At 70.5% G+C, this 57,671-nt stretch carries 46 protein-coding genes (1 of these 46 running past the window's edge); 32 read left to right on the top strand and 14 right to left on the bottom strand.

The genetic code is table 11. From position 1 onward, the window contains the following. From ACZ4WS_RS35455 to ACZ4WS_RS35390, 14 genes are all read left to right on the top strand, one after another. Positions 1-244, top strand: partial view of an acyl-CoA dehydrogenase family protein gene (locus tag ACZ4WS_RS35455; protein WP_467986954.1) — the 3' end only. Its footprint begins 1,688 nt before the window's first position; only the last 244 of its 1,932 coding nucleotides appear in the window; its start codon lies beyond the left edge, outside the window; the stop codon is at positions 242-244. Positions 245-446: 202 nt separating this feature from the next. Beyond that, the gene (locus ACZ4WS_RS35450) at positions 447-860 is read left to right on the top strand and encodes a hypothetical protein (RefSeq protein ID WP_467986953.1); all 414 of its coding nucleotides are present in this window, start codon (positions 447-449) and stop codon (positions 858-860) included. After that, entirely contained in the window at positions 850-3,612 is a 2,763-nt protein-coding gene (gene secA, locus ACZ4WS_RS35445; protein WP_467986952.1) for a preprotein translocase subunit SecA, read from the top strand. The genes ACZ4WS_RS35450 and secA overlap by 11 nt, the downstream gene beginning before the upstream one ends. A gap of 164 nt (positions 3,613-3,776) precedes the next feature. Beyond that, entirely contained in the window at positions 3,777-5,069 is a 1,293-nt protein-coding gene (dxr, locus tag ACZ4WS_RS35440) for a 1-deoxy-D-xylulose-5-phosphate reductoisomerase (protein ID WP_467986951.1), read from the top strand. Next, positions 5,066-6,370, top strand: coding sequence for a M50 family metallopeptidase (locus ACZ4WS_RS35435; protein WP_467986950.1), 1,305 nt, complete (start codon positions 5,066-5,068; stop codon positions 6,368-6,370). The genes dxr and ACZ4WS_RS35435 overlap by 4 nt, the downstream gene beginning before the upstream one ends. 162 nt (positions 6,371-6,532) lie before the next feature. After that, entirely contained in the window at positions 6,533-7,690 is a 1,158-nt protein-coding gene (gene ispG, locus ACZ4WS_RS35430; protein WP_467986949.1) for a flavodoxin-dependent (E)-4-hydroxy-3-methylbut-2-enyl-diphosphate synthase, read from the top strand. Positions 7,691-7,897: 207 nt separating this feature from the next. Beyond that, the gene (locus ACZ4WS_RS35425; RefSeq protein ID WP_467986947.1) at positions 7,898-8,746 is read left to right on the top strand and encodes a GNAT family N-acetyltransferase; all 849 of its coding nucleotides are present in this window, start codon (positions 7,898-7,900) and stop codon (positions 8,744-8,746) included. Between the two features lie 138 nt (positions 8,747-8,884). Continuing rightward, positions 8,885-9,454, top strand: a complete 570-nt coding sequence (locus ACZ4WS_RS35420; protein WP_467986946.1) for a GNAT family N-acetyltransferase — start codon at positions 8,885-8,887, stop codon at positions 9,452-9,454. Between the two features lie 72 nt (positions 9,455-9,526). Next, complete coding sequence (locus ACZ4WS_RS35415; RefSeq protein WP_467986944.1) at positions 9,527-11,221, top strand: proline--tRNA ligase; 1,695 nt, start codon at positions 9,527-9,529, stop codon at positions 11,219-11,221. 153 nt (positions 11,222-11,374) lie between these two features. Further along, a complete protein-coding gene (locus ACZ4WS_RS35410) occupies positions 11,375-11,719 on the top strand; it encodes a hypothetical protein (RefSeq protein ID WP_467986943.1) in 345 nt (114 codons plus the stop codon). Then, positions 11,719-12,723, top strand: a complete 1,005-nt coding sequence (locus ACZ4WS_RS35405) for an FAD:protein FMN transferase (RefSeq protein ID WP_467986941.1) — start codon at positions 11,719-11,721, stop codon at positions 12,721-12,723. The genes ACZ4WS_RS35410 and ACZ4WS_RS35405 overlap by 1 nt, the downstream gene beginning before the upstream one ends. Beyond that, positions 12,720-13,394: a ferric reductase-like transmembrane domain-containing protein gene (locus ACZ4WS_RS35400; RefSeq protein ID WP_467986940.1), complete on the top strand. Its 675-nt coding sequence runs from the start codon at positions 12,720-12,722 to the stop codon at positions 13,392-13,394. Before ACZ4WS_RS35405 ends, ACZ4WS_RS35400 begins: the two co-directional genes overlap by 4 nt. Continuing rightward, positions 13,391-14,608: an NADH-ubiquinone oxidoreductase-F iron-sulfur binding region domain-containing protein gene (locus ACZ4WS_RS35395; protein ID WP_467986939.1), complete on the top strand. Its 1,218-nt coding sequence runs from the start codon at positions 13,391-13,393 to the stop codon at positions 14,606-14,608. The genes ACZ4WS_RS35400 and ACZ4WS_RS35395 overlap by 4 nt, the downstream gene beginning before the upstream one ends. Before the next feature lies 1 nt (position 14,609). Further along, the gene (locus tag ACZ4WS_RS35390) at positions 14,610-14,831 is read left to right on the top strand and encodes a ferredoxin (protein WP_467986937.1); all 222 of its coding nucleotides are present in this window, start codon (positions 14,610-14,612) and stop codon (positions 14,829-14,831) included. Here the strand turns inward: ACZ4WS_RS35390 and ACZ4WS_RS35385 are convergent. The 3 genes from ACZ4WS_RS35385 to ACZ4WS_RS35375 all read right to left on the bottom strand — a co-directional run bounded on the left by ACZ4WS_RS35385 (position 14,828) and on the right by ACZ4WS_RS35375 (position 16,848). Beyond that, a complete protein-coding gene (locus ACZ4WS_RS35385) occupies positions 14,828-15,748 on the bottom strand; it encodes an aminoglycoside phosphotransferase family protein (RefSeq protein WP_467986936.1) in 921 nt (306 codons plus the stop codon). The two genes, ACZ4WS_RS35390 and ACZ4WS_RS35385, sit on opposite strands and share 4 nt — an antisense overlap. Before the next feature lie 27 nt (positions 15,749-15,775). Continuing rightward, on the bottom strand, positions 15,776-16,216 hold the full coding sequence (locus ACZ4WS_RS35380; protein WP_467987109.1) for a ferritin-like domain-containing protein: 441 nt from the start codon (positions 16,214-16,216) through the stop codon (positions 15,776-15,778). Positions 16,217-16,290: 74 nt separating this feature from the next. After that, positions 16,291-16,848 (bottom strand): hypothetical protein, encoded by a 558-nt coding sequence (locus ACZ4WS_RS35375; RefSeq protein ID WP_467986934.1) that lies wholly within the window; start codon positions 16,846-16,848, stop codon positions 16,291-16,293. Between the two features lie 434 nt (positions 16,849-17,282). On the opposite strand from ACZ4WS_RS35375, the gene rimP reads away from it, so the two are divergent. The 9 genes from rimP to ACZ4WS_RS35330 all read left to right on the top strand — a co-directional run bounded on the left by rimP (position 17,283) and on the right by ACZ4WS_RS35330 (position 29,565). Continuing rightward, positions 17,283-17,798 carry a ribosome maturation factor RimP gene (gene rimP / locus ACZ4WS_RS35370; RefSeq protein ID WP_467986933.1) on the top strand — a complete coding sequence of 172 codons (516 nt, stop codon included), beginning with the start codon at positions 17,283-17,285 and terminating at the stop codon, positions 17,796-17,798. 2 nt (positions 17,799-17,800) lie between these two features. After that, positions 17,801-18,811, top strand: coding sequence for a transcription termination factor NusA (gene nusA, locus ACZ4WS_RS35365; RefSeq protein ID WP_467986932.1), 1,011 nt, complete (start codon positions 17,801-17,803; stop codon positions 18,809-18,811). A 90-nt stretch (positions 18,812-18,901) separates the two neighbouring features. Continuing rightward, complete coding sequence (locus ACZ4WS_RS35360; RefSeq protein WP_467986930.1) at positions 18,902-19,195, top strand: YlxR family protein; 294 nt, start codon at positions 18,902-18,904, stop codon at positions 19,193-19,195. A gap of 147 nt (positions 19,196-19,342) precedes the next feature. Beyond that, positions 19,343-22,471, top strand: coding sequence for a translation initiation factor IF-2 (gene infB, locus ACZ4WS_RS35355; RefSeq protein ID WP_467986928.1), 3,129 nt, complete (start codon positions 19,343-19,345; stop codon positions 22,469-22,471). A gap of 262 nt (positions 22,472-22,733) precedes the next feature. Then, positions 22,734-23,027, top strand: a complete 294-nt coding sequence (locus ACZ4WS_RS35350) for a DUF503 domain-containing protein (RefSeq protein WP_467986927.1) — start codon at positions 22,734-22,736, stop codon at positions 23,025-23,027. 33 nt (positions 23,028-23,060) lie between these two features. Then, on the top strand, positions 23,061-23,531 hold the full coding sequence (gene rbfA / locus ACZ4WS_RS35345; RefSeq protein ID WP_467986925.1) for a 30S ribosome-binding factor RbfA: 471 nt from the start codon (positions 23,061-23,063) through the stop codon (positions 23,529-23,531). Then, entirely contained in the window at positions 23,528-24,433 is a 906-nt protein-coding gene (gene truB / locus ACZ4WS_RS35340) for a tRNA pseudouridine(55) synthase TruB (RefSeq protein WP_467986924.1), read from the top strand. Before rbfA ends, truB begins: the two co-directional genes overlap by 4 nt. Positions 24,434-24,690: 257 nt before the next feature. Continuing rightward, positions 24,691-28,461: a trypsin-like peptidase domain-containing protein gene (locus tag ACZ4WS_RS35335; protein WP_467986923.1), complete on the top strand. Its 3,771-nt coding sequence runs from the start codon at positions 24,691-24,693 to the stop codon at positions 28,459-28,461. Between the two features lie 159 nt (positions 28,462-28,620). After that, positions 28,621-29,565: a bifunctional riboflavin kinase/FAD synthetase gene (locus tag ACZ4WS_RS35330; protein ID WP_467986921.1), complete on the top strand. Its 945-nt coding sequence runs from the start codon at positions 28,621-28,623 to the stop codon at positions 29,563-29,565. 84 nt (positions 29,566-29,649) lie between these two features. Here the strand turns inward: ACZ4WS_RS35330 and ACZ4WS_RS35325 are convergent, their stop codons facing one another. The 8 genes from ACZ4WS_RS35325 to ACZ4WS_RS35290 form a co-directional block, all read right to left on the bottom strand. After that, positions 29,650-31,026, bottom strand: a complete 1,377-nt coding sequence (locus ACZ4WS_RS35325) for a TIR domain-containing protein (protein WP_467986919.1) — start codon at positions 31,024-31,026, stop codon at positions 29,650-29,652. Further along, entirely contained in the window at positions 31,023-34,457 is a 3,435-nt protein-coding gene (gene fxsT, locus ACZ4WS_RS35320; RefSeq protein WP_467986918.1) for an FxSxx-COOH system tetratricopeptide repeat protein, read from the bottom strand. Before fxsT ends, ACZ4WS_RS35325 begins: the two co-directional genes overlap by 4 nt. Before the next feature lie 251 nt (positions 34,458-34,708). Continuing rightward, a complete protein-coding gene (locus tag ACZ4WS_RS35315; protein WP_467986916.1) occupies positions 34,709-35,737 on the bottom strand; it encodes an ABC transporter ATP-binding protein in 1,029 nt (342 codons plus the stop codon). Continuing rightward, positions 35,734-36,717 carry an ABC transporter ATP-binding protein gene (locus tag ACZ4WS_RS35310; protein WP_467986914.1) on the bottom strand — a complete coding sequence of 328 codons (984 nt, stop codon included), beginning with the start codon at positions 36,715-36,717 and terminating at the stop codon, positions 35,734-35,736. Before ACZ4WS_RS35310 ends, ACZ4WS_RS35315 begins: the two co-directional genes overlap by 4 nt. Beyond that, a complete protein-coding gene (locus ACZ4WS_RS35305) occupies positions 36,714-37,652 on the bottom strand; it encodes an ABC transporter permease (RefSeq protein WP_467987108.1) in 939 nt (312 codons plus the stop codon). The genes ACZ4WS_RS35310 and ACZ4WS_RS35305 overlap by 4 nt, the downstream gene beginning before the upstream one ends. Before the next feature lie 23 nt (positions 37,653-37,675). Next, positions 37,676-38,743, bottom strand: a complete 1,068-nt coding sequence (locus ACZ4WS_RS35300) for an ABC transporter permease (protein ID WP_467986913.1) — start codon at positions 38,741-38,743, stop codon at positions 37,676-37,678. 70 nt (positions 38,744-38,813) lie between these two features. Then, a complete protein-coding gene (locus ACZ4WS_RS35295) occupies positions 38,814-40,658 on the bottom strand; it encodes an ABC transporter substrate-binding protein (RefSeq protein ID WP_467986911.1) in 1,845 nt (614 codons plus the stop codon). A 317-nt stretch (positions 40,659-40,975) separates the two neighbouring features. Continuing rightward, positions 40,976-44,518: an SCO5717 family growth-regulating ATPase gene (locus ACZ4WS_RS35290; RefSeq protein WP_467986910.1), complete on the bottom strand. Its 3,543-nt coding sequence runs from the start codon at positions 44,516-44,518 to the stop codon at positions 40,976-40,978. Between the two features lie 870 nt (positions 44,519-45,388). Between ACZ4WS_RS35290 and ACZ4WS_RS35285 the strand changes: the two genes are divergently transcribed. Continuing rightward, positions 45,389-46,426: an outer membrane protein assembly factor BamB family protein gene (locus ACZ4WS_RS35285; protein ID WP_467986909.1), complete on the top strand. Its 1,038-nt coding sequence runs from the start codon at positions 45,389-45,391 to the stop codon at positions 46,424-46,426. Between the two features lie 161 nt (positions 46,427-46,587). Here ACZ4WS_RS35285 and ACZ4WS_RS35280 read toward each other — a convergent pair whose 3' ends face one another. Further along, positions 46,588-46,884, bottom strand: coding sequence for a DUF397 domain-containing protein (locus ACZ4WS_RS35280; protein WP_467986908.1), 297 nt, complete (start codon positions 46,882-46,884; stop codon positions 46,588-46,590). A 266-nt stretch (positions 46,885-47,150) separates the two neighbouring features. Here ACZ4WS_RS35280 and rpsO point away from each other — a divergent pair, with 266 nt between their 5' ends. The 5 genes from rpsO to ACZ4WS_RS35255 all read left to right on the top strand — a co-directional run bounded on the left by rpsO (position 47,151) and on the right by ACZ4WS_RS35255 (position 52,695). After that, positions 47,151-47,438 carry a 30S ribosomal protein S15 gene (gene rpsO, locus ACZ4WS_RS35275; RefSeq protein WP_028802543.1) on the top strand — a complete coding sequence of 96 codons (288 nt, stop codon included), beginning with the start codon at positions 47,151-47,153 and terminating at the stop codon, positions 47,436-47,438. A gap of 360 nt (positions 47,439-47,798) precedes the next feature. Continuing rightward, positions 47,799-50,015 (top strand): polyribonucleotide nucleotidyltransferase, encoded by a 2,217-nt coding sequence (locus ACZ4WS_RS35270; RefSeq protein WP_467986906.1) that lies wholly within the window; start codon positions 47,799-47,801, stop codon positions 50,013-50,015. Further along, positions 50,012-51,391: a M16 family metallopeptidase gene (locus ACZ4WS_RS35265; RefSeq protein ID WP_467986905.1), complete on the top strand. Its 1,380-nt coding sequence runs from the start codon at positions 50,012-50,014 to the stop codon at positions 51,389-51,391. The genes ACZ4WS_RS35270 and ACZ4WS_RS35265 overlap by 4 nt, the downstream gene beginning before the upstream one ends. Before the next feature lie 37 nt (positions 51,392-51,428). Beyond that, entirely contained in the window at positions 51,429-52,181 is a 753-nt protein-coding gene (dapB, locus tag ACZ4WS_RS35260) for a 4-hydroxy-tetrahydrodipicolinate reductase (RefSeq protein ID WP_467986903.1), read from the top strand. Positions 52,182-52,212: 31 nt separating this feature from the next. Beyond that, on the top strand, positions 52,213-52,695 hold the full coding sequence (locus ACZ4WS_RS35255) for a hypothetical protein (RefSeq protein WP_467986902.1): 483 nt from the start codon (positions 52,213-52,215) through the stop codon (positions 52,693-52,695). A gap of 86 nt (positions 52,696-52,781) precedes the next feature. Here the strand turns inward: ACZ4WS_RS35255 and ACZ4WS_RS35250 are convergent, their stop codons facing one another. Further along, positions 52,782-53,339, bottom strand: coding sequence for a hypothetical protein (locus tag ACZ4WS_RS35250; protein WP_467986901.1), 558 nt, complete (start codon positions 53,337-53,339; stop codon positions 52,782-52,784). Positions 53,340-53,429: 90 nt separating this feature from the next. Then, entirely contained in the window at positions 53,430-53,669 is a 240-nt protein-coding gene (locus ACZ4WS_RS35245) for a hypothetical protein (protein ID WP_467986900.1), read from the bottom strand. Positions 53,670-53,889: 220 nt separating this feature from the next. Here ACZ4WS_RS35245 and thyX point away from each other — a divergent pair, with 220 nt between their 5' ends. From thyX to ACZ4WS_RS35230, 3 genes are all read left to right on the top strand, one after another. Beyond that, positions 53,890-54,630 carry an FAD-dependent thymidylate synthase gene (thyX, locus tag ACZ4WS_RS35240; RefSeq protein WP_467986899.1) on the top strand — a complete coding sequence of 247 codons (741 nt, stop codon included), beginning with the start codon at positions 53,890-53,892 and terminating at the stop codon, positions 54,628-54,630. A gap of 210 nt (positions 54,631-54,840) precedes the next feature. Beyond that, the gene (gene dapA, locus ACZ4WS_RS35235; RefSeq protein WP_467986898.1) at positions 54,841-55,740 is read left to right on the top strand and encodes a 4-hydroxy-tetrahydrodipicolinate synthase; all 900 of its coding nucleotides are present in this window, start codon (positions 54,841-54,843) and stop codon (positions 55,738-55,740) included. Between the two features lie 137 nt (positions 55,741-55,877). After that, a complete protein-coding gene (locus ACZ4WS_RS35230; protein ID WP_467986896.1) occupies positions 55,878-57,563 on the top strand; it encodes a ribonuclease J in 1,686 nt (561 codons plus the stop codon). The last annotated feature ends 108 nt before the right edge of the window (positions 57,564-57,671 follow it).

Raw genomic sequence — 57,671 nt, 5'->3', positions numbered from 1 at the left:
CCGCGAGGCCTACCAGCTCGCCGACGCGTTCTGCCGGCAGTCCCGCATCCGCGTCGACGAACTCTTCGACCGCCTGTGGACCAACACCGACGACCTCGACCGCAAGGTGGTCAAGGGTGTCCTGTCGGGCACCTACGCATGGCTGGAGGAGGGCGTCATCGACCCGTCGGGCGAGGGCCCGTGGATCGCCGACGCGACGCCGGGCCCGAGCAAGAAGGAGAACGTCCACCGCCCCATTCGCTGACCCTTTCCCCAGGAATGCACAGCAGCCCCCGTTCGCCATTCTGCTGCTTGCCGCACCGAAGCTGTGCGTCAACAATGAGTGGAATGGTGAACGGGGACAGCAGATGCGCCAAGGAGTCGGGGAAGAATACAGTCACGGAAATTCCGTACAGCTGACGCGCACCCGCGGGGAGGCCTGGCGCCGGCTCGATGAGACAGATCCCGTGCGGGCCTTGCGGACGGTGCGCGATGAGGTGCGCCCGCTGGCACAGAAACTCCGCGAGACCGCGCCGGAGACCTTCGAGGCGCACCGGGACGCCCTCGCCGTCCTCCTGAACGAGTGCGCGCGCGCCCTGGTCGACGAGGTGCCGCGGCCGTCCGTGGCCACCTTCGACGCCGTACGGATCCGCAGAATCGACCCCCGTGACGTCGACGGTCTGCTCGACGCGGGACGGCCGGGTGAACGGCCCGTCATTCAGCAGCTTTTCCGCGGTGCGCTCGACGTGGTCAAGGACCCCGCACTGCGCGAGGTGATCAAAGCGAATCAACAGGGTGTCCATATTCTCCAGCGCGCCAATCGCCGGATAGGGATGCTCATGGACGCCGTTCAGTTGTGGGGGAATTCCCATGGCAGGTAAGGGTCTGGACGCCATCACCGGCAGGATCATGCGGGCCGGTGAGGGCAGGATGCTGCGTCGCCTTGAGCGCGTCGCCGAGCAGGTCGGCTCCTTGGAGGAGGAGTTCAAGGAGCTGAGCGACGAGGAACTCCAGGCGCTCACCCCGGAATTCAAAGAGCGGTACGAGGGCGGGGAGAGCCTGGACGACCTGCTGCCGGAGGCCTTCGCCGCGATCCGCGAGGCGGCCCGGCGCACCCTCGGCATGCGCCACTTCGACGTACAGATCATGGGCGGCGCGGCCCTCCACCTCGGCAACATCGCCGAGATGCAGACCGGCGAGGGAAAGACCCTGGTCGGCACCCTGCCGGTGTATCTGAACGCCTTGACCGGCAAGGGAGTTCACCTCGTCACGGTCAACGACTACCTGGCCGAGCGGGACGCCGAGTGGATGGGCCGCGCATACCGGTTCATGGGTCTGACCGTCGGCGTGATCAAGACGCAGTCGACCCCGGCCGAGCGTCGCGCGCAGTACGCCTGCGACATCACGTACGGCACCAACACGGAATTCGGCTTCGACTATCTGCGCGACAACATGGCGTGGTCGCAGGACGAACTGGTGCAGCGCGGCCACCACTTCGCGATCGTCGACGAGGCCGACTCGATCTTGATCGACGAGGCGCGCACCCCGCTGATCATCTCCGGCCCGGCCGACCAGCCGACGCACTGGTACGAGGCCTTCGCCGCGTTCGCGCTGCGGATGAAGGGCGTCCTGGTGCAGGAGGAGCAGTTCACCACCCAGGCGGACAAGGACCGGCTCGCCGAACTGCGCACGCGGCACGACTACGAATACGACCCGAAGAAGCGCACCGTGGCGATCCTGGACCGCGGCGTGGAGTACCTCCAGGACCAGCTCGGCATCGACAGCCTCTACGAGTCCGACCACACCCCGCTCATCGGGCACCTCAACAACGCCCTCAAGGCCAAGGAACACTTCAAGAAGGACAAGGATTACGTGGTGGTGGACGGCGAGGTCCTTATCGTCGACGAGCACACCGGGCGCATCCTCGCGGGCCGCCGCTACAACGAAGGGCTGCACCAGGCGATCGAGGCCAAGGAAGGCGTGTCGATCAAGGACGAGAATCAGACCCTCGCCACGATCACCCTGCAGAACTTCTTCCGCCTCTACGAGAAGCTCGCCGGAATGACCGGCACCGCGATGACCGAGGCGGCCGAGTTCCACCAGATCTACAAGCTGCACGTCGTGCCGATTCCCACGAACCGGCCGATGGTCCGCCGCGACGACCCCGACCAGATCTACCGCACCGAGGAGGCGAAGTACGCCGCGATCCTCGCGGACATCGCCGAGAAGCACGAGCTGGGCCAGCCGATCCTGGTGGGCACCACCTCCGTCGAGAAGTCCGAGGTGCTGTCCGCGCGGCTCAGGAAGCAGGGCATCCGGCACGAGGTGCTCAACGCCAAGAACCACCAGCGCGAGGCGCAGATCGTCGCCCAGGCCGGACGCAAGGGCGCCGTCACCGTGGCCACCAACATGGCGGGCCGCGGCACCGACATCATGCTCGGCGGCAACCCGGAGGCGATGGCGCTCGCCGAGACGGGCGACGACGCGGAGCCGGAGGACCGCCGCGAGGTGCTCGACCGGATCACCTCCTCGGTCGCCGCCGAGCACGACGAGGTCAAGGAACTGGGCGGCCTCTACGTCCTCGGCACCGAGCGCCACGAGTCACGGCGCATCGACAACCAGCTGCGCGGCCGCTCCGGCCGCCAGGGCGACCCCGGCGCCTCCCGCTTCTACCTCTCGCTCCAGGACGACCTGATGCGGCTGTTCCGCGCCAACGTGGTGGACCGCGTGATGTCGATGGCGAACGTCCCCGACGACGTCCCCATCGAGAACAAGATGGTCACCCGTGCCATCGCCTCCGCCCAGGCCCAGCTGGAGCAGCAGCACTTCGAGTCCCGCAAGGACGTCCTGAAGTTCGACGAGGTCCTCAACCGGCAGCGCACGCTCATCTACGCCGAACGCCGCCGCGTTCTCGCGGGCGAGGACCTGCGCGAGCAGATCCTGCACTTCATGGACGACACCGTCCGGGCGTACATCGAGCAGGAGACGAGCGAGGGCTTCCCCGAGGAGTGGGACCTCGAGCGGCTCTGGGGCGCGCTCGAGCAGCTCTACCCCGTGCGGCTCACCATCGACGACCTGGAGGAGGAGGCGGGCGACCGCGCGAACCTCACCGCCGACGAGCTGATCCAGGCGGTCATGGAGGACATCCACACCCGCTACGAGGAGCGGGAGGCCGAACTCGGCTCCGACGCCCTGCGTGACCTGGAGCGCCTCGTCGTCCTCTCCGTCCTCGACCGCAAATGGCGCGAGCACCTCTACGAGATGGACTACCTCCGCGACGGCATCGGGCTGCGCTGGACGCTCGGCCGGGAGCCGATCGTCGAGTACGAGCGCGAGGGCTTCGACATGTACGGCGCGATGACCGACGCCATCAAGGAGGAGTCCGTCGGTTATGTCTTCAACCTCGACGCCACGGCCCCGGGCACCGAGCCCCGCCGTGCGCCGACCGACGGGCTCCACTTCACCGCTCCGACGCTGGACACGGCCGAGGGCGTCGTCGAGGGCGACTTCGTCCCCACGGAAGCGATCGCGTCGGATTCGCCCCCCGAGCTCGAACTCGCCGACGCGCCCGTGCCTCCTGTCCCGCCCCGCCGCAGCACCAGGTCGCGCAAGCAGCGCCGACGCAAGCGCTGAACGCAGGGCTCAGCAGTATTTGTCGCCCGGATCGTGCGTCGTCCACGAACACGAGTCGCATTCACAAAGGGCGATTCCGGTTCATCCGGCACCTTGGGGTGGTAATGCGGCGGGAAAAGGGGCGCCCTGTCCTGCCGGGGACGCGTAGCGGCCACAATGGAGGGATGAGCGACAGTCCAGCCCCACTCGCCGATCCGCATCTTGTCTTCGACCCCGTGGACGGAGTCCGGGATGTCGTGATCCTCGGCTCCACCGGATCGATCGGCACCCAGGCCATCGACCTCGTGCTGCGCAACCCCGATCGGTTCCGGGTCACCGCGCTCTCCGCCGCAGGCGGGAGGGTCGGACTGCTCGCGGAGCAGGCCCACCGGCTACGGGTGAAGACGGTCGCCGTCGCGCGCGAGGCCGTCGTACCGGCGCTGCGCGAGGCCCTCGCCGGGCAGTACGCCCCCGGTGAGGCCCTTCCCGAGATCCTGGCCGGGGCGGACGCCGCCACCCAGCTCGCCGCCTCCGACTGCCACACCGTGCTCAACGGCATCACCGGCTCCATCGGCCTCGCCCCGACCCTCGCCGCTCTGGAGGCGGGCCGCACCCTCGCGCTCGCCAACAAGGAGTCGCTCATCGTCGGCGGCCCGCTGGTGAAGGCGGTGGCCAAGCCGGGCCAGATCATCCCGGTCGACTCCGAGCACGCGGCTCTCTTCCAGGCTCTTGCCTCCGGCACCCGGGCGGACGTACGCAAACTCGTCGTCACCGCCTCCGGGGGCCCCTTCCGGGGACGTACGAAATCCGAACTGGCGGACGTCACCCCCGAGAACGCCCTGGCCCACCCCACCTGGGCCATGGGACCGGTGATCACGATCAACTCCGCGACCCTGGTCAACAAGGGGCTGGAAGTCATCGAGGCGCACCTCCTCTACGACATTCCCTTCGAGCGGATTGAGGTGGTCGTGCACCCGCAGTCGTATGTCCACTCGATGGTGGAATTCACGGACGGATCGACGATCGCCCAGGCGACGCCCCCCGACATGCGGGGGCCGATCGCCATCGGGCTCGGCTGGCCCGAGCGCGTCCCGGACGCGGCGCCCGCTTTCGACTGGACCAAGGCCTCGAGCTGGGAGTTCTTCCCGCTCGACAACGACGCGTTCCCCTCGGTCGGGCTCGCCCGGCACGTCGGGCAGCTCGCGGGTACGGCACCGGCGGTGTTCAATGCCGCCAATGAGGAGTGCGTGGACGCGTTCCTGAACGGCACACTGCCGTTCAACGGGATCATGGAGACCGTCACACGGGTGGTCGAGGAACACGGCACTCCCCCACTCTCGGCTACGCTCGAGCGGGGGGACCCCCACCGTACGGGAACTTCCCTGACCGTCGCGGACGTCCTCGAAGCGGAGACCTGGGCGCGCGCCCGGGCCCGTGAACTGACGGCACAGACGACAACCGCGGAGGCTCGTGCATGACGACCCTGATGATGATCCTCGGCATAGTCGTCTTCGTGGTCGGCCTGCTCGTCTCGATCGCGTGGCACGAGCTGGGACATCTGTCGACGGCCAAGCTCTTCGGCATCCGCGTGCCGCAGTACATGGTCGGCTTCGGCCCGACCATCTGGTCGCGCAAGAAGGGCGACACCGAGTACGGCGTGAAGGCGGTCCCGCTGGGCGGCTACATCCGCATGATCGGAATGTTCCCGCCCGGCCCGGACGGCCGTATCGAGGCCCGCTCGACCTCTCCCTTCCGCGGCATGATCGAGGACGCCAGGTCGGCAGCCTTCGAGGAGCTCGAGCCCGGCGACGAGACCCGCCTCTTCTACACGCGCAAGCCGTGGAAGCGCGTGATCGTGATGTTCGCGGGCCCCTTCATGAACCTCATCCTGGCCGTCGCGATCTTCCTCGGCGTGATGATGACGTTCGGCGTCCAGACCCAGACCACCACGGTCGGCAAGGTCTCGGACTGCGTCATCCAGCAGAGCGAGAATCGCTCGAAGTGCGAGAAGGGCGACCAGGCCGCGCCCGCCATGGCCGCCGGGCTCAAGGGCGGCGACAAGATCGTCGCGTTCGACGGCAAGGCGGTCGAAGACTGGTCGGCCCTCCAGTCCGACATCCGCGCCAACCCCGGCAAGGACGTCACGATCACCGTCGAGCGCAAGGGCAAGCAGGTCGACCTGACCGCCCACCTGATCAAGAACCAGGTCAGCAAGACCGACGGCAGCGGCGGCTATGTCGAGGGCCAGTACGTGTACGCCGGCTTCCTCGGCTTCACGCCCGCCTCCGGCATCGTCGAGCAGTCGTTCGGGCAGTCCGTGAACCGCATGGGCGACATGATGCAGAACGGCGTCGAGTCGCTGGTCTCGCTGCCCGGCAAGGTCCCCGACCTGTGGAACGCGGCCTTCGGTGACGGCCCGCGCAAGGCCGACTCCCCGATGGGCGTGGTCGGCGCGGCGCGCATCGGCGGCGACGTCTTCACGCTCGACATCCCGGCGTCCCAGCAGGTCGCGATGATGCTGCTGCTCGTCGCGGGCTTCAACCTCTCCCTGTTCCTCTTCAACATGCTCCCGCTGCTCCCGCTCGACGGCGGGCACATCGCGGGCGCGCTGTGGGAGTCCCTGCGCCGGAACACGGCGAAGGTGCTGCGGCGGCCCGACCCGGGCCCGTTCGACGTGGCGAAGCTGATGCCCGTCGCGTACGTGGTGGCCGGAATCTTCGTCTGCTTCACGATTCTGGTCTTCATCGCGGACGTGGTTAACCCGGTGAAAATCTCCTAGTAAGGCAGTGTTTGTGGCGGCCAGGCATCCTGTGTGCCCGGCCGCCCACCAATGAGTGCGTTTACGGGTGGGATGTGCTCGGACCTGAGCCCGTGCCGTAATCTCGAAGCCTGGAGCCCACGATTCCGGGACCTTGATCCACAACTTGGGGTTGCACAGCAGATGACTGCGATTTCTCTCGGCATGCCGTCCGTTCCGACCAAGCTCGCCGAGCGTCGGAAGAGCCGGCAGATCCAGGTCGGAACCGTGGCCGTGGGTGGAGACGCACCCGTCTCGGTGCAGTCGATGACGACGACGCGTACGTCGGACATCGGCGCGACGCTGCAGCAGATCGCCGAGCTGACGGCATCCGGCTGCCAGATCGTGCGCGTGGCCTGCCCCACGCAGGACGACGCGGACGCGCTCGCGACGATCGCCCGCAAGTCCCAGATCCCGGTGATCGCGGACATCCACTTCCAGCCGAAGTACGTCTTCGCCGCGATCAACGCGGGCTGCGCGGCCGTTCGCGTCAACCCCGGCAACATCAAGCAGTTCGACGACCAGGTCAAGGAGATCGCGCGGGCCGCGAAGGACACCGGCACCCCGATCCGGATCGGCGTCAACGCGGGCTCGCTCGACAGGCGGCTGCTCCAGAAGTACGGCAAGGCGACGCCCGAGGCGCTCGTCGAGTCCGCGCTCTGGGAGTGCTCGCTCTTCGAGGAGCACGACTTCCGGGACATCAAGATCTCGGTCAAGCACAACGACCCGGTGATCATGGTCAACGCGTACCGGCAGCTGGCGGCCGCGTGCGACTACCCGCTGCACCTCGGTGTGACCGAGGCCGGTCCCGCCTTCCAGGGCACGATCAAGTCGGCGGTGGCCTTCGGGGCGCTGCTGAGTGAGGGCATCGGCGACACCATCCGCGTCTCCCTGTCGGCGCCGCCCGCCGAGGAGGTCAAGGTCGGCCTCCAGATCCTGGAGTCCCTGAACCTCAAGCAGCGCGGTCTGGAGATCGTCTCCTGCCCGTCCTGCGGTCGCGCCCAGGTCGACGTCTACAAGCTGGCCGAGGAAGTCACCGCCGGTCTGACCGGCATGGAGGTCCCGCTCCGCGTCGCCGTCATGGGCTGCGTGGTGAACGGCCCCGGCGAGGCCCGCGAGGCCGACCTCGGCGTCGCCTCCGGCAACGGCAAGGGGCAGATCTTCGTCAAGGGCGAGGTCATCAAGACCGTGCCCGAGTCGAAGATCGTGGAGACCCTCATCGAGGAAGCGATGAAGATCGCGGAGCAGATGGAGGCGGACGGTATCGCTTCCGGCGAGCCGTCGGTGTCGGTGGCCGGCTGAGTTCCTCTCGCCCCCGCCGCCCCTACCCTCCTCGAACGCCGGAGGGGCTGATTTTCAGCCCCTCCGGCGTTCGAGGACGAGCGCGTCAGCGCGATACGGGGGTCTGGGGGCGGAGCCCCCAGGGACGGGACGGGTAGGGGCGGCGGGGGCGAATTCCGCCAGGTACAGTGCGGAGATCAGCAGACCCCAGGGTGAGGCCCCCCGCACGTGTTGACCCAGACCACCACCAGGGTCCTCGAACCGAGTGACCTGGACGCCGCGCTCGCCGTCCTCGACCGCGAGCCGGTCGCGAACGCTTTCGTCGCGTCCCGGGTGCAGGTCGCGGGCCTCGACCCGTGGCGGCTCGGCGGCGAGATGTGGGGCTGGTACGAGGACGGCATGCTGCAGTCCCTGTGCTACGCGGGCGCCAACCTGGTCCCGATCTGCGCGACCCCGCGAGCCGTCCGCGGCTTCGCCGACCGGGCGCGCAGGACGGGCCGCCGCTGCTCCTCCATCGTCGGCCCCGCCGAAGCCACCGCCCAGCTGTGGCGGCTGCTCGAACCGAGCTGGGGCCCGGCCCGCGAGGTCCGCCCCCACCAGCCGCTGATGGTCACCGACCGGCTCCCCGCCGACCTCGCCCCGGATCCGTACGTCCGCCGCATCCGCAAGGACGAGATGGAGACGATCATGCCGGCGTGCGTGGCGATGTTCACCGAGGAGGTCGGTGTCTCGCCGCTCGCCGGTGACGGCGGGCTGCTCTACCAGGCACGGGTGGCCGAACTCGTCGGCTCCGGGCGCTCGTTCGCCCGCGTCGACCAGCACGGCAAGGTCGTCTTCAAGGCGGAGATCGGCGCCGCCACCACGCAGGCCTGCCAGATCCAGGGCGTCTGGGTCGCCCCCGAATACCGGGGCCAGGGACTCGCGGGCCCCGGCATGGCCGCCGTCCTGCGGTACGCGCTCGCGGACGTCGCCCCGGTCGTGAGCCTGTACGTCAACGACTTCAACACCCCCGCCCGGGCCGCGTACCGAAGGGTGGGCTTCCAGGAGGTCGGCGCGTTCATGAGCGTGCTGTTCTAGCGCCCCTGCAGGGGCGCGGGGCTGTGACATGCGCGGCTCCGCCGCGTGGGCGCGACCGGCCCCCACCGGGCCCGCGGCCGAACGACAACCCCCAGTCCCCGGCGCGATCCGGCGAAGCGCCCCGGTAGTCTCCCCGGCATGCTGCGCTTCCCCGGTCAGGGCCCCCGCACCCCCGACGACGTGGTCATCGGCCCGCTGGATCTCGCCGCGCGCGTCGACGAGGCGCTCGCCGTACAGGCCCTCGCCTTCGGGCTCGGGGCCGAAGAGATCGCCGTACGCCGTCAGATCGTGCTGCGCCACCTCACCTACCCGGGCGCCCGCTCGCTCGGCGCGACGACGGCCGACGGACGGCTCGTCGGCTTCGTCTACGGCATGCCCAACGACCGTACGCACTGGTGGTCCACCGTCGTCGAGCCGTATCTGCGCGGCCAGGGCCACGACGCCTGGCTCGACGACTCCTTCGTGATCACCGAACTACACGTCCACCCGCGCTACCAGAACCTCGGCATCGGCCGCGCGCTGATCACCACCATCACCGACAGCGCAGCCGAACCGCGCTCGATCCTCTCCGCGATCGACACGGACAGCCCGGCCCGCGGCCTGTACCACTCACTGGGCTACGAGGACCTCGCGCGCCGGGTCCACTTCCCCAGCGCACCCAAGCCGTACGCCGTCATGGGCGCCCCCTTGCCGCTCCGCAGGCACTAACCGATTTCCACCGGGATGGACCGCCCGGCTAACCTCCTTGCCATCACCCTTACGCAGCAGGAGTCAAGAATCATGGCCCAGGTCCAGCGCATGTCCCGTTTGATGGTCAAGACACTGCGTGACGACCCGGCGGACGCCGAGACGCTCAGTCACAAGCTGCTGGTCCGCGCCGGCTACGTGCGCCGCAACTCCGCCGGTATCTGGACCTGGCTGCCGCTGGGCAAAAAGGTCCTCGACAACGTCTCCCGCGTGGTCCGCGAGGAGATGGACGCCATCGGCGCCCAGGAAGTCCTGCTCCCCGCCCTGCTCCCCAAGGAGCCGTACGAGGCGTCGGCGCGCTGGGAGGAGTACGGGGACCTCCTGTTCCGCCTCAAGGACCGCAAGGGCAGCGAGTACCTGCTCGGCCCGACCCACGAGGAGATCTTCACCCTCGTCGTGAAGGACCAGGTCGCGTCGTACAAGGACCTGCCGGTCATGCTCTACCAGATCCAGACGAAGTACCGCGACGAGGCCCGCCCCCGCTCCGGCGTGCTGCGCGGCCGCGAGTTCCAGATGAAGGACTCGTACTCCTTCGACACGACGGACGAGGGGCTCGCGGAGTCGTACGCGCTGCACCGCGCCGCCTACCAGAAGATCTTCGCGCGCCTGGGCCTGGACTACCGCATCGTGTCGGCCGTCTCGGGCGCCATGGGCGGCTCCGCGTCGGAGGAGTTCCTGGCGCCCGCCGCCGCCGGTGAGGACACCTTCGTGGACTGCCCGGCCTGCGACTATGCGGCGAACACGGAGGCGGTCACCTTCAAGCTGACGCCGGTGGACGCGGAGCACGGCCCGGTCGAGGAGCTGGACACCCCCGACACCCCGACCATCGAGACCCTGGCCCAGCACCTCGGTGTCCCGGCCTCCGCCACTCTCAAGAACCTCCTGGTCAAGGTCGACGGCGAGATCGTGGCGGTAGGCGTCCCCGGCGACCGTGAGGTCGACCTCGGCAAGCTGGGCGAGCACCTCGCCCCGGCCGTCGTCGAACTCGTCACGGCCGAGGACTTCGAAGGCCGCGAGGATCTCGTACGCGGTTACGTGGGCCCGCAGGGCCTGGAGAAGCTCCGCTACATCGCCGACCCGCGCGTGGCCCCCGGCACGGCCTGGATCACCGGCGCCAACAAGGTCAACACGCACGCGAAGAACGTCGTCGCGGGCCGTGACTTCGAGGTCGACGACTACCTGGACGTCGTCGTGGTCGAGGAGGGCGACCCCTGCCCGTCCTGCGGCACCGGCCTCAAGCTGGACCGCGCCATCGAGATCGGCCACATCTTCCAGCTCGGCCGCAAGTACGCCGACACCTTCCAGCTCGACGTCCTCGGCCAGCAGGGCAAGCCGGTCCGCGTGACCATGGGCTCGTACGGCATCGGCGTCTCCCGCGCGGTCGCGGCCCTCGCCGAGCAGTCGGCGGACGACCAGGGCCTGTGCTGGCCCAAGGAGATCGCCCCGGCCGACGTCCACGTGGTCGCGGCGGGCAAGGCCCTCCAGACCGAGCTGGCCCTCGACGTCTCCGAGAAGCTGGGCGCCGCGGGCGTACGCGTCCTGGTGGACGACCGCGCCGGCGTCTCCCCGGGCGTGAAGTTCACGGACGCCGAGCTCATCGGCGTACCGCAGATCCTCGTCGCCGGGCGCCGCTCGGCCGAGGGGGTCCTGGAGCTCAAGGACCGCCGCACCGGTGAGCGCGAGGAACTGACCGTCGACGAGGCGATCGCCCGCCTGACGGCCCAGTAGTCGCAGCGTTCCCTTCACCGAAGTGGTTGAAGTCTGTAATTAAAGACGTCTCTCAGAGACTTCTTCCGAGGCGTACGGGAACCTCACAGACTTCTCTCAGGCTGCTCCCCGACCGTAGGACGTGACAGAGCGTCATTCGGGAGGGGAGCAGCCATGACAGGCAGCGAGCGGGGGGCCGCCGCGGCGGTCCGCAGAGGAGCACGGCGTACGGCGGCCGTGGCAGCGGCGGTGACGCTGGCGGCGGCGGCCGGGGTCTTCGCCCTGGTCGGCACGATGCAGGCGGACGCGGACACGACGGCGTCCGGCAGCACGGGGGCGTCGAGTTCGAGCAGCGGCAGTGGTTCGGGCAGCGGTACGGATTCCTCGTCGAGCTCGTCCTCGTCGGACAGCTCGGACAGCTCGTCCAGCTCGTCCTCGGACTCGGACCTCCAGTCTCCGTCCGACAACCCCACCTCCGGCAGCGGCGGCGCCGACGACGCGACCTCGGGGGCGTCGTGATGAGCACTTTCGCCCGCCCCACCGCCGCCGCCGAGTGGCGCGCCCTCGGCACCGGCGTCCGGCTGATCACCACCGACCCGGCCCTGCTGGACTCCTGCAACCTGCTGCTTGCCCGGCACCTCGCCGAGGTCGACGCCACGTGCAGTCGCTTCCGCCCGGACTCGGAGCTGGCGGCCCTCGACCACGCCGAAGGACGGCCGGTCAGGGTCAGCCCCCTGCTCGCCGAGGCACTGGCCGTCGCGCTGCGCGCCGCCGCGGCGACGGACGGAGCCGTCGACCCGACCGTCGGCTCGGCGATGAACGCCATCGGCTACGACCGCGACTTCCAGCTGCTCAAGGAGGACGGCCGCCCCGTACGGCTCACCGTGCGCCCGGTCCCCGGCTGGCGTCTGGTGCGGCTGGACCGTACGACCGGCACGGTCACCGTCCCGGCCGGGGTCCGCCTCGACCTGGGTGCCACGGCCAAGGCCTGGGCGGCTGACAAGGCGGCGACGATGCTCGCCGAGGCGGCGGGCTGCGGAGTCCTGGTGAGCCTGGGCGGCGACACCGCCGTCGCGGGCGAACCTCCGCGCGACGGCTGGCAGATCCGCGTCCAGGACGCCACGGGTTCCGTGGACGAGATCCCCACGACCGGCTCGTACGCCACCATCGGCCTGCGCGGCGGCGGCCTCGCCACCTCCGGCACCACGGCCCGTCGCTGGCGACGAGGCGCCCACACCCTCCACCACATCGTCGACCCGCACACCGGCCTGCCCGCCCGGACCCCGTGGCGCACGGTCTCCGTAGCGGCGGCGACCTGCGCGGACGCCAACGCGGCGAGCACGGCCGCCCTGGTCAAGGGCACGGGCGCGGAACGCTGGCTGACCAGGCTGGGCCTGCCGGCCAGGCTGGTGACCCACCACGGCACGGTGCTCACGACACCGGGCTGGCCGTCCTCGCCGTCCTCTCAGCCCCGGCCGGCACCAGCAGCCCGTCCGGCGTTCCGGGACGAGGCCGCGGCATGACCGACTCCGCCATCCTCTGGTACGCCAACCGAGCCACGGGCGCGGTCTGTCTGGTGCTCTTCACCGTCGTCGTACTCCTCGGCATCGCCGTACGGCTGAGCGGCAGACTCCCCGGACTCCCAAGGTTCGGGACGGTCTCGCTGCACCGCTCCCTCTCCCTCTCCGCCACCGCCTTCCTGACCCTGCACATCACGGCGGCCGTGGTCGACGGCTACGTCCACATCACCCCCCTGGACGTCCTCGTCCCCTTCGGCTCCGACTACCAGCCCCTCTGGCTGGGCCTGGGCACAGTCGCCCTGGACCTGATGCTCGCGGTACTCGTGACGAGCCTCCTGCGCGCCAGGATCGGCCACCGCACCTGGCGCGCGGTGCACTGGCTGGCCTACGCCTCCTGGCCGATAGCCCTCGTCCATGGCATCGGCATCGGAACGGACACCGGCACCGCCTGGATGCTGTGGCTGACGGTCTCCTGCGTGGCCGCCGTCCTGACGGCGTTCGGCATCCGCGTGGCCCAAACGGCCCGCGCGTCCCGGCGTACCCCGGCCGCCCTCCTGAACGCGGCCGAAGTCCGTACGGCCGAAATCCGTACAGCCGAAATCCGCAGGGCCCAAGTCCGTACCGCCGAAGTCCGTACCGCCCAACTCCGTGCCGCCGAGGGAGCCCGCTCATGACCATGACCTTCACGGACATCTACATGCCGCCGAGGCTGCTCGCCCCCGGCGGCACCCCGGCCGGCTTCACCACCCACGAGCAGCGCTACGGCCCGGTGTCGTACGGCAACCCGGCCCGCCTCCTGCGCACGCTCGCCGAGTCGGGGCTCACCGGCCGGGGCGGCGGCGCGTTCCCCACGTACCGCAAGCTGCTCTCCGTCGCCGAGGCGGGCCGCCGCACCGGCCGTGCCCCGGTCGTCGTGGCGAACGGCGCCGAGGGGGAGCCCGCCGGCCACAAGGACCGGACGCTTCTGCGCCTCTCACCCCATCTGGTCCTGGACGGGCTGCAGTTGGCGGCCGAGGCGGTGGGCGCGGGGGAGGCGTACCTCGCGGTCGACGACGGCGCGACGCCCCTCGAAGCGGCACTCACCGAGCGCCGGGACCCCCTGTCCGTGCGCACCGTACGCGTCCCCAGGCGCTTCCTCTCCGGCCAGTCCTCGGCCCTCACCCAGTACATCTCCGGGCACGCCGCCCTGCCCCGCCACCAGCGCCCTCCGGTCCGTGAACAGGGCGTGCACCGGGCCCCGACCCTCGTTCAGAACGTCGAGACGCTCGCGCACCTCGCGCTGATCGCCCGCTACGGCGCCGACTGGTTCCGCTCCGCGGGCACACCGGCCGAGCCGGGCAGCGCACTGTGCACGGTGCACGTGCCGGGCCGGGCCGTACGGGTCGTGGAGGCGCCGTTCGGGATGCCGCTGCACCGGCTGCTGCCGCTGGACGGCATCGGCGCGGTCCTGGTCGGCGGCTACCACGGCACGTGGTTCACGGCCGCCGAGGCCGCCACCCGCGGGCTGTCCACCGCCGACCTCGGTTCGGGCGTCCTCGCCGCGCTGCCCACCGACCGCTGCGGCCTCGCCGAAACCGCCCGCGTCCTGCGCTGGCTGGCCCTCGAATCGGCGGGCCAGTGCGGCCCCTGCCTCAACGGTCTGCCCCGTATCGCCGCCGCCTTCCAGACCCTGGCCGCGCCCGGCCCGCAGGGCAGTACCCGCGCCGACGTCGCCCGCTGGGCGGGACTCGTCGAGGGCCGCGGCGCCTGCCACCATCCCGACGGCACGGTCCGCCTGGTCCGCAGCGCGCTGACGGCCTTCGCCGCCGAACTCGACTCCCACGCCGCGGGCCACTGCACGGCGACCGACCACACCCCCCTGCTGCCCGTCCCCGCGAACCGGAGCTGACATGGAAGCCGACACCGATCCGCGTCTCGACGTCGACTGGACCGCCTGCCAGGGCCACGGCCTGTGCGCCGAACTCCTCCCCGAGCACATCGTTCTCGACGAGTGGGGCCACCCCTTGCTCGACCGGGGCCCCATTCCCCCTACGACCCTGAAACGCGCCCGCAGAGCCGCCGCCGACTGCCCGGTCCTGGCCCTCAGACTCACCGCCGCGCAGGGCGGTTAGAGCCAGCCCGCGAACTCCAGCAGCAGCTCCGCGTCCTGCGGGCGCCCGACGCGCCGAGCCCGTACCCCCGACTCGACCGCGCGGAACAGGGTCCAGCCCCGCAGCCGCTCCTGGTCCACGTCCAGGGACTCGGCGAGCCGCTTCACCCGCCGCCGGGTGATCGACGCCCCCGAAGGCGACGCGATCAGATCCTCCACCCGGTCGCGGACCAGCCGGGCCAGGTCGAAGGCGCACTCGCCGATCACCGGGTCGGGGCCCACGGCCAGCCAGGGCATGCGTTCACCGGCGAGGACCTTGCTCTGCCGGAAGGTGCCGTGCAGCAGCCGTTCCTCGGGCGGGTCGGCGAGAAGCTCCTCGCGGGCCGCGAGCGCCGCGTCCACCAGGGACGCGACCTCGGTGTCGGCACTCGCCGTCGCCCGCATCGCCTCCGCCTGCCGCCCGGTCCGCTCGGCCACGGTCTCGAAGACATGGGCGGCGGGCGGCTCGACCCACAGCCGCCGCAGCGTCCCCGCGGCCTCCAGCAGTGCCTTCGCCTCGGGCAGCGACCGCACGGACACGTCCGGGTGCAGCCGCTCCAGCAGCAGTACGCCGTGGGTGTCGCCGGGGTTGAGGAGCTGGACCGCGCCGCGTCCGTCCCAGTGGGCGAGCGCGGCCCGCTCGCTCTCCGGACGGGACCGCAGTGGCGCGAGCTTCAGCACGGCGGGCGTCCCGTCGGTCAGCCGCACCAGCACGACCAGGCTGCTGCGTCCGCCGGGCGCCTGTACCCGCTCCACGGTCAACTCGCGTAGATCAACGGCCTGTTGGGCCAGCTCGGGCAGCTTGTCCAGCCACTCGCCGGTGCCCTCGGCTCCATCGGCCCCGTTGTGCTGCGTCTCGCCGAGCGCCCGCACGAGGCGCTGCGGCGGTTCGAAAGCCATGCGCGAGTTGTTTCCTTCCAGGTCGCGTTACGTCTGCGAGGGGGCCGGCGCGGAGGGGGTGGCCGCCCGTTCGGCGAGACCAGGGAAGGCTACGCTCTCGCCGCGCCAGCGCACCGCCCGCACCGCCGCCTCCCGCAGCGCCACGGCGGCCGCGCGCCGCTGGTCGCCCGTGGCGGCGCGGACGAGGTCGGAGTACACCCCGGCCACGCGTTCCTCCAGCTCGGCCGCGAGCCGCACGGCCGCGGCGGAATCCCGCACGGCGAACGGCAGCCCGTACGCCGCCGCCGACGCCTCGGGCCTCCCGCCGAGGTCCCGCACCGACCGCGCCAACTCGTCCCGCCGCGCCCGGTGAGCGTCGTACGCCGCCAGCGCCTCGTCCCGCCGCCCCGCGTCGATCTTGCCGCCTACGACGCCGTACCCGTAGACGACGGCGTGCTCGGCGCCTAGCGCGGCTTGCAGGGCCGTCAGCTCGGCTTCCTTGGCCTGCTTGGTCTGCTTGGTCTGCTTGGCCTTCTTGGTGTCCGTGGTTCCCTCGGTTCCGCTCACTTCTTCGTCCCCTCCGTCAGCAAGAACGCGTGCGCCGCACCGGCCGCCGCCACCGAGGCCAGCAGCCTGGCCAGCTCTCCCGGGACCTCCAGCAGGGCCTTCGCGCGCTCGTCCGCGAGGGTGCGCTCCGCCGAGGCGAGGTCGGTGAGGGCGTCCTTCTCGTCGGCCGGTACGGCGGGGGATGCGCTCGGGGGTGCCGAAGCGGGCGCCGAAGCAGACACTGACGCCGACGCCGACGCGGACGGTGTCGCCGACGAGCTGCGCCCGCCGCCGAACGCCTCCGCGTGCCGTACGACCTCCGCCCGCAGCGGCCTCAGCCGCTCCGCCAGCGGCGGATGGGCGGCGATCACGGCCGCGTACCGCGCCGCCAGCGTCTCGCTGTCGCGGGCCGCACGCGCGCGTGCCCGGTCGGCGGCCGAGGGGCTCCCGCCCGTGGTGTCGGTGGACGACTCGGGGGCGGAACAGCCCACGAGCACGAAGGCGCTCGCGGCCGACGCGAGCAGGCTCCTTCGGCGCGGCCCCGAGGGGGTGCGCGGCGGCAGGGTGAACGGCACGGCAGACGTCCTCGGAGGGCTCGTACGAAAGGGAGGGCGGCACGCCCGTGATCACGGTACCCGCGCCCCGGCCGATCACTCGCCAGCGGCTCTCCCACGCAGCGGGGACCGGCGTGTTTTTCGCCCCCGCCGCCCCTACCCTCCCCCACTCTCGGCTTCGCTCGAGCGGGGGGACCCCCATCGTCCCTGGGGGCTCTGCCCCCAGACCCCCCGTATCGCGCTTCGCGCTCGTCCTCAAACGCCGGACGGGCTGAAGATGTAGAAGATGTAGGGACGGCGGGGGCGAATGAACCCTCGGCGCGCCCCCCACGTCCCCGCCCCCGCCCGCAACCCACCCCCGTCCCGGTGGACGGCAACACCCCCTGCGACCGGATACCCTTTGACCTGACACACGACCTACCCACAACAGCACACGCGGCCGAGGAGTCACCCGGATGAGCACCACCCAGAGCGAGAGGCTGCGAGAACTGCTGGAACCGCTCGTCAGCTCTCAGGGACTCGACCTCGAAGAGGTCGAAGTGGACTCGGTGGGACGCAAGCGCGTGCTGCGTGTCGTCGTCGACTCGGACGCCGGTGCCGACCTGGACCAGATCGCCGATGTGAGCCGCGCGCTCTCGGCGAAGCTCGACGAGACGGACGCGATGGGCGAGGGCGAGTACACCCTCGAGGTCGGAACCCCCGGTGCCGAGCGCGAGCTCAAGGAGCACCGTCACTACGTACGCGCCACCGACCGCCTGGTGAAGTTCCAGCTGTCCGAGGCAGCTGGGGCCGACGAACTGGTCGCCAGGATCCTGACGGTGGACGACGACGGCATCGACGTCGAAGTGCCCGGCGTGAAGGGGCGCAAGCCCACCGCCAGGCGGCTCGCCTTCGGGGATGTCGCCAAGGCGCGCGTCCAGGTCGAGTTCAACCGCAAGAACAAGAACGAAGAGAACGCAGAGGAGGCGTAGCCGTGGACATCGACATGAGTGCCCTGCGGGGTTTGGTGCGGGAGAAGGAGATCTCCTTCGACCTGCTGGTCGAGGCGATCGAGTCGGCCCTCCTCATCGCCTACCACCGCACCGAGGGAAGCCGCCGTCACGCGCGCGTGGAGCTCAACCGGGAGACCGGCCATGTGACCGTGTGGGCGAAGGAGGACCCCCAGGACCTGGAGGAGGGTCAGGAGGCGCGCGAGTTCGACGACACCCCGTCGGGCTTCGGCCGCATCGCCGCGACCACCGCCAAGCAGGTCATCCTGCAGCGCCTGCGGGACGCCGAGGACGACGCGACGCTCGGCGAGTACGCCGGGCGTGAGGGCGACATCGTCACGGGTGTGGTCCAGCAGGGCCGCGACCCGAAGAACGTGCTCGTCGACATCGGCAAGCTGGAGGCCATCCTGCCGGTGCAGGAGCAGGTCCCGGGCGAGACGTACCAGCACGGCCTGCGCCTGCGCTCGTACGTCGTACGGGTGGCGAAGGGCGTCCGCGGTCCGTCCGTGACCCTGTCCCGTACGCACCCCAATCTGGTGAAGAAGCTCTTCGCGCTGGAGGTGCCGGAGATCGCCGACGGGTCCGTCGAGATCTCCGCCATCGCGCGCGAGGCCGGACACCGTACGAAGATCGCCGTCCGGTCCACCCGCAGTGGCCTGAACGCCAAGGGCGCCTGCATCGGCCCCATGGGCGGCCGGGTGCGCAACGTGATGGCCGAGCTGAACGGCGAGAAGATCGACATCGTCGACTGGTCGGACGACCCGGCGGAGATGGTGGCGAACGCGCTGTCCCCGGCCCGCGTCTCCAAGGTCGAGGTCGTCGACCTCGCGGCCCGCTCCGCGCGCGTGACGGTCCCCGACTACCAGCTGTCGCTGGCGATCGGCAAGGAAGGGCAGAACGCCCGCCTCGCCGCCCGCCTCACCGGCTGGCGCATCGACATCCGTCCGGACACCGAACAGCCGTCCGAAGAGGCTGCTCGGCGGACCGGGGAATAGATCTGAGCCGCAGGTGGCTTAGATCACGACAACAACCGTTCGATTCTTGCCCCAAAGGGGTGGGGTCGGTGCGGGGAGGTAGACTTAAGAGTGTCTGGCCGGACGCGAGCCCGCGCATGCCCTGAGCGCACCTGTGTGGGGTGCCGGGAGCGAGCGGCCAAGAAGGATCTGCTGCGCATCGTGGCGGTCGAGGGCGAATGTGCCCCCGATCCTCGCGGTACGCTGCCCGGCCGGGGTGCGTATGTACACCCCGCCCTGGTCTGTCTCGACCTGGCGGTACGCCGCCGGGCATTCCCACGGGCGCTGCGTGCCCCGGGGATGCTCGACACAATGGCGTTGCGCCAATACGTCGAGTCGACAGTTGCTGAGCAGGCAACACCGTAAGACGTGTCGTACGGAACCCCCGTGCGGCCCTGGTACCCCGCGAGTTGGAAGTAGGTCGAGATTGCGATGAGCACTCGATGAGCACGCGATGAGTACGCCCATGAAGTAGCGACGGTCCGGACGCAACCCGGACCTAAAAGGAGCGAAGTGGCTAAGGTCCGGGTATACGAACTCGCCAAGGAGTTCGGGGTTGAGAGCAAGGTCGTCATGGCCAAGCTCCAAGAGCTCGGTGAGTTCGTCCGTTCGGCGTCCTCGACGATCGAGGCGCCCGTTGTACGCAAGCTGACTGACGCCCTCCAGCAGGGCAGCGGTGGCGGCAAGCCCGCCCCCGCACGTAAGGCTGCCCCGGCGAAGCCGGGTGCCCCATCTCCGGCGCAGGCGGCCCGTCCGGCTGCCCCGCGCCCGCCGGCCCCGAAGCCGGCCGTGGCCGAGAAGCCCGCCGCGGCGGCTCCGGTCACCCCGGCGGCTCCGGCTGCTCCGGGCCCGCGTCCGGGTCCCAAGCCCGCCCCGAAGCCCGCTCCGGCGGCTCCGGCTCCGGTCGCGGCCGAGTTCACGGCGCCCCCGTCGGCTCCTGCGGCTCCGGCCGCGGGTCCCCGTCCGGGCTCCGCCCCGCGTCCCGGCGGCCAGGCTCCGCGTCCCGGTGCTCGTCCGGCCGGTGGTCCCGGCCAGGGTGGTCAGGGCCGTGGTGACCGTCCCGAGCGCGGCGACCGTCAGGGCGCCCCGCGCCCCGGCGGCCAGGCTGCGCGTCCCGGCGCTCGTCCGGCCGGTCCGCGTCCGGGCAACAACCCGTTCACCTCTGGTGGCTCCACCGGCATGGCGCGCCCGCAGGCGCCCCGTCCGGGCGGTGCCCCGCGTCCCGGTGGCGACCGTCCCGGCGGCGCTCCGCGTCCGCAGGGCGCGGGTCAGGACCGTGGTCCCCGTCCCCAGGGCGGTCCCGGCGGCGCTCCGCGTCCGCAGGGCGGTCCGGGCGGTGCCCGTCCGACTCCCGGCGGCATGCCTCGTCCGCAGGCTCCGCGTCCCGGTGGGGCCCCCGGCGGTAACCGTCCGAACCCCGGCATGATGCCGCAGCGTCCCGCTGCGGGCAGTCCGCGTCCCGGCGGTGGCCCCGGTGGCCGCGGTCCCGGTGGCGGTGGCGGTCGTCCCGGTGGTCCCGGTGGCGGTGGCGGTCGTCCTGGTGGCGGCGGCTTCGCCGGCCGTCCGGGTGGCGGCGGTGGCGGCTTCGCCGGTCGTCCGGCTGGTCCCGGTGGCGGCGGTGGCGGCTTCGCCGGTCGTCCCGGTGGTCCGGGCGGTGGCGGCGGTGGCCGTCCCGGCTTCGGTGGTCGTCCCGGTGGTCCGGGTGGCCGTGGTGGCACGCAGGGCGCCTTCGGTCGTCCCGGCGGTCCCGCGCGTCGTGGTCGCAAGTCGAAGCGGCAGAGGCGCCAGGAGTACGAGGCCATGCAGGCCCCGTCGGTCGGCGGCGTGATGCTGCCTCGCGGCAACGGACAGTCCGTCCGCCTGTCGCGCGGTGCGTCCCTCACCGACTTCGCGGAGAAGATCGGCGCCAACCCGGCGTCGCTCGTCGGCGTGATGATGAACCTCGGCGAGATGGTCACTGCCACGCAGTCCGTCTCCGACGAGACGCTGAAGCTCCTCGCGGACGAGATGAACTTCGTCCTCGAGATCGTCAGCCCCGAGGAGGAGGACCGCGAGCTGCTCGAGTCCTTCGACATCGAGTTCGGCGAGGACGAGGGTGGCGAGGAGTTCCTCGTCGCGCGTCCGCCGGTCGTGACCGTCATGGGTCACGTCGACCACGGTAAGACCCGCCTCCTCGACACCATCCGCAAGACGAACGTCGTCGCGGGCGAGGCCGGCGGTATCACGCAGCACATCGGTGCGTACCAGGTCACGACCGAGGTCAACGAAGAAGAGCGCAGGATCACCTTCATCGACACCCCGGGTCACGAGGCGTTCACCGCCATGCGTGCCCGTGGTGCCAAGTCGACCGACATCGCGATCCTCGTGGTGGCGGCCAACGACGGTGTGATGCCCCAGACGATCGAAGCGTTGAACCACGCCAAGGCGGCCGACGTGCCGATCGTGGTCGCGGTCAACAAGATCGACGTCGAGGGCGCCGACCCGACCAAGGTGCGCGGTCAGCTCACCGAGTTCGGTCTGGTGGCCGAGGAGTACGGCGGCGACACGATGTTCGTCGACATCTCCGCCAAGCAGGGTCTGAACATCGACCAGCTGCTCGAGGCCGTGGTCCTGACCGCGGACGCCTCGCTCGACCTGCGGGCCAACCCGGAGCAGGACGCGCAGGGTATTGCGATCGAGTCCCACCTCGACCGTGGCCGCGGTGCCGTCTCGACGGTCCTGGTCCAGCGCGGCACGCTGCGCATCGGCGACACGATGGTTGTCGGCGACGCGTACGGCCGTGTCCGGGCGATGCTCGACGACAACGGCAACAACGTCGAGGAAGCGGGTCCGTCGACCCCCGTCCTGGTCCTGGGTCTCACCAACGTCCCGGGCGCCGGCGACAACTTCCTGGTTGTCGACGAGGACCGCACGGCGCGTCAGATCGCCGAGAAGCGCGCGGCGCGTGAGCGCAACGCCAACTTCGCCCGCCGGGGTGTCCGGTTCTCCCTGGAGAACCTGGACGAGGCCCTCAAGGCCGGTCTGGTGCAGGAACTCAACCTCATCATCAAGGGCGACGCGTCCGGTTCGGTGGAGGCTCTCGAGTCCTCGCTGCTCCAGCTCGACGTCGGCGACGAGGTCGACATCCGTGTCCTGCACCGCGGTGTGGGTGCGGTCACCGAGTCGGACATCAACCTGGCGACCGGCTCCGACGCGATCGTCATCGGCTTCAACGTCCGCGCTGCGGGCCGCGCGGCGCAGATGGCGGAGCGCGAGGGCGTCGACGTCCGGTACTACTCGGTGATCTACCAGGCCATCGAGGAGATCGAGGCGGCCCTCAAGGGCATGCTCAAGCCGGAGTACGAGGAGGTCGAGCTCGGCACGGCGGAGATCCGCGAGGTCTTCAAGTCGTCCAAGCTGGGCAACATCGCCGGTGTCCTGGTCCGCTCGGGCGAGGTCAAGCGCAACACCAAGGCGCGCCTCGTCCGCGACGGCAAGGTCATCGCGGAGAACCTCAACATCTCCGGACTGCGTCGCTTCAAGGACGACGTCACCGAGATCCGCGAAGGCTTCGAGGGTGGTATCAACCTCGGAAACTTCAACGACATCAAGGTCGACGACGTCATCGCGACGTACGAGATGCGCGAGAAGCCGCGGGCGTAAAGCGGTTGTTTGAGCTGGCCGACGGTGAGAAATCACCGTCGGCCAGCTTGCCGTTTGCCCCGCCCCGGTAGTTCTTTGGCCGCGGGCCGGTGGGGGCTGGGCGCGCGGTTCCCCGCGCCCCTTGCGGGCGCTCCAGGCCCGCATCTCGGGCTGGGGCGAAAACCCCGTCGAGTACCCCACCCGTTCGTTGTACGGTTCTGATGTCCCTGCCGAGTGCATTGGCAGGCCATCTATCCCGTGCCGGCGGGACATCCGGTTACACATGTATGTGGGGACACTGTCCTTCGATCTGCTCCTCGGCGACGTTCGCTCGCTCAAGGAGAAACGCTCTCTCGTCCGGCCGATCGTCGCCGAACTTCAGCGGAAGTACGCGGTGAGCGTGGCGGAGACGGGCAACCAGGACCTTCACCGCAGGGCCGAGATCGGCCTCGCGGTGGTCTCCGGAGACACCGAGCACCTCACCGACGTACTGGACCGGTGCGAGCGGCTCGTCGCGGCACGACCGGAGGTGGAACTGCTGTCGGTACGGCGCAGGCTCCACACAGACGAAGATTGACGAAACAAGCAAGGCGAAGAAGGAGACGGACCAGTGGCCGACAACGCGCGTGCCAAGAGGCTGGCGGACCTCATCCGAGAGGTGGTGGCCCAGAAGCTGCAGCGCGGGATCAAGGACCCGCGGCTCGGCACCCACGTCACCATCACGGACACCCGGGTCACCGGGGACCTCCGGGAGGCGACCGTCTTCTACACGGTGTACGGGGACGACGAGGAGCGGGCCGCGGCTGCCGCGGGCCTGGAGAGCGCCAAGGGCGTGCTCCGCTCCGCCGTCGGCGCTGCGGCGGGCGTGAAGTTCACCCCGACCCTCACCTTCGTGGCGGACGCCCTGCCGGACACCGCCAAGACCATCGAGGACCTGCTCGACAAGGCGCGGGCCTCCGACGCCAAGGTGCGCGAGGTCTCGTCCGGCGCGAAGTACGCCGGCGACGCCGACCCGTACAAGAAGCCGGAATCCGACGACGAGTCGGACGACGCCGCCGGGACGGACGACGCCGCGGAATGACGCAGAAGCACACGACGCCCGACGGGCTTGTCATTGTCGACAAGCCGTCGGGCTTCACTTCGCACGACGTGGTCGCCAAGATGCGCGGGATCGCCAGGACCCGCCGCGTCGGACATGCCGGCACCCTCGACCCCATGGCGACGGGCGTGCTCGTCCTCGGCGTCGAGAAGGCGACCAAGCTCCTCGGGCACCTCGCGCTCACCGAGAAGGAGTACCTGGGGACCATCCGGCTCGGGCAGAACACCCTGACCGACGACGCCGAGGGTGACATCACCTCGTCCACGGACGCCTCCGGCATCAAGCGGGACGCCGTCGACGCCGGGATCGCCAAGCTGACCGGCCGCATCATGCAGGTGCCGTCCAAGGTCAGCGCCATCAAGATCGACGGCGTGCGCTCGTACAAGCGGGCCCGCGAGGGCGAGGACTTCGAGATCCCGGCCCGCCCGGTGACCATCTCCTCGTTCGCCGTGTACGACATCCGTGACGCGGTCGCCGAGGACGGCACACCGGTGCTCGACCTGGTCGTCTCGGTGGTCTGCTCGTCGGGTACGTACATCCGGGCGCTCGCTCGTGACCTGGGCGCGGACCTGGGCGTCGGCGGTCATCTCACCGCCCTGCGCCGCACCCGCGTCGGCCCCTACAAGCTCGACTCCGCGCGCACCCTCGACCAGCTCCAGCAGGAGCTGACCGTGATGCCGATCGCGGAGGCGGCGGCGGCCGCGTTCCCGCGCTGGGACGTGGACGCCAAGCGGGCCCGGCTGCTTCTCAACGGCGTACGGATCGAGGTCCCCGAGGAGTACGCGGGGGTCGGCGCCGTGGCCGTCTTCGATCCGTCGGGGCGGTTCCTCGCACTGGTGGAGGAGCAGAAGGGCAAGGCGAAGAGCCTGGCCGTGTTCGGCTGACGCATTCGGGGTGCGGTGGTCCTGCGGGGCCGCCGCCCGTGGAGCGGCGATCACGGGGTTTCGTGCCCGCCGCTCCACGGTCCCCCTCGATTCCCCCACACAAGGGTGTATCCATCCGCCCTCGCCAATTCACCCCTTCGGGCAGGCGCTCGGAGTGAACCGAGGGAGCGGAAGGGGGCGCGTTCGCCACGCGATCTGTCCCGCTGATCACCCCGCGCCTACCGTCGGAAGAAGGAGCGCGGCGGGGAGGTTCGAGCATGGCGGGACGCGGCCCGCGGACCGGGGGGCGACAGGCACCCGACGATACCCGGGCGACGCGGGACGAGGCCCTGGTTCGCGTCTGCGACCTGGCGGGGCGCCCGCGCGGCACGGGTTTCGTCGCCGACCACCACGGCACGGTGGTCACCAGCCACGAAGCGGTCGACGGCCTGGCCCGGCTGGTCCTGCACGCCCCCGGTGACCGCACCTGTGTGGTGACCGCCGACGCCGTCACGCCCCTCCCGGACGCGGATCTCGCTCTCGTACGCACCGAAGGTCTCGGGCTCGACCCGCTCCCCGTCACCGTGCGGGACCGAATCGACACCGGCACATACGTCCAGATCGCCGCGGGCGGCTGGCGCGAGGCGCGGGTGCTCGGCGCGACCGACGTGACGTACACGGCGACCGACCGCCTCCATCTCCTCGGCGACGCCCTGGAGTTGGCGATCGGCACCGCGGGTGCGGACGCACTCCGCCTGGGCGGCGGGGCCGCCGGGGGGCCGGTCCTCGACGCCGCGACCGGCGCGGTGGTGGCGGTCCTCGGCACCGCCCTGCACGCGGAACACCGGGCGGCGGGGTTCGCCGTCCCGCTGCGGGGACTTGGCATCGAGCAGCTCGCGGAGGGACCGCTCGCCGCGCTGCTGGCCCGCAACGCGGCGACGGTGCCCGCGTACGGGGCCGATCTGAATCTGGCGGGGGTACTGGAGCTCACGGCGACCTCGGTGGGGTCGGACGGGCCGGGGGCGGCGACGTCCTTGGGGTCCGGCGGCGCGGAGTCCGGGACCGTCGAACGGGCCGATGTCGTCAGGGAGTTCGCCGTCTTCGAGGAGGGCCGGGCCGTCGTCCTCGGCCTCGTCGGCCCTCCCGGCAGCGGCCGTACGACCGAACTGGCGGCCCTCGCCGCACGCCGCACCCGGGGCGCACGGCCGGCGCCCACCCTCTGGCTGCGTGGCGCCGACCTCCTCGCCACGGACACCTCCGTGGCGGACGCGGCGACGCGAGCGCTGGAGCGGGCGGGGCGGATCGTGGCCGCGCCGGAGGAGGGCCGCCCGCACGCCGGCGGCGCCCCGGCCGCGGATGTCCTGCCGCCCGGCGGATACGACGGTGAACTGGGCGACATCGGACCGGAGCGGCTGGCCCGGCTGGCGCGGGACGCGGGGCGTCCGCTGCTGCTCCTCCTGGACGGCCCCGAGGAGATGCCGCCCGCTCTCGCCCACCGGCTCCCCGAGTGGACCTCGGGGACGGCCGGGTGGCTGCGGGAGACCGGGGCGCGGCTCGTGGTCGCGTGCCGGGCCGAGTACTGGGAGCAGGCGGGGGCGGGCTTCCCGGGGGAGTCGCTGCATGGCTCCCGGACCGTCAGGGAGTCTTCAGACAGGCACTTCCCTCCCTGTGTGTGGCTGGGCGACCTGACCGAGACGGAGGCGCGGCGGGCCCGGTCGCGTGCCGGGATCCCCGAGGGGGCGCTCGCGGAGACCGACGCGCGGCATCCGCTGACGCTGCGGCTGCTCTCCGAGGTGTGCGCCGCACTGCCCGACGCCCCCGCCGAGCGGCTCGACCGGGACGAGGTCTTCGCCGCCTACCTGGACCTGATGTGCCTGCGCGTCGCGGTCCGGCTCGCCGCGGTGAACGGGCTGCGCGGCACGGCCGTACGACGTCTGGCCGCCCATGTCTCCGGCCAGGTGCACGAGGCCGCGCGGCGCTGTCTGGGGCAGGGGGAGTTGGACCGGGAGTCCTTCGAGGCGGTCTTCCCGTGGGGGCCGACATCGAGACGCCGGCTCGGCGGCACCACCGGCTGGGCCTCCGCGGTCCTCACGGAGGGGCTGCTCGTCCCCGCGGGCGACGGCTACCGCTTCGCCCACGAGGAACTAGCCGACTGGATCCAGGGCACGCACCTGGACCTGGACGCGGCGCTGCACGCCCTGGTGCACCGGAGCCGCGATGCCGTGTCCCCGGTGCCCCGGGTCCCGCCGCCCGCCCGGCCCGGGGAACCGCTCCCCGTGCAGCCCGAGACAGCCGCCACGCGTCGCCGACGGGCTCGGGCCTCGCGGTCCGCGCCCGCGGCGGACCGGCCGCACACCGTTCCCGTCCCGCGCCACCGCATCGGCCCCGTGGTCGAGACCTTGCTCCTTCTTGCCCGTCGACAGGGCTCCGCCGAGCCGGCCCTCCGTCTGGAGGACCTGGTCCATGCCCTGGACGCCCAGCTGCCCCAGGCACCGGCCCCGCTCGGCGACCCCGCCTGGTGGGCGACCCACCTCTGTGCCGACGTCCTGCTGCGGATGCCCGACGCGAGGCCGTACGCCGGTGTCCTGCGGCTGCTCGCCGACCGGATCGTGACGTGGCGGGAGCAGGGCCGCGGCGTACCGGCCGAGTTCGGGCCGCCGTTCTGGGAGGCGGTGCCCCTGCCGGAGGCGGAACGGTTCGACCTGCTGAGGCGCCTGGTGGTCGCGGACGAGGCGCCACATCGGCCGGGCCTGGGAGGCCGGCCCGAGCTGGGCAGGGGAGGCCGGCCCGAGCAGGACGGGGGAGATGGGCCCGAGCCGGAGACGGGCGACGCCACCCCTCGCTACCTGGACGCCGTGTCCCGTCTCCTCGCCGCCGACCCCGCCCCCGTACAACTCCACCTCACCCACTGGTTCGACGACGACCGCCCCCTGCCCGCGACACCCCACGCGACCGTGGCGAGCGCCGCCCAGGCGCTGCTGTACGCGCACCGGCGGCGGGCGCTGGACGATCTCGCCGAGGCGCTGGTCGGCTGTGCGCACCGGCGCGGCGACGAGCTGCTGGCCGTACTCGCCGAGGAGGAGCCGTCGGCCGTGTGCCGGGCGGTGGACCGGTGGGCGCACGACGAGCGACCGACGCGCCGGGTGGCGGCGGTGGCGTACGGGCTGCGGGCCGCGCCGTTCGTGCGGACCGAGGCCGACCGCGAGCTGCTGCGTTACGCGGCGCTCGCCCTGCTGGCCCGCCCCGCCGACTGCACCCTGCACGGCGGAGCGCTCGGCCTGCTCGTACGGGATCCGCGGACGCGCGCCCGGTACCTGCCGAAGGCGCTGGAGCGGTTCGTCGCGGGTGATCCGCAGCTGCCCGCCGGCGCCCTGGTCGCCGCCCTGACCACCCACCCCGACCCGGTGCTCGCCGCCTTCCGGTCCCGGCTGCGGCCACCGGGCCCCGACACGGGCGAGGTGCTGCGCACCCTCGCCGACGTCACCACGCCCGCACTCGCCCGCAAAGTCGCCGCGCTCGTACGGGAGGTGGTGGAGCTGCGTCCGGAGGCCGCCGCGCACGTGGCCGCGTACGTCGATCGCCGCCTGGAGCATGGTCCCGCCGCGCGCACGGTCCTCTTCCCGCTGGTCGCGGGCCTGCTGGACGGCTGCCCCGCGCCGGTGCGGGCGGCGCTCGCGACCGTCCTGGCGGCGCCCGGCAGCCGCGCGTCCGGTCCGCTGCGGCGCGAGCTGCTGGATCTGCTGCTCGCGCAGGAGCGGGACCCCGCCGTCCTCGGCGGGCTGCTGCGCGCGGCCGCGGACGGCGCGGCCCGCAGGGGCGAGGAGCCCACCCGCGAGCTGGTGCACCGCACGGGCCTGCTCCTCGTGCGCACCCCGGCCGGCGCCACCGGCTTCGACCGCGGCCTCGTCGACCTGGCCCGCCAGGTCCCGGGCTTCGCCACCCTCGTGGCCCGCTGGCTGACCGGCGCCCCCGAGGAGTGGGCCGCGGTGGTCGGCCCGAGCACCCGCCGCATGATCGAGAACCTGGCGGGGGTACGGGTCCCCGCCTGACCCGTGCTCCTCGCCCCTGCGTGATGCGTCCCCGCGCGACGCGTCACTGCGCGATGCGTCACAGCTCGATGCCGATGCAAGCCGCGCGCACGCGGCATGGCACCCTTAGAGCTGCGAATGAGGCAATCACGGACACAGGTTCGACAAGGAGCGGTCACAGTGCAGCGCTGGCGTGGCTTGGAGGACATCCCCGAGGACTGGGGGCGCAGCGTCGTCACCATCGGTTCCTACGACGGGGTGCACCGCGGACACCAGCTGATCATCCGGCATGCCGTGGACCGCGCCCGAGAACTGGGCGTTCCCTCCGTCGTCGTCACCTTCGACCCGCACCCGAGCGAGGTCGTGCGGCCCGGCAGCCACCCCCCGCTGCTCGCCCCGCACCACCGCCGCGCCGAGCTGATGGCCGAGCTGGGCGTGGACGCCCTGCTCATCCTGCCCTTCACCACCGAGTTCTCGAAGCTGTCGCCCGCCGATTTCGTCGTGAAGGTCCTCGTCGACAAGCTGCACGCCAAGGCCGTCGTCGAGGGCCCCAACTTCCGCTTCGGCCACAGGGCCGCGGGCAATGTCGACTTCCTGCGCGAGCAGGGCAAGACGTACGACTTCGAGGTCGAGGTCGTGGACCTGTACGTGACAGGTGACGCGGGCGGCGGCGAGCCCTTCTCCTCGACCCTCACCCGGCGGCTCGTCGCCGAGGGCGATGTCGAGGGCGCGCGCGAGATCCTCGGGCGCCCGCACCGCGTCGAGGGCATCGTCGTACGCGGCGCCCAGCGTGGCCGCGATCTCGGCTTCCCGACGGCGAACGTCGAGACCCTCCCGCACACGGCCATCCCCGCGGACGGCGTCTACGCCGGCTGGCTGCACGTCGACGGCGAGGCCATGCCCGCCGCGATCTCCGTCGGCACGAACCCGCAGTTCGACGGCACCGAGCGCACGGTGGAGGCGTACGCCATCGACCGCGTCGGCCTCGACCTGTACGGCCTGCACGTCGCCGTCGACTTCCTCGCCTTCGTGCGCGGCCAGGCCAAGTTCGACTCCATCGAGGCGCTGCTGGAGGCCATCGCGGCGGATGTGAAGCGGTGTCGGGAGCTGATCGAGGCCGAGTAGGGCTCGGCGTCCGGCGAACCAGGGCTTCGGGGAGGCGCGTTCGCGATCGCCTCCCGTTGGTCTCGGTGGCCTCGTCGGCCCCCCTCAGCCGGGCTGTGGACCGGAGAGACGCTCGACGGCCTGTCTGACCCGGTGCCCGGCCGGGGAGCCGGGATCCAGCGCGTCCAGGGCGTCGGCCAGCGCCGTATAACCGCCCGTCTGGTCTGCGCACAGGTCGGTGAGCGCGTACAGGAGCGGCCTCAAAGGGATGCGTGCGACGTCCAGGGACCCGACGTCAATTCCGGTCCGTGTGATCCAGATGGGCCGGATCATGGGGTCACTCACCGAGTCGGCGTTCTTCAGGGCGTTCACCAGCGAGTCCACCTTCTGCATGGCGTTCACCGGCGCACCCGCCGCGGGCTTGCGCGGGAAGACGGCCCGCTGCGCGGGGGGTTGTTGCGAGTACCGCGCCAAGGCCTGCGCGGCGCGGAGGAGCACCTCCGTCGCGGCCTCTTCGTCGAGCTCACCCAGGGGTGGGTCGGAGAACTGACGGAACGCGGCGGGATTCGTTCCCTCGACGGGAGTGTCCACGAAGACCGGGATCAACCGCTGCCAGTCGGAGGATCCGTCGCTGAGCGCTGTGTCGAGAGCAGCCCCCGTCATGTCGCCGCAGGAGAAGAAGGTGTCGGAGACGAGGACGAGCACCTTCTTGGCGCGACGGAGCGACTGCCGGACACGGTCGACGGTGCCGTTGTCAGCGGCTGAGATGACCTCGGCATCGACCGAGTAACCCGCCAGTTCCAGTTGTTCGGTCGCCCACGCGCCCCATGCGGAGTCCAGCTCCACGTCGGTGTACGAGATCACGACATCGACGGGACGCAGCCGGTCCGGCCCGAACAGGGGCGTCAGCCCACGGGCCTCCACGAGAGAGACCTGGGGCAGGTCGCCCCCCTGGTAGATCGTGGCCGCGAGTCGCGTGGCGACCTTCCGGACGATCGACTTGTACTCATTGCTCCCGGGCTTCCGCTCCTCCGGGACCAGGTGGAACAGACCGTACTCCGCGTACGTCGGTCCGAACTCCTGGCGTAAGTGCTGGTCGTCGTCGGCGACTTCGGGCCAGCTCATCGGCCCACGCCGCCAGGCGACGCCTATCAGATGCTCGTCCGGCCCGCCCCCTTCCCGGTGGCGGCGCCGACGCTCCGCGAAGACCGTCCACTCGCGGGCGCACCACTCACTCTGGAAGTAGCTGGCGCAGTACAGGACCAGCATCGTCCGCGCCGTGCATACGCCGTTCTGGATCCGGAACCGCCACCGGTTGCCCGGGTCGATGCTCCGCAGGTCAAGGAATGCGCCGCCCGGGGTCTGCTTGCCCAGTTGAGCGCGTACCTCGTCCTCGACGTCCTGGTGGAAACGTTCAACGTACGAGTGTTTCTCCGGCAGTTCCGAATAGCTGGTGAAGAACCAGTACGGCGAGTCGTTCACGGGGCTTCCTGGCGGCTCTCGATCCGGTCGACGATCCGCCTGACCTCCCGCACCTCGGCGGAGTCCGGATCCAGCAACTCCAGCGCGTCCGCCAGCGTCGCCAAGCCTCCGGGGAAGTCCATACAGGTCCGAACGATGTTGATCAGCTGAACCCTGAGAGGCATGTCACGGCGCACGGGAATCCCTGCCCGAACCGCGGGCTCCATCATTCCGGTCCAGGCCTCCAGCCCATCCCGGGACGAGACGACGGCCGAACGCTCCAGAGCGTTGACGAGCTGCCTCGTCAGCACGGAATCGCTCATGATGACGGGCTCGGTCCGCGTCCCTGGAAAGTCACGTTCCGGGACGGGACGGCCGGGGCGCCGCATGACGTAGCGCAGCAGGGCCTGTGCCGCCTCTTCGTCCAGCTCTTGCAGGGGCGGGGTGACGAGCGTGCGCAACGCCGTCGGCAGGAGGGTCAGGTCGACGGACTCGACGAACACCGGGACGAAACGGCGCTGTTCCACGGCGTCCAGTAGCGTCAGCCGCGCCCACTCCGACTCCGTCCAGGCGCCCGACTCCTGGAGGTACGCCTGGGAGAACAGAGTCACGACGACATCGGCGTTCTTGAGAGCGAGGTCCAGCAGCAGCCGAGGATCGTCCTCGTGGGGGCGGACAAGCTTCAGGGCCACCTGGTGGTCCCACTCCATCAATGCGGCGCCGACCCATTGTGCCCAGCCCTCGTCCGAGGGGGCGTAACTGATCCACACGCGTGTCTGATCCGCGACGGGGCGGGCCAGATGCGTGGGCGGCACCACATGCGCGGTGGAGGAGCCCTCGCCGGGCTGCGGGCTCTTTCGCGACGTGTCACCACCCGTGCCTCGTGCCGGCTGGAGGGCGCGATGGCGCCGGAGGGAGTCGGAGGAGAGGTCGCGGGCAGCGCGTTCCGTGATCGGATGGTGCTCGCCGTGCAGCTGCCGAAGACGGGTGAGCGTGTCCTCGGCCAGCCGGGACGCGGCCGTTTCGTTGCCGGACGAGGCCAGGAGCCGGGCCAGGTCGGTCACCGCGTCCAGTGAACGGGGATGGTCCTCGCCCAGTACCTGCCTCGACCGCGCCAGGGTGCTCTCCGCCAGCTCCAGGGCGGGCCCCCAGAGCTGGAGGTCTCCGAGTAACCGGGTCAGCTGGGCGGCGGCGGCCAGCGTGTCGGGGTGGTCCTCGCCGAGCACCCTGCGGCGGCGTACGAGGACTTCCTCGCCCAGGTTCCGGGCCGCTGCCGGATCGCCGAGGGCCGCCAGACTGACCGTCAGGTCGGCGGCGGCGGTCAGCGTGTCGGGGTGGTCCTCGCCGAGCACCCTGCGGCGGCGTACGAGGACTTCCTCGCTCAGGCGCCGGGCGGCCTGCACATCGCCCAGAGCCCTCAGATCCAGCGCCAGGTTGGCCCCCGTGTCCAGAGTCAAGGGATGGTCCTCGCCCAGCACGCGTCGCATACGGCCCAGAGTGTCCTCCCCGAGGCAGCGGGCCTCCGGGAGCCGACCTGCGTAGGCCAGCTGTACGGCGAGCCGGGAAGCGGCCGCCAGCGTTTCCGGGTGGTCCTCGCCTCGCGTCCGGCGCTGATGGTGCAACACCTCCTCCAGCAACGGGAGGGAGCGGTCCTCCTCGCCGGTACGTCGTAACGCCTCCGCGAGGTAGGTCGCGGCCAACAGGGTCTGCCGATGGTCGACGCCCAGCTCGGCGACCCAGGCCTGGTGGAGTTGCTGCAACCGGTCGCGGGCAGTGACCGGATCGCCCCGACCCGTGAGCAGCGCGCACGCGACGCAGACGGTCAGCCGCCCTAAATTCGTCGCCAGATCTCGCGGCTCGATGGCGAGCAGGTGGGGCATCAGTGCCGTCCACCGCTCCCGGGCCGCCTCATTGTCCTCGTCCTCGTCCTCGGCCTGCGGCATCGCGGTCACCAGCAGTGCCTCAGCGGTACGGGCGGCGGTCACCCGTTCGTCGTCGGAGAGCAGGTCTCGTAGCACGGACTTCGTCAGGGTGTGCAGCCGCAGCGAACCGTCGTGCACCCGGACCAGGCCATGCGCGCTCAGTTCCCTGAGCATTCGGGCCGTGGCGGCACGGCTGCGCAGCACGTCGGCCAGAGGCTCGGGCATGCGGTCCGCGGAACGGGGCAGGGCGTGCAGCGGGAAGGCAGCCGGAGCCAGCAGGGCGCAGCCGAACAGCAACGCTGTGGCGGCCTCCTCTCCCTCCTCCCTCAGACGTTCGACAGCGAGCCGGATCGTCGCGCCAAGTGACCGTGAATAGGAGCGGAGTTGTTCCTCGCCGCTGTCGAGGCGAGTGTGGGTCTCTGCCAGCAGCCGGACATATTCACGTACGTCGATGCCCGGCTCCCCCGCTCCCTCGGCGCCGAGTACAGCGGCGGCCTGCGCCAGTGCCAACGGCAGGTCACCCAGGAGCGATGCCAGTTCATCGCCTTCCGCTGTGGTCAAGGACGGCACCTTGGTCCGCAGCAACTCGATGGACTCGGCGCGGGTGAACGTGTCCACCGCGAATTCGGTGGCGAAGTTCTGCCGGTCGGGCCCGTAAGACGTCACCAGGACGTGCCCGGCCCCCTCCGGCAGATGCGGGACGAGCGCATCCGGGGCCGCGGCATCGTCGAAGATCAACAACCAACGGCTGCGGGTGCGGAGTTCTGCCTTCAATGCCTCCCCGGCCTCGGCCAGGGGTGCGTCCGCCGATACGGCACCCGTACGGACGGCCAGCGCCGCCAGTTGCTCCGTGATCAGGCCCGGCCGGCCCGCCCGTATCCACCAGACCAGCTCGTATTCGCCGGCGAAGCGGTACGCGTACTCGATGGCGAGCTGCGTCTTGCCCATCCCTCCCGTCGCCCGGACGACGACAGGGGAATTGCTGGTCAGCGCCTGGCGCAGTCGCGCCAGCATGTCGTCGCGGCCGGTGAAGCGCGGGTTGCGCGGCGGAAGATTCCACACACGCGGCGTATCGCCCGGCAGCCGCGGTCCGGCCAGCCCCAGTTGCCGAAGCCTCCCTCGTCCGATGAGGTCCGAGGCGGGGCTGTCTCCGGGGGACGGGTCGCGCACCGCCCGCAGTAGCGCTTTCCTCGCCTCCTCGGCTCCCAGCCCCGTGAGGCTGACCGCCTGGAGTGTGGCGAAGGCAGGAGGGAGCCGCGCGTCGTCGACGAGGACAGGGATGACCACGCTGTCGCTGCTCAGGATCGCGCCGAGCTCCGTCCCGGCCGGGGCGCGGTCGGCCGAGAGCAGGGCCACCACCGCGTCGGCGTCGCGCAACTCCCCATCGAGCCGCGAGGTGAGCGCATCCCCGTGAGCCAGGTCGTCAACATCCAGGAACGAGGCATACCCCGCGTCCGTCAGCTGCCAGGCAACCCACTCCGCCCAGGCGCGGTCGGCGCTCGCGTAGCTGATGAAGACACGCCGTTCCACCTGATACCCCCAGTGATCGTGCCCGGCGCGCGGCCGGGGGACCATGGCCGCCGACGGCCCTCGGGACACGAGGCTCCGCACTGTCCTCCGCCGCGCGCGACGGACGTCGGGGCACGTTCCGCATCGTAGGGGACACGCTGCCCGTTCGTGCCCGAAACGTCCATCCTCACCTGCGAGTTCGGACGGAAACTTCGGTCAGGGACGGCGCCTCGGTACGGACGTTCGATCGCTGCCTGCCGGGGTGGGGGACATCACCGTGCCCCGGCCCCAGCCCAGTGGCAGGCCGCTTGCGCCTCGGCACCCCCGCCCAGCACCTCCAGGTCCAGCCCCCGGCACGCGTCCGCCACCCCCGCCCGCTCGGCCTCCCCGCTCGCCAGGATCTGACAGCGGGCGTGGAAACGGCAGCCGGACGGGATGCGGGCCGGGTCCGGGGGTTCGCCGGACAGGACGACAGGATCGCCCGGAGCGTCCGGGAGAACGGACAACAAGGCCTGCGTGTAAGGATGTTGGGGTGCTGTCAGGATCTGTTCGACCTCGCCGGTCTCCACGATCCGGCCGAGGTACATCACCGCGACCCGGTCGGCGATGTTCCAGGCCAGGCCCAGATCGTGGGTCACCACCAGGGCGGACAGACCGAGTTCGGTGCGCAGCCGGAGGAGGAGGGCCAGGATCTCGCCGCGGACCGAGGCGTCCAGGGAGGCCACCGGCTCGTCGGCGACGATGAGTTCGGGTTCGAGTACCAGCGCGCCCGCGATGACGACACGCTGGCGCTGGCCGCCGGAGAGTTCGTGCGGGTAACGGAGGAAGAAGCGCTCCGGTGGGCGCAGTCCGGCCCGGGAGAGGGCTTCCGCGACCGCCGCCCGCTCGTCACCGCCGTACCTGTGGATGCGCAGCCCCTCGGCCACCGCGTCGTACACCGTGTGCCGCGGGTTGAGCGAGCCGCTCGGGTCCTGGAGGACCAGCTGGACCCGCTTGCGGTACGCCTTCAGGGCGCGTGAGGAGTAGTCGAGCGGCTTGTCGTCGAAGGTGACGCGGCCGTCGGTCGGCGGGACGAGCCCGAGGAGGGAGCGGGCGAGGGTCGTCTTGCCGCAGCCCGACTCGCCGACCAGCGCCACGATTTCGCCGGGGCGGATGTCGAGGTCGACTCCGTCGACGGCACGGGCGCGGGCGGCGCCGTGGCGTCCCGGAAAGGAGACGTGCAGGCCTTCGGCGCTGAGGAGAGGTGACGCCGCCACCGGAGGCACCGTCGCGGGAAGTGTCGTCGCGGGAGGTGTCGTCATGGAGTGCTCCTGGCTGGTTCCGCTGCTACGGCCGCGTCCACGTGCACGCAGGCCGCCCACCGTCCCGCACCCGCGTCCCGCAACGCCGGATCCTCCGTGGCACACGAGTCCAGTGCCACCGGACACCGGGGGTGGAACGTACAGCCGGACGGCAGCGCCGAAGGATCCGGCGGATCGCCCGGCAGACCGCGCGGCGCGAACCGCGACGCCGTGTCGCCGATGCGCGGGAAGGCGGCCGACAGGGCCTTGCCGTACGGGTGTTGGGCGTCCTCGTAGACCTGCTGGGCAGGGCCCTCCTCGACGACACGGCCCGCGTACATCACCGCGAGCCGGTCGCAGGTGTCGGCCAGCACCGCGAGGTCGTGGCTGATCATGATCAGGCCCAACTCCTGCTCGCTGACGAGCTGTTCGATCAGGCGGAGGATCTGTGCCTGGATCATCACGTCGAGCGCCGTGGTCGGCTCGTCGGCGATGACCAGCTGGGGGTCGCAGGCCAACGCCATGGCGATCATGACGCGTTGGCGCTGGCCGCCGGAGAGTTCGTGCGGGTACGCGTCCGCGCGGGCTGCGGGAAGACCGACGTGTTCGAGCAGCTCGCCGGTCTTCTTCCTGGCGCCCGCGGGCGTCGCCTTCTTGTGCAGCAGGATCGGCTCGGCGATCTGGTCGCCGATGCGGTGCACGGCGTTGAGCGAGTGCATCGCGCCCTGGAAGACGATCGAGGCGCCCGCCCAGCGGACCGCCCGCACCCGCCCCCACTTCATCGTCAGCACGTCCTCGCCGTCGAGCAGGATCTCCCCGCTCGTGCGCGTGCCTGCGGGCAGCAGCCGCAGCAGTGCGAGCGCCAGCGTGGACTTGCCGCAGCCGGACTCGCCCGCGATGCCGAGCTTCTGGCCCGCCTCCAGCGAGAGGTCCACACCGCGTACGGCGGCCGCCCCGCCCGCGTACGTCACTTCGAGGTTCCTGACCTCCAGGAGCGTCAACGCGCCACCCCCAGCTTGGGGTTGAGGACCGATTCGACCGCACGTCCGCACAGCGTGAACGCGAGCGCGACCACCGCGATCGCGATACCCGGAGGCACCAGGTACCACCACTTCCCGGCGCTGACCGCCCCCGCCTCCCGCGCGTCCTGGAGCAGTCCGCCCCACGACACCACCGTCGGATCACCGAGGCCGAGGAACGCGAGCGTCGCCTCGGCGAGGATCGCGGAGGAGATGATCAGGGTCGTCTGGGCCAGCACCAGCGGCATCACATTGGGCAGTACGTGGCGCGACATGATGTGCCAGTGTCCGCCGCCGAGCGCCTTCGCGCGCTCGATGTACGGCCGTGACTCCACGGCGAGGGTCTGCGCGCGCACCAGCCGTGCCGTCGTCGGCCAGGTCGTGACCCCGATCGCCAGGATGATCGTGCCGAGCGACCGGGTCATCACGGTCGCCAGCGCGATCGCGAGCACGAGGGTCGGCATGACCAGGAACCAGTCCGTGATCCGCATCATCACCGTCGCGTACCAGCCGCGGAAGTGCCCGGCGGTGATGCCGATCAGCGCGCCGATCGCCACCGACAGCACGGCCGCGAGCAGCCCGACGAGCAGCGAGACCCGGGCGCCCCAGACCACGAGCCCGAGCAGATTGCGCCCGAACTGGTCCGTCCCCAGTAGGAATTCGGCGCTCGGGCTCTCCATCGGATCGCCCGGCGCATTCGTCACGCTCTGCACGTCGGAGCCGACGGTCAGCGGTGCGGTCAGCGCGATGAGGGCGAAGAGGCCGAGGGCGGCGAGCCCGAAGACGCCCGCCCGGTGGGTGCGGTACTGCTTCCAGAAGCGGGCGGCGGAGTGGCGGCGGCGCTGCCACGCGAGAGCGCGGGGGCTCTTCGCCGTCGCCGGTGCGGCCTTCTCGGCCGTCGTGGATTCGGTCGTCATCGGCCCGTCCGGCTCGGTCGTGGTCATCGGCCCACCCGTGGGTCCAGCAGCGGATAGATCAGATCGGCCAGCGTGTTCATCACGATCACCGCCGCCGCGAAGACGAAGAACAGCCCCTGGACCAGCGGCAGATCGGGGACGCTCAGCGCCTGGTAGAAGAGCCCGCCGAGGCCGGGCCAGGAGAAGACGGTCTCGACGAGGATCACACCGGCGACCGTCCGGCCGAGGTTGATGAAGATCAGCGTGACCGTCGGCAGCAGCGCGTTCGGCACGGCATGCCGACGCCGTACGAGATCGTCCCGCAGGCCCTTCGCCCTGGCCGTCGTCAGATAGTCGCTGCCCATCTCGTCGAGCAGCGCCGAGCGTGTGACGAGCAGCGTCTGCCCGTACTCGACGGCGACCAGCGTCACCACCGGAAGGATCAGATGGTGGGCGACGTCGATGACGTACGCGAAGCCCTCCTTGCCCCCGGACTCCATGCCGCCGGTCGGGAAGAGACCAGGGATCGGGCCCATGCCCACCGAGAAGACGATGATGAGCAGCAGCCCGAGCCAGAACGACGGGATGGAGTAGAGGGTCAGCGCCAGGCCGGTGTTGAGCCGGTCGCTCAGCCCGCCGTTGCGCCACGCGGAGCGCGTGCCGATGAAGATGCCGAGCGCGGTGTACAGGACGAACGCCGTGCCGGTGAGCAGCAGGGTGTTCGGCAGCGCCTCGGTGATCTTGTCGATGACGGGGGCGCGGAACTGGTACGAGGTGCCGAGATCGCCGGTGAGCGCCTTGCCGCAGTAGTCGGTGAACTGCTCCCACATGGGCAGGTCGAGCCCGAACTCCTTGCGGTAGTTGGCGAGTTGCTCGGCGGACACCTGGCGGCCGCCCGTCATGTACTTGACCGGGTCGCCGGGGATGAGCCGGAACAGGAAGAAGCTGGTGACGAGGACGGCGAGCAGCGAGACGGCCGCGCCGCCCAACTTGCCCGCCACATACCGCAGATAAGCGATCCGGGTGCGCGCCCGCGGCCCGCGGACCGACGGTCCGGCCTCGGCCGGACCGTCGGTCACCTCGACCAGCGAGGGTGTTGCCTCAGCGGTCATGAACTACTCATTCGCTCGTACGTTCACGGGGGGCGCCCCCAGTGGCTGTGCTCGGGGGCGTATACGGGCGCTACTCGCGGTCCTCGGCCGTGGAGCGGCGTCGCCTCGCGAGGAACGCCCCGGCGCCCGCGAGGACGACGACGCCCGCGACGATGCCGATGATGACGCCCATGGAGCTCGAACTGTCGGAGGACTCACCGGAGGAGCCCGCCGGAACCGCCGACCACCAGCTCCAGTAACCGTCCTGGCCGTAGATGTTGCCCGCGGCCTTCGGCATCGTCTCGATCGACTTGATCTGGTCGGTGCGATAGGCCTCGACCGCGTTCGGGTACGCCATGACGTTCATGTACCCGGTGTCGTACAGCCGTGACTCCATCTGCTTGACGAGGTCCGCCCGCTTGGCGGTGTCGTACTCGGCGAGCTGCTGGCGGTACAGGTCGTCGTACTGCTTGTCGCAGATGAAGTTGTCGGTCGCGCCGGTGTCCTTCGGGGTCGCCGGGAGCGCGTCGCAGGTCTGGATCGACAGCAGGAAGTCGGGGTCGGGGTTGGCGGACCAGCCGTCGAAGGCGAGGTCGTAGGTGCCCGCGAGCCAGGGATCGGTCACGTTGTCCAGGCAGTTGAGGGTGACACCGATCCCGAGCTTGCCCCACCACTCCTTCAGGTACTGTCCGACCGCCTTGTCGTTCGGGTCGGTGGCGTGGCACAGGATGCGGTAGTTGATCGGCTTGCCGTTCTTGCCGACGCGCTTGCCGTCACCGTTCTTCTTGTAGCCCGCCTCGTCGAGGAGCTGGGCGGCCTTCGCCGGGTCGTACGCGAGTTCCTGACTCGCCGACGGCTTCCAGAAGTATGCCGAGAAGCGGGGCGGGATGTAGCCCTCGCCCTCGACGGCGTGGCCCTGGAAGACCTTGTCGAGGATGGCTGTGCGGTCGACGGCCATGAACAGCGCGTGCCGGACCTTCTCGTTGAGCAGTGACTCGTGCCCGTCGCCGAACTTCTTGCCGTTCTTGGCCTGAGCGCCCGGGTTGACGGCGAGCGCGTAGAAGCGGCGGCCCGGCGCGTCGTTCACCTTGATGTTCTTCTGCGTCTTGAGCGTGGCCGCCTGAGCGGGCGTCAGGCCGAAGGTGAACGAGACCTCGCCCTTCTGCAGGGCGGCGACGGCGGCGTCATTGTCCTTGTAGTACTTGAAGACCAGCTCGTCGAACTTGGGAGCGCCGCGCCAGAAGCTCTTGTTGGCCTTCAGCCGTACGTAGCTGTCGGCCTTGTAGTCCGTCAGGATGAACGGCCCGTTGCCGACGATAGGGAAGCTCTTGTCGTTGTTGAACTTCGAGAAGTCCTTGACCTTCTCCCAGACGTGCTTGGGCACGATCGGCACGTCGAGCGCGGCCATCGTGGCCTGTGGCTTCTTCAGCTCGATGACGAGCTTGGTGGCGCTGGGGGCGGTGACCTTCTTGAAGTTCCCGACGAAGCTGCCGTTGGCGGTGGCCGCGCCGTCGTCGGTCATCATCTTGTTGAACGTCCATGCCGCGTCCTCGGCGGTGGCCTGCTGCCCGTCCGACCACTTGGAGTTGGAGCGGATCGTGTAGGTCCAGGTGAGCTTGTCGGCCGAGGGCTCCCACTTGGTGGCGAGGCCCGGGATCGCGTGGTTGTCCGCGGGATCGTAGTTGGTCAGGTACTCGTACATGAGCCGGTGAATGCTCGTACTGACCAGCCGCGACGCCAGGAACGGGCTCAGCGAGTCGACGCTCTGCGCGACCGCGACGGTGAGGACCTTCTTGCTCTCCTTCGCCTGGGCCTGCTGCGGGACCGGGTTGAGCGGGGTCGCGAGACCGGCGGTGAGGGTGAGTGCCGCGGCGCCCGCGGCGGCGATGAGCCGGGGGCGCAGGCGCCCTCTGTCGTGCTGATCTTGTGTGTTCATGGGTCGGTGACCTCGCGTCATCGCTTGCACAGGGATGGCTGGTTGGGCTGATGGAACACGGATGATCGGGTGACGCCGGCGGGATTGATGTGTGTGTCTATCAGCGCCGGTCTCCACGCGTCAACGGCGCATAGACCCCATGTGGCCTGCGGAAATAACGAGTTGGCGCGGATTTCGTGCTCATTGGTTCAGACCGGTGACGCCTTCCTGGCCAGGGCATGGCGCCCCTTTTCGCCCCTGGACACGCGAAGGCCCGCACCGTGACGCAACGGTGCGGGCCTTCGCGGGAATCAGCCCCTCGGAAGGGGCCGATCGGGTTACTGCTGAGGAGGTGCGGGCGGGGGCGGGGTCTGCCCCTGGTTCGGCTGGTAGGGCTGGCCGGGCGCCGGCTGGCCCGGCTGGAAGGGCTGGCCCGGCTGGAACGGCTGACCGGGAGCGGCCTGACCCGGCTGCGGGGGCCCCGGGTACGGCTGGCCGGGTTGCGGGGGCTGCGGGTACCCCTGGCCGGGCTGCGGGTACTCCTGTGCGGGCTGCGGCGGATACGGCTGTGCGGGCTGCTGCGGGTACGCCGCCCCGGCCTGCGGCGGATACGGCTGCCCCGGCTGCTGCGGATAGGGCTGGCCCGGCATCTGCTGGCCCGGCATCGGCGGCGCGGCCACCGGCGGCGGGTTGCCGTCGTTCGTCCACAGCCCGTGCGACTGCTGGTGGCGCGCGATGTCCTCGGCCACCATCGCGGAGAGGTTGAAGTACGCCTCCCGCACCTTGGGACGCATCATGTCGAGGTCGACCTCGGCGCCCGCGGCCAGGTGTTCGTCGAACGGTACGACCACGACACCGCGGCAGCGCGTCTCGAAGTGGCTGACGATGTCCTCCACCTTGATCATCTTGCCGGTCTCGCGCACCCCGGAGATGACGGTGATGGACCGCGAGACGAGATCCGCGTACCCGTGCGCCGACAGCCAGTCCAGCGTCGTACTGGCACTGCTCGCACCGTCGACGGACGGCGTCGAGATGATGATCAGCTGGTCGGCGAGGTCGAGCACACCGCGCATCGCGCTGTAGAGCAGACCCGTACCGGAGTCGGTCAGGATGATCGGGTACTGCTTGCCCAGCACGTCTATCGCGCGCCGGTAGTCCTCGTCGTTGAACGTCGTGGACACGGCCGGGTCGACGTCATTGGCGATGATCTCGAGCCCGGACGGGGCCTGGGACGTGAACCGCCGGATGTCCATGTACGAGTTGAGGTACGGGATCGCCTGGACGAGGTCACGGATGGTGGCCCCGGTCTCGCGGCGCACCCGGCGCCCGAGCGTACCCGCGTCCGGGTTGGCGTCGATCGCGAGGATCTTGTCCTGCCGCTCGCTGGCCAGCGTCGCGCCGAGCGCGGTGGTCGTGGTCGTCTTTCCCACGCCGCCCTTGAGGCTGATGACGGCGATCCGGTAGCACGACAGCACCGGCGTCCGGATCAGCTCGAGCTTCCGCTGCCGCTCGGCCTCCTCCTTCTTCCCGCCGAGCTTGAACCGTGACGACGCGGCAGCCGGGCGACCGCTCTTGGCCTTCTGCCTCTTGTTGTTGAGCAGCCGGTCGGAGGAGAGCTCCACCGCGGCGGTGTAACCGAGAGGGGCGGCACCAGGGTTGGTGGGCTGACGCTGGTCGTGCTGCACGGCCTGCGGCCAGGCGGCTCCGGCGCGGGGGTCCACGGGCTGCCCCATCGGCTGGGCGGGCGGAACGTCAGGACCCTGCGGGGGCTGGGGGATCCCCGCCTCGTACGGCTGCGGTACGGGCGGCTGTCCCTGCTGCGGGTACGGCGGCGCCACCTGCGCCGACGGGGGCGGCGGCTGCACCGGGGCGGGTGCCGCCGACTGCGTGGGCGCCGGTGGTGGGTGGGGGAAGTCGTAACCGGGCTGCGGCGTGTGGGGGTTGGGCGCTTGGGGTTGCGGGAATCCGTAGCCCTGCTGCGCGGCTGCGGGCGTTCCCGGCTGCGGGAAGCCGTAACCGGGCGCCGCGGCCGGCGGGTTGGGGGCAGGCTGAGCGGGATCCGGGGCCGGGGCGCTCGGCTGGGGGAAGCCGTAACCGGCGCTCTGGGCGGGTGGGTTGGCCGGGGTCGGGGCCTGAGCCGGAGCGGTGGGCTGCGGGAATCCGTAGCTGCCCTGCGGGGTGGGGCTCGGGGTCGGCGTGCTGGGCTGCGGGAATCCGTAGCTGCCCTGCTGTACCTGCGCCGGAGCTTCGGCAGGCGGAACGGGAGCCGGAGGCACGACGGCTGGAGTCGTAGTCGGAGACGGAGGTGGCGTGCTGGGCTGGGGGAATCCGTAACTGCCCTGCTGGGCCTGTGCCTGAGGCACCACGGCCGGGGCCGGAGCCGGGGCCGGAACAGGAGCCTGAGGCGGAGCCGGAACCGGGTTCTCGAAGGCAGGCGGAGGCACCGGCACGGGGCCCTGCGCCGGGCCCGTCGAGACGGGTGCGCCGGGGGAGGAGGGCCACGCCGGAGGCGCGGGCTGCGGCGTCTGCGGATGGAACGGCTGGCCCGGCTGCGGTACGGGCGGCTGCGGCGGTACCTGCGCCTGCCCGGCCTCGGCGGCCGCGGGCTCCGTGGACGCGGGCCACTGGGCCGCGGGAGCGGGCGCCGCGGGCCGATAGGCGGGCGGCAACGGCGGCAGCCCACCCTGCGGCAGCGGCGGCGGAGCCCAAGCCGGGGGCGCGTCCTGTACGGCCTCGGCCGAACTCGACCCGGCCTCGGGTACCGCGTCCTGAGGCTCCGAGTCCTGAGGCTTCGCGTCCTGGGGCGCCGCGTCCTGCGGTTCAGCCTCTTCCGGTTCCGCGTCGTTGACGTCATCGCTGACGTCAGTGGTGACGTCGTCCTCCAGTACGGCGTCGCCGACCTCGTCAGCCGCACCGCTGTCGTCCGCGCCGCGCAGCACCACGACGTCGGCGACACGCTCCTCGTCGGAGGCACCGCTCACGTCATCGGCGGAATCCGCATCGGAGGAGCCCACTTCGGCCTCGACCTCTGTCTCGGCCTCGACTTCGGCCTCGACCTCTGCCTCTTCCTCTTCCTCTTCCTCTACGACTACGACGTGTACGTCATCGCCGTCGGAGTCGTCCGCAACGGGCTCCGCGGAAGCGCCCACGGACTCTGACGCGACTGCGACGTCGATCTCAGGCTCGACCTCGGCCTCGACCTCGGCCTCCGCCTCCTCCGAAGCCGCAGCCGCCCGCTCCGCGATTTCACGCTTCAGAGCGAAAGAGGAGATGCGCATGGTCGCGCCGCTCTCCAGATCCCCGTTCCCGGACTCCGCGTCGTCAGAGGGGCTGACCGGCGCGGCCGGAGGCGCCGGAGGAGTCCACTGCGACTGGAACCCACCGACGGGAAGATTCGGCAGAGCCGTCGGACTGGCCGCATCCACGACAGGCGCGACGACTGGTGCGACGACTGGTGCGACCGCCGGAGTCTCCGGCTTCGCCACCTGCGGCTCGAACCCACTGCCCACCGGCAGCCTGGGCACCGCAACGGGAGTCCCGACCGGAGGCGCGGAAGGCGTCTCCGAAGCCGAAGCCTCCGAAGCCGAAGTCCCCGATGCCGAAGCCGTAGAGCCCTCCGAAGCCGAAGCCGAAGCCGAAGTCCCCGAAGCCGCCCCCGACTCCAAGGACCCGTCTCCCGAGTCGCCCGAGTCCGCGGAGTCCCCTGAGTTCCCCGAGTCCCCAGAATCCCCGGAACCCCCCGACGCGTTCTGCGTGTACCAGGCAGGCGGCGCGTAGTCGATGGTGAACTCGCCCGTCGTCTCGACGGCGGACTCCGCGTCGGACTGGTCATCGCCGGGTGTGGCCCAGCCCCCGCGGATCCCGTCCCGATCGCTGTTCACAATTCCTCCTGGTGTGGTCGAGCACCCTCATGCCGTGCCGGGGCGACCGTCTCTATGTCGTGCGAAGTCGTCCGAAGTCGTTCGAGGTCGTCCGAATTCACCCGGCTCCCCCTGGGGCGCGGGCTGCCCGTCCACGGGTGGTTCTGGCGTCGCGCCCGGTCCCAGCCTAATCACCATGACTGTCAGTGCGGCAGGCCTGTCCACCCCACCGCGACTGCCCGCTACGTCACACCCTGCCCAGAAGTGGCTTACGCACGCCCGCTATTGGCCACCAAAGCGGACAAACGAAGCGATCGGGACAGCCGTCTTGGCCCCGCATGTACACGACCACTCGGCGTGCATAGTGGGGGCTCCCCCGAGACCGAACGGCTCCCCCCGAAAGGACCTGTGCGCGTGAGCTTCGGCCCGCCCCCTCCCCGTACACCCAATCCGCGTTGACGGCGGACACTGAGCGACGACGGCGTCGTACGAAACTGTTCGGCATCCTGGCGGCCGTACTCGTCGTGGCGCTGTGCGCGGGCGGTTGGCTCCTGATGTACGCGAACGACGGGACCCCCGCGAACGGCAGGTCGGCGGCAGCCCCGCAGGCCCCGGACGAGATCAGGGAGACGGTCGAGAAGACTCCGAGCACGCCCGAGGGCGAACTGGCCGTCGGCTGGATGGTGGAGCACCTCGAAAAGACCACGGACGTCAACCCCCGCTACGCGCCGGGTACTTGGGCGACGGGCGAGATCTTTGCCAAGGGCATCGCCGACGAGATCATCGGCTTCAAGGTCGACCGGTACGGCGGCGACAAGGCGTGGACCCTCAAGCTCGGCGGCCACATCTGCGCGACGACCAAGCCAGTGACCGCGGACGGTCGTACGGCCGTTGTCGTCCAGCCCCCCCAAGCCCAAGGGATCCCCGACCGAGGGCGTCTGCGACGAGGTGGTGTTCTTCGAGATCGACACCGGCAAGAAGCTCTGGCAGTCGAAGATGCCCGAGGCCACCTCCGCGTTCGTGACGAACACGAACCTGACCATGACGCGGGGCACCGTCGCCGTCGCGTGGGATCAGGGCTCGGTGGCGTACGACATGAAGGACGGCGGGCAGCTCTGGAAGAGCACGAGCGTCTCCAAGTGCGAGGACCGCGGGTTCGCCGGCGGGCGCGCCCTTCTTGCCTTGGTCAGGTGCATGCCCGACGTCACGTACGAGGTGCAGAAGCTGGATCCCCGTACCGGCAAGGTCCAGTGGACGTACAAGGTCGCCAAGGGCATTACGACCGCTTTTCTGCCCTCGTCCGATCCGCCGGTGCTCGCCGTCGGGGCCGGGGACACCACGGTGACGGACCTGATCACCCTTGACTCGCAGGGCAGGCACGCCGCCACGATCTCCCTCCACGGCGAGACCTACGACCCCATGTGCGGCGTCCGGTACTTCGGCGCGTCGCGCTTCGGCGTGGTGGAGAACTGTGACGCGATGGTCGTGGGGCGCACCGAGATCTTCGTCGCGAGCAAGGTGGGCTCCGAGAACGGCCAGGAGTCGAACTGGATCATGGGGTTCGACGCCGCGACGGGCAAGACGCTGCGCAAGTTCGACGGGCGGGAGGGTCAGCCGATCTACCCGCTGAAGACGAGCGGCGACAAGCTCCTGGTCTACCGGGCGACCAGCGACGACATCGGCCCCGCGGCAGTGGTCAGCCTGGATGCGCGTACCGGCAAGGAGACCCCGTTCCTGCTCTTCCACCTGCCGAACGACGACAGCAGCGACGGCCAGTTCGACAATCCGGATCAGTCGGACATCATCGTCGAACAGGGCCGGGTCTACTTCGCGAAGAGGGAGCTGGTCGCGGACTACAAGTATCCCAAGGACCCGGTGCGGGCCTTCTTCGGTATCGCGAGCAGCGCCTCGATGCGCAGCGCCAAGTAGGACGCCGGGGAGGGACCGGTGCGGCCCACACGCCGCACCGGCCGCCTCCCCTCTGCTGCTGGACCGCGAACGCGCCAGGCCCCGCTACTCCGCCTGCTGCGCTCCGCCTGCTCCGCCTGCTGCGCTCCGCCTGCTCCGCCTACTCCGCTCCGCCTGCTCGCCTACTCCGCCGCGAGCCCGCCGTTGTGCGGCGCCGGCTCCAGATCGAACTCCCCGTCCCGGGCCCCGAGCACGAAGGCCTGCCACTCGGCCTCCGTGTAGCGCAGGACCGTGTCCGGGTCGAGGGAGGAACGCATGGCCACCGCGCCCCCGGGCAGATTCGCGATCTCGACCCGCTCCTCGTGCTCCTCCGTGCCCGGTGCGCTGTGCCATTCGACGCCCGAGATGTCGAGGGCGTAGAGCTCGTCCTTCTCCCGCTCCTTGCGCGCCTTGACGTCGTTGTCCGCTTCCTCGGCCATGTTCCGGCGGCCCCTTCCCCACGTGCGAATGACCTGTACGGTCACCCTAGTGGCCTGATCCCTCCCGCCCGGGGCGGTTCGAGGACCTGGACAGCCGCCTCCTCCCAGGCTGGTACCCTGTGTAACGGCCGTTTGTGTACGCACCCCCGGAGCTCACCGCTCTGGAGGCCGCGCCCAGCGGATCCCCGCCTCCCGAGTAACGGAAGCTCCCCTGAGATGTGGACCAGGGGCACTCGGTGGCCACTCAGAGACTACGAGGAGTACGCGTGTCGCTCGACGCCGCTACGAAGAAGCAGATCATCAGCGAGTTCGGTCAGAAGGAGGGCGACACCGGCTCCCCCGAGGTCCAGGTCGCCATGCTCTCGCGCCGGATCTCGGACCTGACCGAGCACCTCAAGACCCACAAGCACGACCACCACTCCCGTCGTGGTCTGCTGATCCTGGTCGGCCAGCGTCGCCGCCTGCTGCAGTACCTGGCCAAGAAGGACATCCAGCGCTTCCGTACGCTGGTTGACCGCCTGGGCATCCGCCGCGGTGCGGCGGGCGCCAAGTAAGACGCCGTGAAGGGAGCGGTTCCCACATCTTGGGGAGCCGCTCCCTTTGCTGTACGTGCTGCCGTACATGCTCTGTACGTGCGGAGTGTCACTGACGCTTTGTAGTGTGGTAGCACAACGCAATACGCACGACACAGCACGTACGACACAGCGTGATGAAGCCATACCCGCCGGGTAGGGCCCATCACGACAACGAACGAGGAGCAGCGCACCTCGCCGCCGCCGGTCCTCGGTAGTGGCCCCCGGGCAACGAGCCCCGGGTGCTTCGATCGAAGACCGGCCCGCACCAGAAGGAGCGCTCTCCGCCACCGTCCCCCTGCCACACGGGCAGGACGGGACGAAGACGAGGAGAAAACGCTAGTGGAGAACGAGACCCACTACGCCGAGGCCGTTATCGACAACGGTTCCTTCGGCACCCGCACCATCCGCTTCGAGACGGGCCGCCTGGCCAAGCAGGCCGGCGGTTCCGCCGTGGCGTACCTGGACGACGACACCATGGTGCTGTCGGCCACCAGTGCTTCCAAGAAGCCCAAGGACCAGCTCGACTTCTTCCCCCTCACGGTGGACGTCGAGGAGCGGATGTACGCCGCCGGCAAGATCCCCGGCAGCTTCTTCCGCCGCGAGGGCCGTCCCTCCGAGGACGCCGTCCTCACCTGCCGTCTGATCGACCGCCCGCTGCGCCCGTCCTTCAAGAAGGGCCTGCGCAACGAGATCCAGGTCGTCGCGACGATCATGGCCCTCAACCCCGACCACCTGTACGACGTCGTGGCGATCAACGCCGCCTCCGCGTCCACCCAGCTGGCCGGTCTGCCCTTCTCCGGCCCGATCGGCGGCGTCCGCGTCGCGCTGATCAACGGCCAGTGGGTCGCGTTCCCGACGCACACCGAGCTCGAGGACGCCGTCTTCGACATGGTCGTCGCGGGCCGCGCCCTGGAGGACGGCGACGTCGCGATCATGATGGTCGAGGCCGAGGCCACCGACAAGACCATCCAGCTGGTCGCGGGCGGCGCCGAGGCGCCGACCGAGGAGGTCGTCGCCGCCGGTCTGGACGCCGCGAAGCCCTTCATCAAGGTCCTATGCAAGGCCCAGGCCGACCTCGCCGCGAAGGCCGCCAAGCCGACCGGCGAGTTCCCGGTCTTCCTCGACTACCAGGACGACGTCCTGGAGGCCCTGACCGCCGCGGTCAAGAGCGAGCTCTCCCAGGCGCTCACCATCGCCGGCAAGCAGGAGCGCGAGGCCGAGCTGGACCGCGTCAAGGAGATCGCCGCCGAGAAGCTCCTCCCGGCCTTCGAGGGCCGCGAGAAGGAGATCTCCGCCGCGTACCGCGCGCTGACCAAGAAGCTGGTCCGCGAGCGCGTCATCAAGGACAAGGTCCGCATCGACGGCCGCGGCGTCACGGACATCCGTACGCTCGCCGCCGAGGTCGAGGCCATCCCGCGCGTGCACGGCTCGGCGCTGTTCGAGCGTGGCGAGACCCAGATCCTGGGCGTCACCACCCTCAACATGCTCCGCATGGAGCAGCAGCTGGACACCCTTTCCCCGGTGACCCGCAAGCGCTACATGCACAACTACAACTTCCCGCCGTACTCCGTCGGTGAGACCGGCCGCGTCGGCTCCCCGAAGCGCCGCGAGATCGGCCACGGCGCGCTCGCCGAGCGCGCGATCATGCCGGTCCTGCCGACCCGCGAGGAGTTCCCCTACGCGATCCGTCAGGTGTCCGAGGCCCTCGGTTCCAACGGCTCGACGTCCATGGGCTCGGTCTGCGCCTCCACCATGTCGCTGCTGAACGCCGGTGTGCCGCTGAAGGCCCCCGTCGCCGGTATCGCCATGGGTCTGATCTCCCAGGAGATCGACGGCCAGACGCACTACGTCGCCCTCACCGACATCCTCGGTGCGGAGGACGCCTTCGGCGACATGGACTTCAAGGTCGCCGGCACCAAGGAGTTCGTGACCGCTCTCCAGCTCGACACCAAGCTGGACGGCATCCCGGCCTCCGTCCTGGCCGCGGCCCTCAAGCAGGCCCGCGACGCCCGCCTCCACATCCTCGACGTGATGATGGAAGCGATCGACACGCCGGACGAGATGTCCCCCAACGCCCCGCGGATCATCACCGTCAAGATCCCCGTGGACAAGATCGGTGAGGTCATCGGCCCCAAGGGCAAGATGATCAACCAGATCCAGGAGGACACCGGCGCCGACATCACGATCGAGGACGACGGCACCATCTACATCGGTGCCGCCCAGGGCTCGCAGGCCGAGGCCGCCCGCGCCACGATCAACGCGATCGCCAACCCGACCATGCCGGAGGTCGGCGAGCGCTACCTGGGTACGGTCGTGAAGACGACCACCTTCGGTGCGTTCGTGTCGCTGCTCCCGGGCAAGGACGGTCTGCTGCACATCTCGCAGATCCGCAAGCTCGCCGGCGGCAAGCGCGTGGAGAACGTCGAGGACGTGCTCGGCGTGGGCGCCAAGGTCCAGGTCGAGATCGCCGAGATCGACTCCCGCGGCAAGCTCTCCCTCATCCCCGTGGTCGAGGGCGAAGAGGGCGACGACAAGAAGGACGACACCGACAAGTGACGTCTAGTAGCTCCACGGCGACGGCCCGCACCTCTTCGGAGGCGCGGGCCGTCGCCCGTACCCAAACCCTCATCAAGGGCGAGAACGGCATCGGTACGGTCCGTAAGACCACCCTCCCCGGCGGCCTGCGCATCGTCACCGAGACCCTCCCCTCCGTCCGCTCCGCCACCTTCGGCATCTGGGCGCACGTCGGCTCCCGCGACGAGACGCCGACGCTGAACGGCGCCACGCACTACCTGGAGCACCTGCTCTTCAAGGGCACCCACAAGCGCAGCGCCCTGGACATCTCCTCCGCCATCGACGCGGTCGGCGGCGAGATGAACGCGTTCACCGCGAAGGAGTACACGTGCTACTACGCGCGCGTGCTCGACACCGACCTCCCGCTCGCCATCGACGTCGTGTGCGACATGCTCACCGGCTCGCTGATCGAGCAGGCGGACGTGGACGCCGAGCGCGGCGTGATCCTCGAAGAGATCGCGATGACCGAGGACGACCCGGGCGACTGCGTGCACGACCTGTTCGCGCACACCATGCTCGGCGACACCCCCCTCGGCCGCCCGGTCCTCGGCACGGTGGACACGGTCAACGCCCTCAGCGCCGACCGCATCCGCCGCTTCTACAAGAAGCACTACGACCCGACGCACCTGGTCGTGGCCTGCGCGGGCAACGTCGACCACAACAAGGTCGTACGCCAGGTCCGCGCCGCCTTCGAGAAGGCGGGCGCCCTCAGGGAGACCGCCACCGAGCCGATCGCCCCGCGCGACGGCCGCCGCGCCATCCGCACCGCGGGCCGCGTGGAGTTGCTCGGCCGCAAGACCGAGCAGGCCCACGTCGTCCTCGGCATGCCGGGCCTGGCCCGCACCGACGAGCGCCGCTGGGCCCTGGGCGTCCTGAACACCGCCCTCGGCGGCGGCATGTCCTCCCGCCTCTTCCAGGAGGTCCGCGAGAAGCGCGGCCTGGCCTACAGCGTGTACTCGTACACCTCGGGCTTCGCCGACTGCGGCCTCTTCGGCGTGTACGCGGGCTGCCGCCCGAGCCAGGTCCACGACGTGCTCAAGATCTGCCGCGACGAGCTCGACCACGTCGCCGAGCACGGACTCTCGGACGACGAGATCGGCCGCGCCATCGGCCAGCTCCAGGGCTCCACCGTCCTCGGCCTCGAGGACACCGGCGCGCTGATGAACCGTATCGGCAAGAGTGAGCTGTGCTGGGGCGAGCAGATGTCCGTCGACGACTTGCTGGCCCGGATAGCGTCGGTCACCCCGGACGAGGTCCGCTCGGTCGCCGGCGACATCCTGGGACAGCGGCCCTCGCTGTCGGTCATCGGCCCGCTCAAGGACAAGCAGGCGTCCCGTCTGCACGACGCGGTCGCGTAATTCCTGTCTCTGCAAGGTCTCTGTTAGGAACGAAGCAATGAGCAAGCTGCGCGTGGCGGTCCTCGGTGCCAAGGGCCGGATCGGAGCCGAGGCGGTACGAGCCGTCGAGGCCGCCGAGGACATGGAGCTGGTGGCGGCGCTGGGCCGCGGCGACAAGCTGGAGACACTGGTCGACGCGGGCGCCCAGGTCGTGGTCGAGCTGACCACGCCGGCCTCGGTGATGGGCAACCTCGACTTCTGCGTCCGGCACGGCATCCACGCGGTGGTCGGTACGACGGGCTGGACCGACGAGCGCCTCGCGCAGCTCAACACCTCGCTGGCCGCGTCCCCGGAGACGGGCGTGCTCATCGCGCCCAACTTCTCCATCGGGGCCGTACTGACCATGAAGTTCGCCGAGGTCGCCGCGCCGTACTTCGAGTCCGTCGAGGTCGTCGAGCTGCACCACCCGAACAAGGTGGACGCCCCCAGCGGCACCGCCACGCGCACCGCCCAGCTCATCGCCGCGGCCCGGGAGCGCGCGGGCAGCGCCCCGCAGCCCGACGCCACGGTCACCGCCCTGGACGGCGCCCGCGGCGCCAACGTAGACGGCGTCCCGGTGCACGCGGTGCGCCTGCGCGGTCTGCTCGCCCACCAGGAGGTCCTGCTCGGCGGCGAGGGCGAGACCCTCACCATCCGCCACGACTCCCTGCACCACAGCAGCTTCATGCCGGGCATCCTGCTCGGCGCCCGCCGCGTGGTGAGCACGCCGGGCCTCACCTTCGGCCTGGAACACTTCCTGGACCTCGGCTGAGCCGAGGGACGGCTACAGATAGCTGACAGACATGCGCGCGAAGATCACCTACGCCGTCACGGCCGCCGCCCTGGTCGTCTACTTCGTCCTGGTCGGCAGCCGAGGCGTGCTGCTCATCCAGAACGGCACCCTGATCACCGTCACCTTCGGTGTCGCGGTGCTGATCCTGCCGGTCATCGGCATCTGGTTCCTCTGGAAGAACACCCAGTTCGTCCGGAAGGCCAACCGGCTCGCCGCCGAGCTGGATGCCGAAGGCGGCCTGCCCGTCGACGAGTTGAGGCGCACCGCCGGTGGCCGCATCGACCGGGACTCGGCCGACGAGGTCTTCGCCAAGCGCAAGGCCGAGACCGAGGACGCCCCCGACGACTGGCGCAGCTGGTTCCGCCTCGCGGTCGCGTATCACGACGCCCGCGACACCCCGCGCGCCCGCAAGGCGATGCAGCGGGCGATCGCGCTGCGCGAGGGCAGGCCTCCCGTGGAGGCCTGCGAGATGGGACGTACGGAGAGGTACTGAGCGATACGTCGAAGGGGCCGGTCCGCGGAGTGCGGACCGGCCCCTTCGTGTGCCGGTGACTGTGTGCCGGTGACTGCCGCTCGGGCTCAGCCCCGCCGATACTCGTCCGCCCACACCTCGACGGCGTCCGCCGCCCGGTCGAAGGCCTCCATACGCGCCAGGAAGTCGGCGTTGTGCGTGGTCAGCAGCGGCGGCTGACCTTCCGGCGCACGGTCCTTGCGCACGAGGACCAGTGCCTGCCCCTGAACGGTGCGCGGCAGCCCGAGCCAGCGCACCGGCTGCTGCACCGTCCGTACGGCGACGACCTGCTCCCACGGCCCCGTACTGGTACGGAAGAAGCTCACCCGGCGCAGCCCCTGCGCGCTCACCCAGACGCCCACCCGCAGCAGCCGCAGCGCGCAGAGTATGACGGCCGCGGCCCCGCCGAGACAGGCCGCGGCGGCGGACACCTTCCCGGCGACTCCGATGATCACCGCCGCGAAGAGCACGTACGAGGCGAGCAGCAGGATGAGCGCGGCCGCGCCCACCCGCCACGGCCCGGGCCGGTAGGGACGCCGCCAGCGGTCGCGGTCGTCGTACGGCAGCGCGAGATCCTCCGCCGCCTCGTCAAAAGCGCGGTCCGCCGTCAGGAAGGGCAGGGGCACGACTGATCCTCACTCAATCCACGCATGGGCTGTGCCCGGTGAGGCTATCGAGCCGGGTGCTTGCTCACCACCCTTGGGGGGCCGGAAGAGTCAGCGGCCGTTCGACGCTTCGGAATGCTGCGTCGTCGCAGGTGACTGGTCCAGCGACAGGGCGGGCATCCCCAGGACCAGGGCGCCCACGAGCCCGGCGACGACGGTGAGACCTATGAGCCACCCGCCGGCTCTTTGGCCGACGGACGCCCGCTGGCGGGGCGGGGGAGCGACATTGCTGCGGAACTTGTCGGCTTCGGCGATGAAGGCGAACGGGACGGGCTCGCGCCGACGGAACATGGGGGTTGCTTCTCCTATGGAGGTATCGGACGGATCTGGTGACTCGAACGAAGTCGCTGTCACCAATACAGACGAGCGAGCGACCCAAGAGGTGCCCAGAATCACCGAATTCGCAGAAGTTCGCCGGTGAATGTCGCGGCACGGTACCGAACGCCCCGTTGTCAGTGCCGGGCCGTAGAGTGGGCGCCGCCCGAGCCTGATGGGAAGGACCCTCCACACCGTGACCGACACCCCCGCCGACGACCTCAAGCCCAGCTTCCGCAGCGATGTCACTGTCGAGCTGATCAAGCACACGGCGTCCGACGCCGACGTGCTGTTCGCCGCCCGTGTCTCCACCGCCGGGGAGCAGTCCCTGGACGAGCTGAAGAAGGACCCGGAGCGCTCAAAGGGCCTGATCAACTACCTGATGCGGGACCGGCACGGCAGCCCCTTCGAGCACAACTCGATGACGTTCTTCATCAGCGCCCCGATCTTCGTCTTCCGCGAGTTCATGCGGCACCGCGTGGGGTGGTCGTACAACGAGGAATCGGGCCGGTACAGGGAGCTCGAGCCGGTCTTCTACGTCCCGGACGAGTCCCGCAAGCTGGTCCAGGAGGGCCGCCCCGGCAAGTACGTCTTCGTCGAGGGCACCCAGGCCCAGCAGGAGCTCACGGGCCGTGTGATGGAGGACTCGTACCGCCAGGCGTACGAGGCGTACCAGGAGATGCTCGCCGCCGGCGTAGCCCGCGAGGTCGCCCGTGCGGTCCTGCCCGTCGGCCTTTTCTCCTCGATGTACGCGACGTGCAACGCCCGCTCGCTGATGCACTTCCTCGGCCTGCGCACCCAGCACGAGCTGGCCAAGGTCCCGTCCTTCCCGCAGCGCGAGATCGAGATGGTCGGCGAGAAGATGGAGGCGGAGTGGGCCAACCTCATGCCGCTCACCTACGCGGCCTTCAATGGCAACGGGCGCGTGGCGCCGTAGCGCGCTCCCGCACGCCTTCCGGCACAGATGTACGGATCAGTCGAGCGAGGTGTCCGTATTGCGGCATTTCGAGAAGTTCATCTAGCCTGATCAAACGGACCCGGCACTGCTTGAACCCCCGAGCAGGCAGTGCCGGGTTCCACATTTGTCATGTTTTGTCGTGTCTCCCGAGGGCAGACCACGCGTTGAGCAGCGAGTAGCGTGTTACCCATGGCTCCGACCTCCACTCCGCAGACCCCCTTCGGGAGGGTCCTCACCGCCATGGTCACGCCCTTCACGGCGGATGGCGCACTCGACCTCGACGGCGCTCAGCGGCTCGCTACCCACCTGGTGGACGCAGGCAACGACGGCCTGATCATCAACGGCACCACCGGCGAGTCCCCGACCACCAGCGACGCGGAGAAATCGGATCTCGTACGAGCCGTGCTGGAGGCGGTCGGCGACCGCGCCCACATCGTCGCCGGCGTCGGCACGAACGACACCCACCACAGCATCGAGCTGGCCCGCGCCGCAGAGAAGACCGGCGCGCACGGCCTGCTGACCGTGACGCCGTACTACAACAAGCCCCCGCAGGAGGGCCTGTACCGGCACTTCACGGCCATCGCCGACGCGACCGAACTGCCGGTCATGCTGTACGACATCCCCGGCCGCAGCGGCGTCCCGATCAACACCGAAACGCTCGTGCGCCTCGCCGAGCACCCGCGTATCGTCGCCAACAAGGACGCCAAGGGAGACCTCGGCCGGGCCAGCTGGGCCATCGCTCGCTCCGGCCTCGCCTGGTACTCCGGCGACGACATGCTGAACCTGCCGCTGCTCTCCGTGGGCGCGGTCGGCTTCGTTTCGGTCGTCGGTCACGTCGTCACCCCGGAGCTGCGCGCCATGCTCGACGCGTACACCTCGGGCGACGTCCACAAGGCCACCGAGATCCACCAGCAGCTGCTCCCGGTCTTCACGGGCATGTTCCGCACCCAGGGCGTCATCACGACCAAGGCCGCGCTCGCCCTCCAGGGCCTGCCCGCCGGACCGCTGCGCGCCCCGATGGTCGAGCTGTCGCCCGAGGAGACCGCTCAGCTCAAGATCGATCTTGCCGCCGGCGGGGTACAGCTCTAACCACAGACTTCACAACTGAATACGTACGACAACGCAGGCCAGCGGCCTGCACCCCACACAGACAACTGCTACTGCACGAACGTCACGCGCGCCACGTGCCTTGCCAGGTACGTGGCGCGCGTGGTGAGGAGAGTCTTTTGAGTCATCCGCATCCTGAACTCGGCGCACCGCCGGTGCTCCCGAAGGGTGGCCTGCGCGTCACCCCGCTCGGCGGCCTCGGTGAAATCGGCCGGAACATGACGGTCTTCGAGTACGGCGGCCGCCTGCTGATCGTCGACTGCGGAGTGCTCTTCCCCGAGGAGGAGCAGCCCGGAATCGACCTGATCCTGCCGGACTTCACGTCCATCAGGGATCGCCTCGACGACATCGAGGGGATCGTCCTCACGCATGGCCACGAGGACCACATCGGCGGTGTCCCGTACCTCCTGCGCGAGAAGCCGGACATCCCGCTGATCGGCTCCAAGCTGACCCTCGCCCTCATCGAGGCGAAGCTCCAGGAGCACCGCATCCGCCCGTACACGCTTGAGGTGGCCGAGGGCCATCGCGAGCGCATCGGTCCCTTCGACTGTGAGTTCGTCGCGGTCAACCACTCCATCCCGGACGCCCTCGCGGTCGCCATCCGCACCCCTGCGGGCATGGTCGTCCACACCGGCGACTTCAAGATGGACCAGCTCCCGCTGGACCGCCGGCTCACGGATCTGCACGCGTTCGCACGCCTGAGCGAAGAAGGCATCGACCTTCTCCTCTCGGACTCCACGAACGCCGAGGTCCCGGGCTTCGTACCGCCCGAGCGCGACATCTCGAACGTGCTGCGCCAGGTCTTCGCGGGCGCCCGCAAGCGGATCATCGTGGCGAGCTTCGCCAGCCACGTCCACCGCATCCAGCAGATTCTGGACGCGGCCCACGAGTACGGCCGCCGGGTCGCCTTCGTCGGCCGCTCGATGGTCCGCAACATGGGCATCGCGCGTGACCTGGGCTATCTGAAGGTCCCGCCGGGCCTGGTGGTCGACGTCAAGACACTGGACGACCTCCCGGACCACGAGATCGTCCTCGTCTGCACGGGCTCCCAGGGCGAACCGATGGCCGCGCTCTCCCGCATGGCCAACCGCGACCACCAGATCCGCATCGTCCAGGGCGACACGGTGATCCTGGCCTCGTCGCTCATCCCGGGCAACGAGAACGCGGTCTACCGCGTCATCAACGGCCTGACCCGCTGGGGCGCGAACGTCGTCCACAAGGGCAACGCCAAGGTGCACGTGTCCGGCCACGCCTCCGCAGGCGAGCTGCTGTACTTCTACAACATCTGCAAGCCGCGGAACCTGATGCCGGTCCACGGCGAATGGCGCCACCTGCGCGCCAACGCTGAGCTGGGCGCCCTCACCGGCGTCCCGCACGACCGCATCGTCATCGCCGAGGACGGCGTCGTCGTCGACCTCGTCGCGGGCAAGGCCAAGATCTCCGGCAAGGTCCAGGCGGGTTACGTGTACGTCGACGGCCTCTCGGTCGGTGACGTCGGCGAGCCCGCGCTGAAGGACCGGCGCATCCTCGGCGACGAGGGCATCATCTCGGTCTTCCTGGTGATCGACTCGAGCACAGGCAAGATCACCGGTGGCCCGCACATCCAGGCCCGCGGCTCGGGCATCGAGGACTCCGCCTTCGGGGACGTCATCCCGAGGATCACGGAAGTCCTGGAACGCTCGGCCCAGGACGGTGTGGTCGAGCCCCACCAGCTGCAGCAACTCATCCGCCGCACGCTGGGCAAGTGGGTCTCGGACAACTACCGCCGACGCCCGATGATCCTCCCGGTCGTCGTCGAGGTCTGACCCCTCGCACGCGCCAACCCGGAGCGGGGGGGGGGGGGGGGGGGGGGGGGGGGGGGGGGGGGGGGGGGGGGGGGGGGGGGGGGGGGGGGGGGGAAACAAACAACAACA

It is taken from the genome of Streptomyces sp. NPDC029292, assembly GCF_055569295.1.
Note: the sequence above shows the minus strand (reverse complement) of the source record. Positions and strands in the feature narration are given on the sequence as shown.

Bases quoted from the DNA above. Each gene is read 5' to 3' on its own strand.
- secA (WP_467986952.1), top strand. From the start codon at position 850: ATGGCAGGTAAGGGTCTGGACGCCATCACCGGCAGGATCATGCGGGCC.
- dxr (WP_467986951.1), top strand. From the start codon at position 3,777: ATGAGCGACAGTCCAGCCCCACTCGCCGATCCGCATCTTGTCTTCGAC.
- ACZ4WS_RS35435 (WP_467986950.1), top strand. From the start codon at position 5,066: ATGACGACCCTGATGATGATCCTCGGCATAGTCGTCTTCGTGGTCGGC.
- ispG (WP_467986949.1), top strand. From the start codon at position 6,533: ATGACTGCGATTTCTCTCGGCATGCCGTCCGTTCCGACCAAGCTCGCC.
- ACZ4WS_RS35420 (WP_467986946.1), top strand. From the start codon at position 8,885: ATGCTGCGCTTCCCCGGTCAGGGCCCCCGCACCCCCGACGACGTGGTC.
- ACZ4WS_RS35415 (WP_467986944.1), top strand. From the start codon at position 9,527: ATGGCCCAGGTCCAGCGCATGTCCCGTTTGATGGTCAAGACACTGCGT.
- ACZ4WS_RS35410 (WP_467986943.1), top strand. From the start codon at position 11,375: ATGACAGGCAGCGAGCGGGGGGCCGCCGCGGCGGTCCGCAGAGGAGCA.
- ACZ4WS_RS35405 (WP_467986941.1), top strand. From the start codon at position 11,719: ATGAGCACTTTCGCCCGCCCCACCGCCGCCGCCGAGTGGCGCGCCCTC.
- ACZ4WS_RS35400 (WP_467986940.1), top strand. From the start codon at position 12,720: ATGACCGACTCCGCCATCCTCTGGTACGCCAACCGAGCCACGGGCGCG.
- ACZ4WS_RS35395 (WP_467986939.1), top strand. From the start codon at position 13,391: ATGACCATGACCTTCACGGACATCTACATGCCGCCGAGGCTGCTCGCC.
- ACZ4WS_RS35390 (WP_467986937.1), top strand. From the start codon at position 14,610: ATGGAAGCCGACACCGATCCGCGTCTCGACGTCGACTGGACCGCCTGC.
- ACZ4WS_RS35385 (WP_467986936.1), bottom strand. From the start codon at position 15,748: ATGGCTTTCGAACCGCCGCAGCGCCTCGTGCGGGCGCTCGGCGAGACG.
- rimP (WP_467986933.1), top strand. From the start codon at position 17,283: ATGAGCACCACCCAGAGCGAGAGGCTGCGAGAACTGCTGGAACCGCTC.
- ACZ4WS_RS35350 (WP_467986927.1), top strand. From the start codon at position 22,734: ATGTATGTGGGGACACTGTCCTTCGATCTGCTCCTCGGCGACGTTCGC.
- truB (WP_467986924.1), top strand. From the start codon at position 23,528: ATGACGCAGAAGCACACGACGCCCGACGGGCTTGTCATTGTCGACAAG.
- ACZ4WS_RS35335 (WP_467986923.1), top strand. From the start codon at position 24,691: ATGGCGGGACGCGGCCCGCGGACCGGGGGGCGACAGGCACCCGACGAT.
- ACZ4WS_RS35315 (WP_467986916.1), bottom strand. From the start codon at position 35,737: ATGACGACACCTCCCGCGACGACACTTCCCGCGACGGTGCCTCCGGTG.
- ACZ4WS_RS35305 (WP_467987108.1), bottom strand. From the start codon at position 37,652: ATGACGACCGAATCCACGACGGCCGAGAAGGCCGCACCGGCGACGGCG.
- ACZ4WS_RS35300 (WP_467986913.1), bottom strand. From the start codon at position 38,743: ATGACCGCTGAGGCAACACCCTCGCTGGTCGAGGTGACCGACGGTCCG.
- ACZ4WS_RS35295 (WP_467986911.1), bottom strand. From the start codon at position 40,658: ATGAACACACAAGATCAGCACGACAGAGGGCGCCTGCGCCCCCGGCTC.
- ACZ4WS_RS35280 (WP_467986908.1), bottom strand. From the start codon at position 46,884: ATGGCCGAGGAAGCGGACAACGACGTCAAGGCGCGCAAGGAGCGGGAG.
- dapB (WP_467986903.1), top strand. From the start codon at position 51,429: ATGAGCAAGCTGCGCGTGGCGGTCCTCGGTGCCAAGGGCCGGATCGGA.
- ACZ4WS_RS35255 (WP_467986902.1), top strand. From the start codon at position 52,213: ATGCGCGCGAAGATCACCTACGCCGTCACGGCCGCCGCCCTGGTCGTC.
- ACZ4WS_RS35245 (WP_467986900.1), bottom strand. From the start codon at position 53,669: ATGTTCCGTCGGCGCGAGCCCGTCCCGTTCGCCTTCATCGCCGAAGCC.
- dapA (WP_467986898.1), top strand. From the start codon at position 54,841: ATGGCTCCGACCTCCACTCCGCAGACCCCCTTCGGGAGGGTCCTCACC.